General features: G+C 72.8%; 50 protein-coding genes and 1 rRNA gene (1 of these 51 cut by a window edge). 32 read left to right on the top strand and 19 right to left on the bottom strand.

Annotation, left to right across the window (positions count from 1 at the left end):
* On the top strand, positions 1–426 hold the 3' end of the coding sequence (locus tag ACIP67_RS03910; RefSeq protein ID WP_401686948.1) for a hypothetical protein. 1,422 nt of this gene lie to the left of the window's left edge; only the last 426 of its 1,848 coding nucleotides appear in the window; its start codon lies off the left edge, out of view; it ends in the stop codon at positions 424–426.
* Between the two features lie 119 nt (positions 427–545).
* On the opposite strand, the gene ACIP67_RS03905 is transcribed toward ACIP67_RS03910, so the two are convergent.
* Entirely contained in the window at positions 546–1,889 is a 1,344-nt protein-coding gene (locus ACIP67_RS03905) for a PH domain-containing protein (protein WP_401686945.1), read from the bottom strand.
* The gene (locus tag ACIP67_RS03900) at positions 1,886–2,389 is read right to left on the bottom strand and encodes a PH domain-containing protein (RefSeq protein ID WP_401686941.1); all 504 of its coding nucleotides are present in this window, start codon (positions 2,387–2,389) and stop codon (positions 1,886–1,888) included. The genes ACIP67_RS03905 and ACIP67_RS03900 overlap by 4 nt, the downstream gene beginning before the upstream one ends.
* Before the next feature lie 31 nt (positions 2,390–2,420).
* On the opposite strand from ACIP67_RS03900, the gene ACIP67_RS03895 reads away from it, so the two are divergent.
* A complete protein-coding gene (locus ACIP67_RS03895) occupies positions 2,421–3,572 on the top strand; it encodes an NADH-quinone oxidoreductase subunit D (protein ID WP_401686938.1) in 1,152 nt (383 codons plus the stop codon).
* 109 nt (positions 3,573–3,681) lie between these two features.
* Here the strand turns inward: ACIP67_RS03895 and ACIP67_RS03890 are convergent, their stop codons facing one another.
* On the bottom strand, positions 3,682–4,923 hold the full coding sequence (locus ACIP67_RS03890; RefSeq protein ID WP_401688095.1) for an SAM-dependent methyltransferase: 1,242 nt from the start codon (positions 4,921–4,923) through the stop codon (positions 3,682–3,684).
* A gap of 130 nt (positions 4,924–5,053) precedes the next feature.
* On the opposite strand from ACIP67_RS03890, the gene ACIP67_RS03885 reads away from it, so the two are divergent.
* The 3 genes from ACIP67_RS03885 (at position 5,054) to ACIP67_RS03875 (ending at position 7,936) form a co-directional block, all read left to right on the top strand.
* On the top strand, positions 5,054–6,256 hold the full coding sequence (locus ACIP67_RS03885) for a sensor histidine kinase (RefSeq protein ID WP_401686936.1): 1,203 nt from the start codon (positions 5,054–5,056) through the stop codon (positions 6,254–6,256).
* 221 nt (positions 6,257–6,477) lie between these two features.
* Positions 6,478–7,146: a response regulator gene (locus tag ACIP67_RS03880; RefSeq protein WP_401686933.1), complete on the top strand. Its 669-nt coding sequence runs from the start codon at positions 6,478–6,480 to the stop codon at positions 7,144–7,146.
* A 133-nt stretch (positions 7,147–7,279) separates the two neighbouring features.
* Complete coding sequence (locus tag ACIP67_RS03875) at positions 7,280–7,936, top strand: AAA family ATPase (protein ID WP_401686930.1); 657 nt, start codon at positions 7,280–7,282, stop codon at positions 7,934–7,936.
* A gap of 86 nt (positions 7,937–8,022) precedes the next feature.
* On the opposite strand, the gene ACIP67_RS03870 is transcribed toward ACIP67_RS03875, so the two are convergent.
* Complete coding sequence (locus ACIP67_RS03870; protein WP_401686927.1) at positions 8,023–9,129, bottom strand: DUF5937 family protein; 1,107 nt, start codon at positions 9,127–9,129, stop codon at positions 8,023–8,025.
* 175 nt (positions 9,130–9,304) lie between these two features.
* Here ACIP67_RS03870 and ACIP67_RS03865 point away from each other — a divergent pair, with 175 nt between their 5' ends.
* A complete protein-coding gene (locus ACIP67_RS03865; protein ID WP_401686925.1) occupies positions 9,305–9,520 on the top strand; it encodes a hypothetical protein in 216 nt (71 codons plus the stop codon).
* Here ACIP67_RS03865 and ACIP67_RS03860 read toward each other — a convergent pair.
* Entirely contained in the window at positions 9,510–10,940 is a 1,431-nt protein-coding gene (locus ACIP67_RS03860; RefSeq protein ID WP_401686922.1) for a threonine aldolase family protein, read from the bottom strand. The two genes, ACIP67_RS03865 and ACIP67_RS03860, sit on opposite strands and share 11 nt — an antisense overlap.
* Before the next feature lie 256 nt (positions 10,941–11,196).
* Here ACIP67_RS03860 and ACIP67_RS03855 point away from each other — a divergent pair, with 256 nt between their 5' ends.
* The 10 genes from ACIP67_RS03855 (at position 11,197) to ACIP67_RS03810 (ending at position 19,782) form a co-directional block, all read left to right on the top strand.
* Complete coding sequence (locus ACIP67_RS03855) at positions 11,197–12,126, top strand: Rossmann-like and DUF2520 domain-containing protein (protein WP_401686919.1); 930 nt, start codon at positions 11,197–11,199, stop codon at positions 12,124–12,126.
* Positions 12,123–13,115 (top strand): pantoate--beta-alanine ligase, encoded by a 993-nt coding sequence (gene panC, locus ACIP67_RS03850; RefSeq protein ID WP_401686916.1) that lies wholly within the window; start codon positions 12,123–12,125, stop codon positions 13,113–13,115. Before ACIP67_RS03855 ends, panC begins: the two co-directional genes overlap by 4 nt.
* The gene (locus tag ACIP67_RS03845; protein WP_401686913.1) at positions 13,112–14,872 is read left to right on the top strand and encodes an L-aspartate oxidase; all 1,761 of its coding nucleotides are present in this window, start codon (positions 13,112–13,114) and stop codon (positions 14,870–14,872) included. Before panC ends, ACIP67_RS03845 begins: the two co-directional genes overlap by 4 nt.
* 5 nt (positions 14,873–14,877) lie before the next feature.
* A complete protein-coding gene (gene nadC / locus ACIP67_RS03840; protein ID WP_401686911.1) occupies positions 14,878–15,867 on the top strand; it encodes a carboxylating nicotinate-nucleotide diphosphorylase in 990 nt (329 codons plus the stop codon).
* A gap of 15 nt (positions 15,868–15,882) precedes the next feature.
* A complete protein-coding gene (locus ACIP67_RS03835; protein ID WP_385065933.1) occupies positions 15,883–16,680 on the top strand; it encodes a type III pantothenate kinase in 798 nt (265 codons plus the stop codon).
* A gap of 478 nt (positions 16,681–17,158) precedes the next feature.
* Positions 17,159–17,857 (top strand): hypothetical protein, encoded by a 699-nt coding sequence (locus tag ACIP67_RS03830; protein ID WP_401688092.1) that lies wholly within the window; start codon positions 17,159–17,161, stop codon positions 17,855–17,857.
* 75 nt (positions 17,858–17,932) lie between these two features.
* A complete protein-coding gene (locus ACIP67_RS03825; protein ID WP_401686908.1) occupies positions 17,933–18,112 on the top strand; it encodes a hypothetical protein in 180 nt (59 codons plus the stop codon).
* Between the two features lie 125 nt (positions 18,113–18,237).
* Positions 18,238–18,678, top strand: a complete 441-nt coding sequence (locus ACIP67_RS03820) for a BlaI/MecI/CopY family transcriptional regulator (protein ID WP_401686906.1) — start codon at positions 18,238–18,240, stop codon at positions 18,676–18,678.
* A 9-nt stretch (positions 18,679–18,687) separates the two neighbouring features.
* Positions 18,688–19,221 carry an amino-acid N-acetyltransferase gene (locus ACIP67_RS03815; RefSeq protein WP_385065924.1) on the top strand — a complete coding sequence of 178 codons (534 nt, stop codon included), beginning with the start codon at positions 18,688–18,690 and terminating at the stop codon, positions 19,219–19,221.
* 225 nt (positions 19,222–19,446) lie between these two features.
* The gene (locus tag ACIP67_RS03810) at positions 19,447–19,782 is read left to right on the top strand and encodes an Lsr2 family protein (RefSeq protein WP_385065922.1); all 336 of its coding nucleotides are present in this window, start codon (positions 19,447–19,449) and stop codon (positions 19,780–19,782) included.
* Here the strand turns inward: ACIP67_RS03810 and ACIP67_RS03805 are convergent.
* Positions 19,761–20,345, bottom strand: a complete 585-nt coding sequence (locus ACIP67_RS03805) for an SCO3374 family protein (RefSeq protein WP_401686903.1) — start codon at positions 20,343–20,345, stop codon at positions 19,761–19,763. The two genes, ACIP67_RS03810 and ACIP67_RS03805, sit on opposite strands and share 22 nt — an antisense overlap.
* 478 nt (positions 20,346–20,823) lie before the next feature.
* On the opposite strand from ACIP67_RS03805, the gene ACIP67_RS03800 reads away from it, so the two are divergent.
* Positions 20,824–23,349 (top strand): ATP-dependent Clp protease ATP-binding subunit, encoded by a 2,526-nt coding sequence (locus ACIP67_RS03800; RefSeq protein WP_401686900.1) that lies wholly within the window; start codon positions 20,824–20,826, stop codon positions 23,347–23,349.
* A gap of 119 nt (positions 23,350–23,468) precedes the next feature.
* On the opposite strand, the gene ACIP67_RS03795 is transcribed toward ACIP67_RS03800, so the two are convergent.
* The gene (locus ACIP67_RS03795; RefSeq protein ID WP_401686897.1) at positions 23,469–24,095 is read right to left on the bottom strand and encodes an HAD family acid phosphatase; all 627 of its coding nucleotides are present in this window, start codon (positions 24,093–24,095) and stop codon (positions 23,469–23,471) included.
* 526 nt (positions 24,096–24,621) lie between these two features.
* Between ACIP67_RS03795 and ACIP67_RS03790 the strand changes: the two genes are divergently transcribed.
* On the top strand, positions 24,622–25,215 hold the full coding sequence (locus ACIP67_RS03790) for a M23 family metallopeptidase (protein WP_401686895.1): 594 nt from the start codon (positions 24,622–24,624) through the stop codon (positions 25,213–25,215).
* A gap of 17 nt (positions 25,216–25,232) precedes the next feature.
* On the opposite strand, the gene ACIP67_RS03785 is transcribed toward ACIP67_RS03790, so the two are convergent.
* Positions 25,233–25,826 (bottom strand): TetR/AcrR family transcriptional regulator, encoded by a 594-nt coding sequence (locus ACIP67_RS03785; protein WP_401686892.1) that lies wholly within the window; start codon positions 25,824–25,826, stop codon positions 25,233–25,235.
* Positions 25,827–25,996: 170 nt separating this feature from the next.
* Here ACIP67_RS03785 and ACIP67_RS03780 point away from each other — a divergent pair, with 170 nt between their 5' ends.
* Positions 25,997–27,592: an MDR family MFS transporter gene (locus ACIP67_RS03780; RefSeq protein ID WP_401686890.1), complete on the top strand. Its 1,596-nt coding sequence runs from the start codon at positions 25,997–25,999 to the stop codon at positions 27,590–27,592.
* Between the two features lie 505 nt (positions 27,593–28,097).
* Here ACIP67_RS03780 and cseC read toward each other — a convergent pair.
* The 5 genes from cseC to ACIP67_RS03755 all read right to left on the bottom strand — a co-directional run bounded on the left by cseC (position 28,098) and on the right by ACIP67_RS03755 (position 33,054).
* Positions 28,098–29,492 carry a two-component system sensor histidine kinase CseC gene (cseC, locus tag ACIP67_RS03775; protein ID WP_401686887.1) on the bottom strand — a complete coding sequence of 465 codons (1,395 nt, stop codon included), beginning with the start codon at positions 29,490–29,492 and terminating at the stop codon, positions 28,098–28,100.
* A 21-nt stretch (positions 29,493–29,513) separates the two neighbouring features.
* Positions 29,514–30,215, bottom strand: a complete 702-nt coding sequence (gene cseB, locus ACIP67_RS03770) for a two-component system response regulator CseB (protein WP_389524859.1) — start codon at positions 30,213–30,215, stop codon at positions 29,514–29,516.
* Positions 30,216–30,481: 266 nt separating this feature from the next.
* A complete protein-coding gene (locus tag ACIP67_RS03765; RefSeq protein WP_401686883.1) occupies positions 30,482–31,147 on the bottom strand; it encodes a hypothetical protein in 666 nt (221 codons plus the stop codon).
* The gene (locus ACIP67_RS03760) at positions 31,132–31,674 is read right to left on the bottom strand and encodes a SigE family RNA polymerase sigma factor (protein WP_389524854.1); all 543 of its coding nucleotides are present in this window, start codon (positions 31,672–31,674) and stop codon (positions 31,132–31,134) included. The genes ACIP67_RS03765 and ACIP67_RS03760 overlap by 16 nt, the downstream gene beginning before the upstream one ends.
* A gap of 312 nt (positions 31,675–31,986) precedes the next feature.
* Positions 31,987–33,054, bottom strand: coding sequence for an A/G-specific adenine glycosylase (locus tag ACIP67_RS03755; protein WP_401686879.1), 1,068 nt, complete (start codon positions 33,052–33,054; stop codon positions 31,987–31,989).
* 329 nt (positions 33,055–33,383) lie between these two features.
* Between ACIP67_RS03755 and ACIP67_RS03750 the strand changes: the two genes are divergently transcribed.
* Entirely contained in the window at positions 33,384–34,253 is an 870-nt protein-coding gene (locus ACIP67_RS03750) for a hypothetical protein (protein ID WP_401686876.1), read from the top strand.
* Positions 34,254–34,652: 399 nt separating this feature from the next.
* Here ACIP67_RS03750 and disA read toward each other — a convergent pair whose 3' ends face one another.
* Entirely contained in the window at positions 34,653–35,777 is a 1,125-nt protein-coding gene (disA, locus tag ACIP67_RS03745; protein WP_401686874.1) for a DNA integrity scanning diadenylate cyclase DisA, read from the bottom strand.
* Positions 35,778–35,858: 81 nt separating this feature from the next.
* A complete protein-coding gene (gene radA / locus ACIP67_RS03740; RefSeq protein ID WP_401686871.1) occupies positions 35,859–37,268 on the bottom strand; it encodes a DNA repair protein RadA in 1,410 nt (469 codons plus the stop codon).
* Between the two features lie 520 nt (positions 37,269–37,788).
* On the opposite strand from radA, the gene ACIP67_RS03735 reads away from it, so the two are divergent.
* On the top strand, positions 37,789–39,546 hold the full coding sequence (locus ACIP67_RS03735) for a hypothetical protein (RefSeq protein ID WP_401686868.1): 1,758 nt from the start codon (positions 37,789–37,791) through the stop codon (positions 39,544–39,546).
* A 401-nt stretch (positions 39,547–39,947) separates the two neighbouring features.
* Here the strand turns inward: ACIP67_RS03735 and ACIP67_RS03730 are convergent, their stop codons facing one another.
* On the bottom strand, positions 39,948–40,877 hold the full coding sequence (locus ACIP67_RS03730; protein WP_401686866.1) for a hypothetical protein: 930 nt from the start codon (positions 40,875–40,877) through the stop codon (positions 39,948–39,950).
* Between the two features lie 95 nt (positions 40,878–40,972).
* Between ACIP67_RS03730 and ACIP67_RS03725 the strand changes: the two genes are divergently transcribed.
* From ACIP67_RS03725 to ilvD, 3 genes are all read left to right on the top strand, one after another.
* Positions 40,973–41,905: a Ppx/GppA family phosphatase gene (locus ACIP67_RS03725; RefSeq protein ID WP_401686863.1), complete on the top strand. Its 933-nt coding sequence runs from the start codon at positions 40,973–40,975 to the stop codon at positions 41,903–41,905.
* 429 nt (positions 41,906–42,334) lie between these two features.
* Complete coding sequence (locus tag ACIP67_RS03720; protein WP_401686860.1) at positions 42,335–43,159, top strand: sugar phosphate isomerase/epimerase family protein; 825 nt, start codon at positions 42,335–42,337, stop codon at positions 43,157–43,159.
* A gap of 305 nt (positions 43,160–43,464) precedes the next feature.
* A complete protein-coding gene (ilvD, locus tag ACIP67_RS03715) occupies positions 43,465–45,318 on the top strand; it encodes a dihydroxy-acid dehydratase (protein ID WP_401686857.1) in 1,854 nt (617 codons plus the stop codon).
* A 192-nt stretch (positions 45,319–45,510) separates the two neighbouring features.
* Here the strand turns inward: ilvD and ACIP67_RS03710 are convergent, their stop codons facing one another.
* Entirely contained in the window at positions 45,511–47,988 is a 2,478-nt protein-coding gene (locus ACIP67_RS03710) for a PQQ-binding-like beta-propeller repeat protein (RefSeq protein ID WP_401686854.1), read from the bottom strand.
* A 183-nt stretch (positions 47,989–48,171) separates the two neighbouring features.
* Here ACIP67_RS03710 and ACIP67_RS03705 point away from each other — a divergent pair, with 183 nt between their 5' ends.
* The 6 genes from ACIP67_RS03705 to proC all read left to right on the top strand — a co-directional run bounded on the left by ACIP67_RS03705 (position 48,172) and on the right by proC (position 52,915).
* Complete coding sequence (locus ACIP67_RS03705) at positions 48,172–48,486, top strand: SH3 domain-containing protein (protein WP_401686851.1); 315 nt, start codon at positions 48,172–48,174, stop codon at positions 48,484–48,486.
* Between the two features lie 46 nt (positions 48,487–48,532).
* The gene (locus tag ACIP67_RS03700) at positions 48,533–49,054 is read left to right on the top strand and encodes an EamA/RhaT family transporter (RefSeq protein WP_401686848.1); all 522 of its coding nucleotides are present in this window, start codon (positions 48,533–48,535) and stop codon (positions 49,052–49,054) included.
* Positions 49,055–49,284: 230 nt separating this feature from the next.
* On the top strand, positions 49,285–50,067 hold the full coding sequence (locus ACIP67_RS03695) for a class I SAM-dependent methyltransferase (RefSeq protein ID WP_401686845.1): 783 nt from the start codon (positions 49,285–49,287) through the stop codon (positions 50,065–50,067).
* Positions 50,068–50,226: 159 nt separating this feature from the next.
* A complete protein-coding gene (locus ACIP67_RS03690; RefSeq protein ID WP_401688089.1) occupies positions 50,227–51,108 on the top strand; it encodes an ABC transporter ATP-binding protein in 882 nt (293 codons plus the stop codon).
* On the top strand, positions 51,105–51,926 hold the full coding sequence (locus ACIP67_RS03685; RefSeq protein WP_401686843.1) for an ABC transporter permease: 822 nt from the start codon (positions 51,105–51,107) through the stop codon (positions 51,924–51,926). The genes ACIP67_RS03690 and ACIP67_RS03685 overlap by 4 nt, the downstream gene beginning before the upstream one ends.
* Positions 51,927–52,102: 176 nt before the next feature.
* Positions 52,103–52,915, top strand: coding sequence for a pyrroline-5-carboxylate reductase (proC, locus tag ACIP67_RS03680; protein WP_401686840.1), 813 nt, complete (start codon positions 52,103–52,105; stop codon positions 52,913–52,915).
* 15 nt (positions 52,916–52,930) lie between these two features.
* On the opposite strand, the gene ACIP67_RS03675 is transcribed toward proC, so the two are convergent.
* Entirely contained in the window at positions 52,931–53,515 is a 585-nt protein-coding gene (locus tag ACIP67_RS03675) for a cysteine hydrolase family protein (protein WP_401686837.1), read from the bottom strand.
* Positions 53,516–53,590: 75 nt separating this feature from the next.
* Here ACIP67_RS03675 and ACIP67_RS03670 point away from each other — a divergent pair, with 75 nt between their 5' ends.
* Positions 53,591–54,580: a GlxA family transcriptional regulator gene (locus ACIP67_RS03670; protein ID WP_401686835.1), complete on the top strand. Its 990-nt coding sequence runs from the start codon at positions 53,591–53,593 to the stop codon at positions 54,578–54,580.
* Here ACIP67_RS03670 and trpS read toward each other — a convergent pair.
* Entirely contained in the window at positions 54,520–55,545 is a 1,026-nt protein-coding gene (trpS, locus tag ACIP67_RS03665; RefSeq protein ID WP_401686833.1) for a tryptophan--tRNA ligase, read from the bottom strand. The two genes, ACIP67_RS03670 and trpS, sit on opposite strands and share 61 nt — an antisense overlap.
* An 844-nt stretch (positions 55,546–56,389) precedes the next feature.
* Here trpS and ACIP67_RS03660 point away from each other — a divergent pair.
* Positions 56,390–56,479, top strand: a 16S ribosomal RNA gene (locus tag ACIP67_RS03660); the annotation flags it as partial.

The raw sequence follows: 56,479 nt of genomic DNA, 5'->3' as shown, positions 1-56,479 counted from the left end.
GCCGACTCCTCCGAAGCCGACTCCCCGGAGTCCGTCGTGACCGAGGCCGCCCTCGCCTCCGACACCGGTGCCCTCGTCCCGCGCCCCGCGGGCCCCGTGCAGCCCCCCTCCGGGCACTTCACCGTGCCGACCGCCGTGGCCGTCGTACCGGCCGCGCAGCCGGTGCGGCCGCCGGCGGCCGAGGGCGGGTTCGACTTCTTCGGTACGAAGAAGTCCTCGACGCCCGAGGAGCCGGACGCCGTCCACAACGAAGACCTCGCCGATGTCGTCGGCCAGGAGGCGATCGTCCTGCACAAGGCCGAGGCGGAGGCGGAGTTCAAGCCCGCGGACGAGGAGTCGCGCGGGATCGGCCAGGTGATCGACCTGACCCCGCACGACGAGACCGAGCAGATCGACCTCCAGGGGCTGCGCAGCGCCGTCTCCTGATCCACCGCGCCCCCACAGCCCCACCAGGGCTCACGGCCAACGACCCACGACCCACGACCCACGACCCACAGGGCCCGTCCCGCCGCTCTCCGCGCGCCGGGGCGGGCCCTGGCCGTTCCCTACGCCATCCACCGGTCGGGCCGCGCGTCCCGGCGCCCGGTGCGGGACCGCTCCGCCTGGTCCCGCAGCAGCTCCCCGGCCTCGCTCACGTCCCGCAGACGCGCCGTGACGGTCTTCCCGGCTCCCGTGTCCACGCGCACGTCCGCGACGCCCCAGAGCCGCTGCCAGGGCCCCTGCGAGAGCCGTACGCTCTGCACCTTGGCGTGCGGTACGAGCGCCAGGCTCCGGCGCAGGAGCCCGTGCCGCACGGCGAACACCGCTTCCGTGACGGCGAGGCCGTAGCCCCGCCACCAGAGGGGGACGCAGCGCCCGGCGCGGCGCGGGGGCCGGGACAGCGCGGCCGCCGCCGGGACGGCCGTGCCGGGCAGCACGCGCGCGACGACGGCCTCCGCCGCCTCGCGCGGGGCGACCGGCACGAGCACGGAGTTCGCCGAGCCGGCCACGTCCAGCTCGACCCGCACCCACCCCCGTCGCCGCCACAGCAGCGGCTCGACGAACCGCACGGTCTGCACGCGCCCGGGCGGCACCGTCTCGTGCGTACGGTCCAGCAGGCCGTGGTCGATCCGCAGTCCGTCCGGCGACTCGCCGACCGTCCAGTCGTACTCGCCGGCGAACCGGCCCGCGCTCCTCGCGCCCGCCGCGCCGAGCAGGGGCACGCCGGTCGCGAGGACCGTCCACACGCTGTGGGTGGCCAGCCACAGCACCGGCGGCACGACGAGCGCGGCCGCGAGCGCGCCCCAGGTCGCGCCGGTCAGCACCAGCGAGACCGCCAGCTCGCGCGCCGGCACGCGCAGCAGCTCGCACGCCGGCGCCTCACCGACCTCGTGCGCCGTCTCGGGCGCGAACCCCGCGGCGCGCGCGAGCAGCTCGGCCCGCAGCGCGCGTGCCTCGGCCTCGCCCAGGAAGGCGAGCTCGTCCTTCTTGTCCGTGCCGACGACGTCGAGGCGCAGCTTCGCCACGCCCGCGATCCGCCCGAGCAGCGGCTGGGTGACGTCGATGGCCTGGACGCGCTCCAGACGGATGTGGGCGGTGCGCCGGAACAGCAGGCCGGTCCGTATGCGCAGTTCGGAGTCGGTGACCGCGAAGTGCGTGAACCACCAGGACAGGAACCCGTAGAGGGCGGCCGCGGGGACGACCACGGCGAGCGCGATCAGCAGGGTCGTCGAGGTCAGCCGGGTCAGCTGCGCCTGCGCCTGGTTCGGGTCGTGCGCGGCCCAGCCGACCAGCACCGCGACGGGCGCCCACGCCCGCCGGAACGGCGTGACGGGATGCAGCCGGCGCTCGGCGACGATCCGCGCGGCGGGCCCGCCGGGTCCGGCCCCGTCGGCGCCCGGGGCCGTCACAGTCCCGCCGATCGGGCCTCGCCGAGTTCGGTGAGACGGTCCCGCAGCCGTTCCGCCTCGGCCGGGTCCAGGCCCGGGATCCTCGCGTCGGTCGCGGCGGCCGCGGTGTGCAACTGGACCCCGGCCAGTCCGAAGTGCCGCTCGACGGGACCCGAGGTCACCTCCACGAGCTGCATCCGCCCGTACGGCACCACCGTCTCCTCGTGCCACAGCACACCTCGGCTGATCAGCAGGTCGTCGGCGCGTTCCGCGTACCGCCAGGACCGCCAGTTGCGGCCCAGCAGGACCCAGCCCCAGCCGATGCCCGCCAGCGGCAGCAGGGCGAACGCGGCCCACGCCGGGCCGACGAGCAGCCCGAGCGGCACCCCGACGCCGGCGGCGGCCGCCCCGAGCCACACCACCAGCAACAGCCGCCGCATCCGCAGCAGCCCCGGAGGCAGCCCGGTCCACCCGGGACCGGCCCCCTCCGCCCGCTCGCCCACCGTGCTCCCCGTTTCCATGCGGCCAGCGTACGTAGGGGAGACTGGGGCCATGACTCCTACGACGGAGACCACGGTCGGCATCGGCGGTGCCGCGGAGAGCACCGACATGGTGCTCAACATCGGGCCGCAGCACCCCTCCACGCACGGCGTGCTGCGGCTGCGGCTCGTGCTGGACGGCGAGCGCATCACACACGCGGAGCCGGTGATCGGCTACATGCACCGCGGCGCGGAGAAGCTGTTCGAGGCGCGGGACTACCGGCAGATCATCATGCTGGCCAACCGCCACGACTGGCTGTCGGCCTTCTCGAACGAGCTGGGCGTGGTCCTCGCCGTGGAGCGCATGCTCGGCATGGAGGTCCCCCCGCGCGCGGTGTGGACGCGCACGCTCCTGGCGGAGCTGAACCGGGTGCTCAACCACCTGATGTTCCTGGGCTCGTACCCGCTGGAACTCGGCGGTATCACGCCCGTCTTCTACGCCTTCCGCGAGCGCGAGGTCCTCCAGAACGTCATGGAGGAGGTGTCCGGCGGGCGCATGCACTACATGTTCAACCGCGTCGGCGGCCTCAAGGAGGACCTGCCGGCCGGATGGGCCGCACGCGCGCGTGCGGCCGTCGCCGCCGTGCGCTCGCGCATGGACGTCTTCGACGACCTGGTGCTCGGCAACGAGATCTTCCGCGGCCGCACCCGCGACGTCGGCACCCTCACCCCCCGGGCCGTGCACGCGTACGGCGTGAGCGGGCCGATCGCGCGCGCCTCGGGGGTCGCCCTGGACCTGCGCCGCGACGAGCCCTACCTGGCGTACGGGGAGCTCCAGGACACCCTGAAGGTGGTGACCCGGACCGAGGGCGACTGCCTCGCCCGCTTCGAGTGCCTCCTGGAGCAGACGCACAACGCGCTCGACCTCGCCGACGCCTGCCTGGACCGGCTCGCCGACCTCCCGCCGGGCCCGGTCAACCAGCGGCTCCCGAAGGTCCTCAAGGCGCCCGAGGGACACACCTACGCGTGGACCGAGAACCCCCTCGGCATCAACGGCTACTACCTCGTCAGCAAGGGCGAGAAGACCCCGTACCGGCTGAAGCTGCGCTCGGCCTCGTACAACAACGTCCAGGTGCTCACCGAGCTGCTGCCGGGCACGCTGGTCGCGGACATGGTGGCGATCCTCGGGTCGATGTTCTTCGTGGTCGGCGACATCGACAAGTAGGCGCTGATCGACAAGTAGGCGCTGATCGACAAGTAGGCGCTGATCGACAGGCAGGCGGTGAACGAGAGGCGGGCGGCGGGGGAGGGCCGGCGCCGAGCCGACCGGACCGTCAGCCCTCGGGGAGGAGCGGGTCCGGCATCCCCACCGGCTGGAGCAGCCATCCGAAGTCGCCCAGTCCGCCGGGCGCGGTGAGTTCGGCGGCCTCCCCGGCGCCCGCCAGGGCGTGCACGTACGCGGAGGGGTCCGTGGCCGCGAGCAAGAGCGGGGGGCGTGCGCCGGCGACGCCGAGCGCGCGCAGTGCGGCGCGCTGGCTCAGCAGACGTGCCCCCGAGGACGCGCACGCCGTGCCCTCCGCCCCCGCGCACGCCGTGCCCTCTGCCCCCGCGTGTGCCGTGGCCTCCGTCCCCGCATACGCCGTGCCCTCCGCCTCGGCGTGTGCCGTGGCCTCCGTCCCCGCATACGCCGTGCCCTCCGCCTCGGCGTGTGCCGTGGCCTCCGTCCCCGCATACGCCGTGCCCTCCGCCTCGGCGCACGCCGTGGGCTGCGCCTCAGCGTGCGCCGTGGCCGCCGCCGCCCCCGCGTCCGCGCACGCGTCCAGCGCCACGTGCGCCGTGATGTCGCACGAACCGTCCGGCACGGGCGTCGTCTCGCGCCCTTCCCGGAAGCCGGTGAGCGTCCCGTACGCGGGGCGCGTGTCCACGGTGTGCGCGTAGTCGACCGCCACCGCGAGCCCCCGTACGAGGCACGAGACGGCGGACGCCCACGCGGTGTCCCGCGGCCGTCCGATCTCGGCCCGCAGCCCCTCCTCACCCGGCAGCGGCCACCACCGCGCGAGCCACTCCGCGTCGGCGCCGGACACCGGCTCCCCGAGCCGTTCGGACCCGTCGTCCCGGACGAGCACCAGCCGCGCCACGCCCACGGGGTCCGTCTCGGCGACCTCGACGGGTACGTTGTCCAGCCACTCGTTGGCGAAGAGCAGGCCGGTGGCCTGGGGCGGAGGTTCCGCGAGCCAGGCGATCCGGTCCGCGAGGCCCGCCGGGCGGGCGGCGACCTCGACGGCGTACGCGCGCGTGCGGGCGGCCACGTCGGCGGGGAGTGCGGCGAGTACCCCGGTGACCAGTTCGCCGCGTCCGGCGGCCATGTCGACGAAGTCCAGCGTCGCGGGCCGGCCGAGCGCCCCGTCGACCCGGCACAGCAGCCGGGCCACCGCCCCGGCGAAGAGCGGCGACGCGTGCACGGACGTACGGAAGTGCCCGGCGGGCCCCTCGGGCCGCAGGTAGAAGCCGTCCGGTCCGTACAGGGCGGCCTGCGTCGCCGCCCGCCAGCCGCGCCACCCGCCGGGGTCCGTCACCTTCTCCACCACCTGGTCAGACTATGCGCACAGCTGATCACCGCCTCCACCTTGCGGAGTACGCGCGCCGGTCGGGGATCGGCCCTCCGGTTGACCCGGGCACTCGTCACGCTTCCCTACTCTGGGTTACGTGCAGCGCCTCTATGACTTCCTCCGCAGGCACCCGACCGGGGTCGACGGCTTCTGGGCCCTCTTCCTGTTCGGGATCTCCCTCGTCTCGGAGACGACACGGCAGGAGGCCACCGGCACGGACTCCCCGGCGGTCGTCGTACCGGTCGTGCTCCTGTTGTGCCTGGTGATCGCGTTGCGCCGCCGGCTGCCCGAGAAGATGCTGCTGCTGGGCGGCGCGCTCGGACTGGCGCAGCTGGTGCTGGACGTCCCGACGACGGCCGCCGACTTCGCTCTGCTGGTGATCGTGTACACGGTCGCCGCGACCGGCGCCCGCTGGGCGTCCAGGCTCGCGCTGGGCATGGGCCTGTGTGCCGCCACGCTGGCGCAGCTGCGCTGGCCGAGCGCGCAGACGGGCGTCGCGGGCAACATCGCGCTCGTCGTGTTCCAGACGGTGCCGTTCGCCCTCGCCTGGGTCCTCGGCGACTCCATACGCACCCGCCGCGCCTACTTCGCCCAGCTGGAGGAGCGCGCGGCGCGCCTGGAGAAGGAGCGCGAGGCCCAGGCGAAGGTGGCGGTCGCCGCCGAACGGGCCCGGATCGCGCGCGAGCTGCACGACGTCGTCGCGCACAACGTGTCGGTGATGGTGGTGCAGGCCGACGGTGCCGCCTACGTCCTCGACGCCGCCCCCGACCAGGCGAAGAAGGCCCTGGAGACGATCTCCTCCACCGGCCGGCAGGCCCTCGCCGAGATGCGCCGCCTGCTGGGCGTGCTGCGCACCGGCGAGCACCAGGAGGGCGGCGAGTACGTGCCGCAGCCGGACGTCGAGCAGATCGAGGACCTCGTGGAGCAGTGCCGCGGCTCCGGACTGCCCGTGGACTTCAAGATCGAGGGCACTCCGCGGCCGCTGCCCAGCGGCGTCGAGCTCACCGCGTACCGCATCGTGCAGGAGGCGCTGACCAACACGCGCAAGCACGGCGGTCCTGACGCGGGCGCCAGCGTGCGCCTGGTCTACTTCGACGACGGCCTGGGCCTGCTCGTCGAGGACGACGGCAAGGGCGCCCCGCACGAGCTGTACGACGAGGGCGGCGCCGACGGCCAGGGCCACGGCCTGATCGGGATGCGGGAGCGGGTCGGCATGGTCGGCGGCACTCTGGACGCGGGCCCGCGCCCGGGCGGAGGATTCCGCATCAGCGCCCTGCTCCCGCTGAAACCGGCACCTTGACTCCGCGCACCCCCCGTTGACACCTGTCACGGCCCGGCGGACGACACTGGCCCACGACAGCGCGAACGCCCCCGACGAACGCCCCCCGACGAACGCCACCACCCCGCGGACGACACTGGCACCACGTACCACCCCGCGCACCACCCCGCGCACTGCCCCTCGCCACCGCGCGAAAGACCCTTCGCACCCTGCGAAACGACACGGAAGAGGACTCGATCCCGATGACGATCCGCGTGATGCTCGTCGACGACCAGGTGCTGCTGCGCACCGGCTTCCGGATGGTGCTCGCCGCCCAGCCGGACATGGAGGTCGTGGCCGAGGCGGGCGACGGCGTCGAAGCCCTCCAGGTGGCACGGTCCACGGCGGTCGACGTCATCCTCATGGACGTGCGCATGCCGAAGCTGGACGGCGTGGAGGCCACCCGGCGCATCTGCGCGGAGGCCGACCCGCCGAAGGTGCTGATCCTCACCACCTTCGACCTCGACGAGTACGCCTTCTCCGCGCTGAAGGCGGGCGCCTCCGGGTTCATGCTCAAGGACGTGCCGCCCGCCGAACTGCTCGCCGCCATCCGCTCCGTGCACAGCGGTGACGCGGTGGTCGCCCCGTCCACCACCCGCCGGCTCCTCGACCGGTTCGCGCCGATGCTGCCCAGCACGGTCAAGGAGCCCCGGCACAAGGAGCTGGAGCGGCTCACCGAACGGGAGCGCGAGGTCATGGTGCTGGTCGCCCAGGGACTGTCCAACGGCGAGATCGCGGCCCGGCTGGTGCTGTCCGAGGCGACCGTGAAGACCCACGTGGGCCGCATCCTGACCAAGCTGGGACTGCGGGACCGGGTGCAGGTGGTGGTCCTCGCCTATGAGACGGGCCTCGTACGGGCCGGCGGCCGCTGAACCGCAGGAGTCCCCGCCGAACTGCCGGTATCCCTGCCGAACCCCTGCCGGAACCCCGGTCCGACCGCCGGAGTCCCGGCCGAACCGCGGCGAACCTCACCCGCGCGCGGCGGACACCCATTAGGGTCTGCGCATGCTCCTGTGGATCAACGGCCCCTTCGGGGGCGGCAAGACACAGACGGCACACGAGATACAGCGCCGGCTGCCCGGCAGCGTCGTCTGCGACCCCGAGCACGCGGGGTTCGGCCTGCGCCGCGTGCTGCCGCCCGAGCTGCGCGGTGCCCGGGGCGGGACGCCGCTGGTCGAGGACTTCCAGGACCTGGTGTCCTGGCGGCAGGGCGTCGTCGAGGTCCTCGACCTGGTGCTCACCCGGCACGACGGCGTGGTCGTCGCCCCCATGACGGTCACCGATCCGCGCTGCTTCGACGAGACCGTCGGCCGGCTGCGCGCACTGGGCCACGACGTCCGTCACTTCACGCTCCTCGCGGAGCGGGAGACCGTCCTGCGGCGACTGCGCGAGCGGGGCTTCGGCCGCCTCCTGTCGTACGTCGCCCGCGGCGCCGGTCCCCGGCGCGAGAGCTGGGCCGTCCAGCGGCTGGACCACTGCCTGGAGCGGCTGCGCGAGCCGGAGTTCGCCGAGCACCTGTGGACCGACCACTCGACGGTGCCGAAGACGGCGGACCGGATCGCCGTCCTGGCCGGCCTCACCCTGCGCCCGAACACGGAGGGCGCGCTGCGGACACGCCTGCGGCAGACACGGGTGGGACTGCGGCACGTGCGCATCGGCTGACGGATGGGGCGGGGCGTCGTCGGTCGCTGCCGCTGCCGCTGTCGCTGCATGCGTGCATGCCGCCGCTGCCGCTGCTGGCGTCGGCGCTAGCGCAGTATCCCTTCGAGGAAGTCGCTGCCCAGCCGGGCCACCGCCGTCACGTCGAGCTGGTGCAGCACGTACCGCCCACGCCGGCGCGTGGTGATCAGGCCCGCCTTCTTCAGCACGCCGACGTGCCGGGATATCTCGGGCGCCGTCATCCCGTGCACCTGGGCCAGTTCGGTCGTCGTGTAGGCGCTGCGGGCCAGCAGACGGCAGATCCGCATCCGCACCGGGTGGGACAGCGCGGTCATCCGCAGCGTGAGCTGCTCGACCGAGGGCGGCGAGGCCAGCTCCGGCGAGCTCAGCGGATAGTGCACCACCGGCTGCCAGCCGTACCGGTGCAGGACCAGCAGGTGCGGCCGGCCGAGGCTGGTGGGAACGAGGAGGAAACCGCCGTCCTCGGTGGCGGTGCGGCCCTCGACCAGCTTGTCCACCGTGATCCGCGTGGCCCGCTCGTCCAGCGCCACGGCGGAGGAGACCGAGGCGAGCGCGTCCGCGAGGCCCTTGCGGTGCAGCAGCTCCGTCTTGTGGCGGGCGTCCGCGGCGAGCGGGTGGCGGACCCGCGCCCAGACGTCGGCGAAGAACGCCTCGTCGCAGTCCTCCAGGAACTGCCTCACCCAGGCACGCACGCGGGGCGGGTCGTCGAGCAGCCGCCGGGTGAAGCGCACCTGGCGCGGGCCGCGCATGGCGGCGAGGTCGAGGGCTCGGCGGCGCAGGTCCGGGTCGGAGAGGACGCCGGGGCCCGGCAGGTCGTACCCCGGCGCGCAGGTGAACTCCAGTGCCGAGTCCGCGAACTGCTCGTCCGTCAGCTTGTCCAGGAGGTCCAGGTCCTCGGCGAGGGTGGCGCCGGGGAGCGTGGTCCTGCCGGGGACGCCCGCGCAGGGCAGGAACAGGTCGGAGAACGTGGTGCGCCACAGGAAGTCGGCGTCGCACATCCGGTCGGCCAGGTGCGAGTCGAGGCGTGCGGTGACGCTCGTGACCCAGCCCTGGAGGCCGGGGTGGTGGCCCGGCTCCGACAGCGCGTGCAGCGCCATGCCGAGCTCGGCCAGGGGGGAGGGCACGATCGCGACCCTCTCCGGCCGCAGCCCCGCGATGTCGATGCTCACGCTCATGCCTTCATGGTGCACCCCGCCACTGACAACGCCGTCGTCGATTGACGACCGTCGTCAATCGACGCGACGCGGCGCACGGGCCCGGCGCAGTCTGGGACACCGGGGCGGCCGGAGCCTTCCGGATCCCCGTTCCCACGTCACGACCCCGTTCCCACGTCACGAAGGGAAGCCGGCCATGAGCATCACGCAGCAGTACGCCCTCGACACCTACCGGGCCCGGCAGCTCGGCGAGCCGGCCCCGCCCGCACCCGGCGCCCACGACCGGCAGGTCGTCCGCGGCCTGCGCGACCGGCGCCGCTTCCGCGCGGTCCTCGCCGGCCGCCCGGCCCGCGGGCGGATCCGGACGGCCCTGGGCCGCCTCGCGCACCCGGGGCCGCGCTCTATGCGCTGACCTCGTCCGTCGTCGTCCCGTCCGTCAGCGCGGTCACCCGCGCCACGAACGAGGCGACCGCGGCCCGCACGTCCCCCGCCGTCCAGGCCAGGCCGTCGGCGCGCACGGTGACCTCGGTGACGCCGAGGCCCGGCCCGCCCCGCATCCAGTTCACGCCGAACAGCAGCGTCCCCGTCTCCTCGGCCTGCCGCAGCGCCGCCTCGGTGAGCACCTCCGGGTCGTACGGCAGCCAGACCTGGAACTCGTGGGTGTGCGGCACCTCGGGGTGCACGCGTACCCACGGCACGCCGGCCGCCGCGAACCCCTCGCGCAGCGCGGTGGCCACCACGCGCGCGTGAGCGACGTATTCCGGAAGCCGGGGCAGTTCCCGTTCGAGGCCGACGAGCGCCGACAGGGCCGTCGGGAACTGCTGGAAGATTGTGCCGCCGTAGCGGTGCCGCCAGATCCTGGCCTCCTCCACCAGGGTCAGCGGACCGGCGAGGGCCGCGCCGCCGAAGCCGTCGAGGGACTTGTAGAACGACACGTAGACGCTGTCCGCCAGGCCCGCGATCTCCTCCAGGGGGCGGTCGAAGTGGACGGTGGACTCCCACAGGCGCGCGCCGTCGAAGTGCACCACCGCGTCGCGTTCGCGGGCCGCCGCGACGACGTCGGTGAGCTCCTCCCACGAGGGCAGCAGGAAACCGGCGTCCCTGAGGGGCAGCTCCAGCATCAGCGTCCCGAAGGGTTCCTCGTGGTCGCGCACCTCCTCGGCCGTCGGCTGCCGGTGCTCGCCGGTCAGCCGCACCGGGCGCAGCCCGCTGACCAGGCTGAGCGCGTTCCGCTCGTGCACCTCGGGGTGGGCCAGCGCGTGCAGCGCGACCGTGGGGTCGCCGGTGCGGCCCGCCCAGCAGCGCAGCGCGACCTGCTGGGCCATCGTGCCCGTCGGGAAGAACGCGGCGGCCTCCGTGCCCAGCAGCGTCGCGACCCGCCGTTCCAGGGCCTCCACGACCCGGTTGCCGTACATGTCGCCGGGCTCGTCCACGTCGTGCACCTGCGGGGCCGCCTCCTGGAGCAGGGCGAGCTGTTCGCGCAGGGTCCTGCGGAAGCCCGCGCGCGACAGGACGCGTTCCGCCGTCCGGTAGGCCTCCGCCCGGCGCTCCCTGAGCCGTTCCCCCGCCGACCGGCCGGTCGCCTCGCGCTCCGCGCCGTCGTGCGCCGCCCGACCCGTGCTGTCCTGCGCCGCCGGGCCCGCTGCCGCCCGGTCCGCTGCCGACTGGTCCGCTGCCGACTGGTCCGTCGCCCCCTGGTCCGTTGCCGACTGGTCCGTCGCCGCCTGGTCCGTTGCCGACCGGTCCGTTGCCGACCGGTCCGTCGCCGCCCGGTCCGTTGCCGCCCGGTCCGTCGCCGCCCGGCCCCTGCTGTCCCGCGCCGTCTCCGTCATGCTCCGGATCATGCCGTGCGGCGCCCGCGCGGGTCACCGTCGTTTTCGCGGGGAGGCGGCGGACCGCCTTCCGCCTTGCGGCCTCCCGCCCCGCGGGCTTTCGGCCGGGACGCCCGTCCCTTCCCGGCCGGCCGTCCGCGGCCCGCCGGTCACCCACAGCCTGTGGACGAACGGACACCCCCGGAACCGATCGCGTTAACATGACGAGAAATCGTCCGGTACCCGGAGCGGACTGGAACGGGAAGGCCGCCGTCGCGTGAGTACAAGCCAACAGCCAGACCCCAGGGACCGCCCCGCGCGGCTCACCGTCGGCGTCGTCGGCGCCGGCCGTGTGGGCCCCGCGCTCGCCGCCTCCCTCCAGCTCGCCGGGCACCGCCCGGTCGCCGTCTCCGGAGTCTCCGACGCCTCCCGGCGGCGGGCGGCCCTCCTGCTGCCCGACGTGCCGCTCGTGCCGCCCGCCGAGGTCCTCCAGCGGGCCGACCTGGTCCTGCTGACCGTCCCCGACGACACCCTGCCCGGTCTCGTCGAGGGCCTCGCCGAGACCGGCGCCGTACGGCCGGGGCAGCTGCTCGCGCACACCTCCGGGCGGTACGGCGCGCGCGTGCTCGACCCCGCCCTGCGCGCGGGCGCGCTGCCGCTCGCCCTGCACCCGGCGATGACCTTCACCGGCACGCCCGTCGACGTCCAGCGGCTGGCCGGCTGCTCGTTCGGCGTGACCGCGCCCGACGAGCTGCGGCTGGCCGCCGAGGCCCTCGTCATCGAGATGGGCGGCGAACCGGAGTGGATCGCCGAGGAGAACCGGCCGCTCTACCACGCGGCCCTCGCCCTGGGCGCCAACCACCTGGTCACCCTGGTCGCCCAGTCGATGGAGCTGCTGCGCACGGCCGGCGTCGAGGCTCCCGACCGGATGCTCGGCCCCCTGCTGGGCGCCGCCCTGGACAACGCGCTGCGCTCCGGCGACGCGGCGCTCACCGGCCCCGTGGCCCGCGGCGACGCGGGCACGGTCGCCGCGCACATCGGCGAACTGCGCAAGCACGCCCCCCAGACCGTGGGCGGTTACCTGGCGATGGCCCGGGCGACCGCCGACCGCGCGCTCGCCCACGGACTGCTCAAGCCGGAGCTCGCCGAGGACCTCCTCGGGGTACTCGCCAACGGGACCGACGGCGCCGAGGGAGATGCCGGATGACCACGACCCTGCTGCGCACCGCCGACGAACTGCACGCACGCACGCGTGCGGGCCGCCGGGCCGTCGTGATGACGATGGGTGCCCTGCACGACGGACACGCCACCCTGATCCGCACCGCCCGCGAGCTCGCCGGGGCGGACGGCGAGGTCGTCGTCACGGTCTTCGTCAACCCGCTCCAGTTCGGCGCGGGAGAGGACCTCGACCGCTATCCGCGCACCCTGGACTCCGACGTCAAGCTCGCCGAGCAGGCCGGTGCGGACGTCGTGCTCGCCCCGTCGGTGGACGAGGTCTACCCGGGCGGCGAGCCCCAGGTCCGCGTCGCCGCGGGCCCCATGGGGGAGCGCCTGGAGGGCTCCTCGCGCCCCGGCCACTTCGACGGCGTGCTGACGGTCGTCGCCAAGCTGCTGCACCTCACGCGGCCGGACGTGGCCCTGTTCGGGCAGAAGGACGCCCAGCAGCTCGCCCTGATCCGCCGCATGGTGCGCGACCTGAACTTCGGCGTCGAGATCGTCGGCGTACCGACCGCGCGCGAGGAGGACGGGCTGGCCCTGTCCAGTCGCAACCGCTACCTCTCCCAGGCCGAGCGGCGCACCGCGCTCGCCCTCTCGCAGGCGCTGTTCGCCGGCCGGGACCGGCACGCCGCGCAGGAAGCGCTGCGGGCACGCGCGCGTGAGGTGCCCGCCACGCACGCGCGTGCCGAGGCGCTCAGCGCCCTGGGGGAGTCCCGCGCGGCCGCCGACGCGCACGCCGTCGCCCAGGCCGTCCCCGGTGCCGCCGCGGCCGTCCGCGCCGCCGCCCGCCTCGTCCTCGACGAGGCCGTCCGGCTGAGTCCGCCGCTGGAGCTGGACTACCTCGCCCTCGTCGACCCTGCCGACTTCACCGAGGTCGAGGACGACTACACCGGCGAGGCCGTCCTCGCCGTCGCCGCCCGGGTCGGGACGACCCGGCTGATCGACAACCTTCCCCTCACCTTCGGAGCCGCCTCGTGACCAGCACAGGCATACGACTGCACGCGCCCGCCCCCGGGTGGTCCATCTCCGCGGACGTCGTGGTCGTCGGCTCCGGGGTCGCCGGCCTCACCGCCGCCCTGCGCTGCGAGGCCGAGGGGCTGACCACGGTCGTCGTCACCAAGGCCCGCCTGGACGACGGCTCCACCCGCTGGGCGCAGGGCGGCATCGCCGCGGCGCTCGGCGAGGGCGACACGCCCGAACAGCACCTGGACGACACGCTGGTGGCGGGCGCGGGTCTGTGCGACGAGGACGCGGTGCGGATCCTGGTCACCGAGGGCCCCGACGCCGTACGGCGGCTGATCTCCACCGGCGCCACCTTCGACACCGACGACGAGGGCGGCATCCAGCTCACCCGGGAGGGCGGTCACCACCGCCGCCGCATCGCGCACGCCGGCGGCGACGCGACCGGCGCGGAGATCTCCCGCGCCCTCGTCGAGGCGGTCCGCGCGCGCGGGCTGCGCACCATCGAGAACGCCCTCGTCCTCGACCTCCTGGCCGACGCCGACGGCCGCACCGCGGGCGTCACCCTGCACGTCATGGGCGAGGGCCAGCACGACGGCGTGGGCGCCGTGCACGCCCCGGCGGTCGTCCTGGCCACCGGCGGCATGGGCCAGGTCTTCTCCGCCACCACCAACCCGTCCGTCTCCACGGGCGACGGCGTGGCCCTCGCCCTGCGGGCCGGCGCGGAGGTCTCCGACCTGGAGTTCGTCCAGTTCCACCCGACCGTGCTGTTCCTCGGCCCGGACGCGGAGGGCCAGCAGCCCCTCGTCTCCGAGGCCGTACGCGGTGAAGGGGCCCACCTGGTCGACGGGGACGGCGTCCGCTTCATGGTGGGACAGCACGAACTGGCCGAACTCGCGCCGCGCGACATCGTCGCCAAGGGCATCATGCGCCGCATGCACGAGCAGGGCGTCGAACGCATGTTCCTCGACGCCCGACACTTCGGCGCCGACATGTGGGAGCACCGCTTCCCGACCATCCTGGCCGCCTGCCGCGCGCACGGCATCGACCCGGTCACCGAGCCGGTCCCGGTCGCCCCGGCCGCCCACTACGCCTCCGGGGGCGTGCGCACCGACTCCCACGGCCGCACCACCGTCCCGGGCCTGTACGCGTGCGGCGAGGTCGCCTGCACGGGCGTGCACGGCGCGAACCGGCTCGCCTCCAACTCGCTCCTGGAGGGCCTCGTCTACGCCGAGCGCATCGCCGCCGACATCGCGGCGAGCCGCGCGGACGGTGGCCTCCCCGCGCGCGTGCCCGCGCCGGCCGAGCAGCGGCCCGAGGGACCCGAGCGGTCCGCGCAGCGGCCCCAGGGGGCCGAGCGGTCGCCCGCGCACCCGCTGCTGGGCGCCGAGGCCCGCTTCGCGATCCAGCGGATCATGACCGACGGCGCGGGCGTCCTGCGCTCCGCCGGTTCCCTGGAGAAGGCCGCCGACCAGCTCCAGCGGCTGCACGCCGAGGCCCGCGACGCGCTGGCCGAGAACGGCAAGACCGCCGAGCCCGGCGTCGACACCTGGGAGGCCACCAACCTCCTGTGCGTGGCCCGTGTCCTGGTCGCCGCCGCGCGGCTGCGCGAGGAGACCCGCGGCTGCCACTGGCGCGAGGACCACGCCGACCGCGACGACACCGACTGGCGCCGTCATATCGTCGTACGGCTGAATCCGGACCGGACCCTCGCCGTACGCACCACCGATACCGCAGACTTCCCCCCTACCCGGCAGCACCAGCAGGAGCAGTGACACAAGTGAGCACCCCCGAGGACCTTCCCCTCGTCCAGAGCGGCGGCTGCGGCGACGGCTGCGCCTGCGGCGCGGACGCCGGCCACGACGACGAGGAGTACCTGGAGTGCGGGCTGGACCCCGCGCTCGCCCAGCTCCTGGCCGACGCCGGGCTCGACCCGCTGGAGGTCGAGGACATCGCCAACGTCGCCATCCAGGAGGACCTGGACCACGGCGTGGACGTGACGACCGTCGCGACCATCCCCGAGGACGCGGTCGCCACCGCCGACTTCACCGCGCGGGAGGCGGGCGTGGTGGCGGGCCTGCGTGTCGCCGAGGCCGTGCTCTCGGTCGTCTGCACGAACGAGTTCGAGGTCGAGCGGCACGTGGAGGACGGCGACCGCGTGGAGGCCGGGCAGAAGCTGCTGTCGGTCACGACGCGCACGCGCGACCTGCTCACCGCCGAGCGCAGCGCGCTCAACCTGATGTGCCGTCTGTCCGGCATCGCGACCGCCACGCGCGCGTGGGCGGACGTCCTGGAGGGCACCAAGGCACGGGTGCGGGACACCCGCAAGACCACCCCGGGCCTGCGCGCCCTGGAGAAGTTCGCCGTCCGCTGCGGCGGCGGGGTCAACCACCGCATGTCGCTGTCCGACGCGGCCCTGGTCAAGGACAACCACGTGGTCGCCGCGGGCGGTGTCGCCCAGGCCTTCGAGGCCGTGCGCGAGGCCTTCCCGGACGTGCCGATCGAGGTCGAGGTCGACACCCTGCACCAGCTGCGCGAGGTCGTGGACGCCGGCGCCGACCTGGTCCTGCTCGACAACTTCACCCCCGGCGAGTGCGCGGAGGCCGTCGGTATCGTCGGCGGCCGCGCACTGCTGGAGGCGTCCGGCCGGCTCACCCTGGACAACGCCAAGGCGTACGCCGACACCGGTGTCGACTTCCTGGCCGTGGGCGCCCTGACCCACTCCTCGCCGATCCTCGACATCGGCCTGGACCTGCGAGCGGCGGAGTAGGAGCGGGATCCGGCCATGCTGCTGACGATCGACGTGGGCAACACGCACACCGTGCTCGGCCTGTTCGACGGTGAGGACATCGTCGAGCACTGGCGCATCTCGACGGACTCCCGCCGTACCGCCGACGAGCTCGCGGTGCTCCTCCAGGGGCTGATGGGCATGCACCCCCTCCTCGGGGTGGAGCTGGGCGACGGCATCGACGGCATCGCGATCTGCGCGACCGTCCCCTCGGTGCTCCACGAGCTGCGCGAGGTGACCCGCCGCTACTACGGCGACGTGCCCGCGGTGCTCGTCGAGCCCGGCGTGAAGACCGGTGTGCCGATCCTCTTCGACAACCCCAAGGAGGTCGGGGCCGACCGCATCATCAACGCGGTCGCCGCGAACGAGCTCTACGGCGGTCCCGCGATCGTCGTCGACTTCGGCACGGCGACGACGTTCGACGCGATCAGCGCGCGCGGGGAGTACGTCGGCGGCGTCATCGCCCCCGGCATCGAGATCTCCGTGGAGGCCCTCGGCATCAAGGCCGCGCAACTGCGCAAGATCGAGGTGGCCCGCCCCCGCAGTGTGATCGGCAAGAACACGGTCGAGGCGATGCAGGCGGGCGTGGTCTACGGCTTCGCGGGCCAGGTGGACGGCGTCGTCAGCCGGATGGCACGCGAGCTGGCGGACGACCCGGACGACGTCACGGTGATCGCCACGGGCGGCCTGGCGCCGATGGTGCTGGGCGAGTCCTCGGTGATCGACGAGCACGAGCCGTGGCTGACGCTGATCGGACTGCGTCTGGTGTACGAGCGGAACGTGTCACGCATGTGAGCGGCGCCCGCCTCCCCCGGGCCGCGCGCCGGTCCGGGCGGACGCGGGGGCGCGGACCGTGGCGTGCGGACCGTGGCGTGCGGACCGTGGCGTGCGGACCGAGGCGTGCCCGGGCAGGTACGCCCCGCGCCGCGCGGAGGCGGCATCCGTCTCCCTGAGGCCCGGCCCGGCCTGGAACGGCCCGGCGGGACCAGACGAGACTGGACCGGGGCCGGGGCCGGGACCGGGGCCGGACAAGACCAGGACCGTGGCCGGGGACCGGGGCCGGACAAGACCGGACCAGGCCCGGGACCCCGGGACCCCGGGACCCTGGGACCCCGGGACCGGACAAGACCGGACCGTGCCGGACCGCCCGCACGGGTGAGCCGACGCGGGCCGCGGGCGGATTCGGGCACGCCACGCCTGTCCGTTATGCCGAAATTGTCTGATTAGCGCGTATCGTCGCCGCATGCCCACGCCATACGGATCACGCGGCGGCATGGCGTTCGGCGCGGAGGAGCTGCGTGTGCTCCGCCGCGCTCTCGCCCTCGCCCTCCACCCCGGTCCCGCCTCGGCCGAGGACGTCCAGGACTGCCACCGCCTCGCCGAGTCCCTCGACGAGGCGGTGCGTGAGACCGCCCGGCTGCGGGCCTTCCTGGTGGCCGACCTCGCCCGGTACCGCGCCGCCCTGCCCGGCACCGCGGCCGGATACCTCACCCTGCTGGAGGAGGTCCTGGCCGCCGGCCACCGGCCCGACGCGGACGACCTCGCCGCCCTGCGCGCCCTGCGCGGCAATCCGGCGGCGGCCGCCCTCCTGGCCCACTGCCAGGTCCTCGCGGAACAGGACGTACGCGCCCGTCTGGCGCGCCAGACGGCCCGTCGGCCCACTCCGGCGGCTCCCGTGGTGCCGGTGTCCCGCACGCGCCTCCTGGCCCTGCCGGGGGGCCGGGAGGGGGGTGCGGACCGGGTGCCCGGCGGCCGGGTCGCCGTGGCCGCGGACGGTACGGACGGGGAGTCCGGGAAGAATCCCGCCCAGAGGCCCGCCGCACCCCACCCCGCTCCCGGCCCCGTGCCCGTGAAGCCCGCCGCGCCCGAGCCCCCGCGCCGGCCCGTCCCCACGCCGGGCGAGGTCTTCCCGCGCCGCAGACCGGTCCCGCCGCCCGCCGGGTCCGGGAAGCGGAGGCTCGCGGTCTGCTGAGGGAACGGCACCGGGGCGCCCCGCCGCACCCGACCCCGCCCCGGAGCCCCCCTCCCCCCTGGCTACCCTGGATCCATGGACTACGTCTCCGCGCTCGTGCCCCCCGTCGTCATGGCGGCGTTCTTCATCGGTGTGGTCAGGGTGATCGTGAAGACCCAGGGCGGGGCCAACAAGGCCAAGGAGGACGCGGCCGTCGACGCCGCCCTCGCGCGCGCGGAGGGCACCCCCCGGCCCTCCGCCCAGCCCGACGCCTGACCAGGACGCCCCCGCACGGCGTACGGCAGCCTCCCGGCAGCCGTACGCCCTTTTTGTTCGCCTTCGGCAGTGGACATGCACGTCCGGCACGCGATGGGCGAGATCTCCCACTATTGTTCTGAGGTGTGCCTCGCCCATTGGGAGAACTCGAAGACGCGGTCATGACGCGGGTGTGGAAGTGGAACCGCCCGGTGACCGTTCGAGAAGTCCTGGAAGACCTCCAGCAGGAACGGTCCATCGCGTACACCACGGTGATGACCGTTTTGGACAATCTCCATCAGAAGGGCTGGGTGCGCCGCGAGGCCGAAGGCCGGGCCTATCGATATGAGGCGGTCTCCACCCGCGCCGCCTACGCCGCCGCCCTGATGAACGACGCCTGGGCGCAGAGCGACAACCCCGCCGCCGCTCTCGTCGCCTTCTTCGGCATGATGAGCGAGGAACAGCGGCACGCCCTGCGGGACGCGGTGCGCATCGTCCAAGGTCCGGAAACGTCCGAAGCCCCCCGGCCGGCGAGTGCCGGGGAGAACCAGAACCCCGGCTCGGCGACCGGACCCGACGGGCGATAGCGTCCGCACATGTCAGCACGGAGCCCCGAAGTCAGCGCTAAAGCCATCACCGTCCGCCGGGCCCGGACCAGCGATGTCCCCGTCGTCCGCCGTCTCCTTGACGCGTACGTCCGCGACCGCATCCTGCTCGACAAAGCGACGGTGACGCTTTACGAGGACATCCAGGAGTTCTGGGTCGCCGAACGGGACGACAACGCCGAGGTCGTCGGCTGCGGCGCCCTGCACGTGATGTGGGAAGACCTCGCGGAAGTCCGCACTCTCGCGGTGAAGCCCGGCCTGAAGGGCGCCGGCGTGGGTCACCAGTTGTTGGAGAAGTTGCTGCACACCGCCCGCTGGCTGGGCGTTCGCCGCGTTTTCTGCCTGACCTTCGAAGTCGACTTCTTCAGCAAGCACGGCTTCGTGGAGATCGGCGAGACGCCGGTCGACACCGATGTCTACGCGGAGCTGTTGCGTTCCTATGACGAGGGCGTCGCCGAGTTCCTCGGACTCGAACGAGTGAAACCGAACACCTTGGGCAACAGCCGGATGCTTCTGCATCTGTGATCGTCCAGTCCATTCCGGGCCGGACGCCGTTGCCCGGGTGCCCTATGTCCGAAACGCGTATCTTTCCGGACGGTGGGCGGGCCGCAGGCCTCTGCCGGGGGTTTGTGTTTTTCCAGCAAAAGCGGTTTGCTTTCCGACGTACTGCAGTACTGCATATAACAGGGGCGGCGAAACGGCGCACGCCGCAGAGCCCCGGCCCTCACGTTATCGATGAAAGGAAATCCGGTGGCACAGAAGGTTCAGGTCCTTCTTGTCGACGACCTCGACGGCGGCGAGGCGGACGAGACCGTTACGTTCGCGCTGGACGGCAAGACCTACGAGATCGATCTCACGACGGCCAATGCGGACAAGCTGCGCGGCCTTCTCGACCCCTATGTGAAGGGTGGCCGTCGTACCGGTGGCCGCGCTTCGGGCGGACGCGGAAAGACGCGTGCCGCTTCCGGTGGCAGCCAGGACACCGCGCAGATCCGCGCATGGGCGAAGGAGAACGGTTACGAGGTCAACGACCGTGGCCGTGTTCCCGCGTCCATTCGCGAGGCTTACGAGAAGGCCAACGGCTGAGCGCAGGCGCGCCGCAGCCGGACACGGTGACACTGCGTCGCCAGCGTGTCCACCCACCGCACCAGATCGGGGGCGCCCCCACCGCCCCCCAGGGCCGACACCGTCGCCAATGAGGCCTCGAGCTCACGCCCGGCCACGGGGGGCCGTACCCACAGGGCGGCCCCCTGCGCAGTCCCGGCGGACTCCGCGCCCCGGGGCAGGGGCGCCTCGATGAGGCCGCCCGCGCCGATCGCCCGAAGCTCCAGCGGCAGCACCCCCCAGTCGAGCCACTGAAGGATCCCCGGCAGCTCCTCCGTGCTGCCCGCGGCCACCAGGAGCCGCATCCACTCCCCCCCGACGGCCACGGGAGAGCTCGGCGCCAGGCGCCGCAGAGCCGCGTGACCCGCCTCGGCCGGTACCTCCAGGACGTCGAAGCGCACGCCGACCGCAAGCCGCACGGGCGTCCCGGGCACCGTCGCCCACCCCAGATCGTTCTCGTACCAGCCGCGGAGACGGGCGGTCGCATCAGCGGTATGGGCGGTATCGGAGGTGCCGGCCATATCGGAGGCGGAGGTGCCGGCCATATCGGCCGTATCGAACCGGAGGGCGTCCGAGAGGACTGAGCCAACCATGCCCAGCGCAACCGTCCGGAACGCCCGCGAGTTACGCTGGGTATTCATCCGGATGCCCAGCGTGCCGAAACCGGGGGCGCGCGGGGACGCCGGGGGGCGTGAGGTTGTTCGCCCATAGCGGAGGGAACCGGTGCACGCGGCATGGACTGTCAGTCGCAGCGGGTAAGACATCCCTAGTGGGAGGGGTCGACACGCAGGCCGGGACGTCTCACGTTCGCCATCGGCGTACTGGCGAAGGGGGTAACTGTCTGGCCTGCGGGAACATCGTCTCGCACCATCGGGTTGGAGCAGATGTCGGCGTTCGGGGTCAGGAGGCCATCGACGGTGTCGGCAGTTGGAATGAGCGGTCCCCGCTTGCGGGACTAAGCTGCGGAAGGACAGGGAGGGGAAGTTCCCCCCACTGCCTGACCGCTCTGAGGAGCGATTAACGATGTTCGAGAGGTTCACCGACCGCGCGCGGCGGGTTGTCGTCCTGGCTCAGGAAGAAGCCCGGATGCTCAACCACAACTACATCGGCACCGAGCACATCCTCCTGGGCCTGATCCACGAGGGTGAGGGTGTCGCCGCCAAGGCCCTTGAGAGCCTCGGGATTTCGCTCGAGGCGGTCCGCCAGCAGGTGGAGGAGATCATCGGCCAGGGCCAGCAGGCTCCCTCGGGCCACATCCCCTTCACCCCCCGTGCCAAGAAGGTCCTGGAGCTGTCGCTCCGCGAGGCGCTTCAGCTGGGTCACAACTACATCGGCACGGAGCACATCCTGCTCGGCCTGATCCGCGAGGGCGAGGGCGTCGCCGCCCAGGTCCTGGTCAAGCTGGGCGCAGATCTCAACCGGGTGCGGCAGCAGGTCATCCAGCTGCTCTCCGGCTACCAGGGCAAGGAGACCGCCACCGCCGGCGGGCCTGCCGAGGGCACGCCCTCGACGTCCCTGGTCCTCGACCAGTTCGGCCGGAACCTCACCCAGGCCGCTCGTGAGTCCAAGCTCGACCCGGTCATCGGGCGCGAGAAGGAGATCGAGCGGGTCATGCAGGTGCTGTCCCGACGCACCAAGAACAACCCGGTTCTGATCGGTGAGCCCGGCGTCGGCAAGACCGCCGTCGTCGAAGGCCTCGCCCAGGCCATCGTCAAGGGCGAGGTGCCCGAGACCCTCAAGGACAAGCACCTCTACACCCTGGACCTCGGCGCGCTGGTCGCCGGCTCCCGCTACCGCGGTGACTTCGAGGAGCGCCTGAAGAAGGTGCTCAAGGAGATCCGCACCCGCGGCGACATCATCCTGTTCATCGACGAGCTCCACACGCTGGTCGGTGCGGGTGCCGCCGAGGGCGCCATCGACGCGGCCTCCATCCTGAAGCCGATGCTGGCCCGCGGTGAGCTCCAGACCATCGGTGCGACCACGCTGGACGAGTACCGCAAGCACCTGGAGAAGGACGCGGCCCTGGAGCGCCGCTTCCAGCCCATCCAGGTCGCCGAGCCGTCCCTGCCGCACACCATCGAGATCCTCAAGGGCCTGCGCGACCGCTACGAGGCCCACCACCGCGTCTCCATCACCGACGAGGCACTGGTCCAGGCCGCCACCCTGGCCGACCGGTACATCTCGGACCGCTTCCTGCCGGACAAGGCGATCGACCTGATCGACGAGGCCGGTTCCCGGATGCGCATCCGCCGGATGACCGCTCCGCCGGACCTGCGCGAGTTCGACGAGAAGATCGCCGGCGTCCGCCGCGACAAGGAGTCCGCGATCGACTCGCAGGACTTCGAGAAGGCCGCCTCCCTCCGCGACAAGGAGAAGCAGCTCCTGGCCGCCAAGGCCAAGCGGGAGAAGGAGTGGAAGGCCGGCGACATGGACGTCGTCGCCGAGGTCGACGGCGAGCTGATCGCCGAGGTCCTCGCCACGGCGACGGGCATCCCGGTCTTCAAGCTGACCGAGGAGGAGTCCAGCCGCCTGCTCCGCATGGAGGACGAGCTCCACAAGCGGGTCATCGGCCAGGTCGACGCCGTCAAGGCGCTGTCGAAGGCGATCCGCCGTACCCGCGCCGGTCTGAAGGACCCGAAGCGCCCCGGTGGTTCGTTCATCTTCGCCGGCCCGTCCGGTGTCGGTAAGACCGAGCTGTCCAAGGCGCTCGCCGAGTTCCTCTTCGGCGACGAGGACGCGCTGATCTCCCTCGACATGTCGGAGTTCAGCGAGAAGCACACGGTGTCGCGTCTCTTCGGTTCCCCGCCCGGATACGTGGGCTACGAAGAGGGCGGCCAGCTGACCGAGAAGGTCCGCCGCAAGCCGTTCTCCGTCGTCCTCTTCGACGAGGTCGAGAAGGCCCACCCGGACATCTTCAACTCGCTGCTGCAGATCCTGGAGGACGGTCGGCTGACCGACTCCCAGGGCCGGGTCGTGGACTTCAAGAACACGGTCATCATCATGACGACCAACCTCGGCACCCGGGACATCTCCAAGGGCTTCAACCTCGGCTTCGCGGCCGCGGGCGACACGAAGACCAACTACGAGCGCATGAAGAACAAGGTCTCGGACGAGCTGAAGCAGCACTTCCGGCCCGAGTTCCTCAACCGTGTCGACGACGTCGTCGTGTTCCCGCAGCTGACGCAGGCGGACATCCTGCGGATCGTCGACCTGATGATCAGCAAGGTCGACGAGCGCCTGAAGGACCGGGACATGGGCATCGAGCTCTCCCAGTCCGCCAAGGAGCTGCTGTCCAAGAAGGGTTACGACCCCGTGCTGGGTGCGCGTCCGCTGCGCCGCACCATCCAGCGCGAGATCGAGGACACGCTCTCGGAGAAGATCCTCTTCGGCGAGCTGCGCCCCGGTCACATCGTGGTCGTGGACACCGAGGGCGAGGGCGAGACCAAGACCTTCACCTTCCGGGGTGAGGAGAAGTCGGCCCTGCCGGACGTCCCGCCGATCGAGCAGGCGGCCGGCGGTGCCGGGCCGAACCTGAGCAAGGACGCGTGACCGTCCCGGAGTTCGCCCGACGGACCTGACGGAACCCGACGGACCTGTTGTAAGGGGCCGGTGCTCTCACGAGCACCGGCCCCTTACGCGTGCCCCGGGTGCCAAACGTTCGTCGTCGGCTACGACAGCTGCCCGTCGTAGTCGGGCAGCTTGAACGTCTTCTCGGCGTGGCCGCCGGACAGGTCGGTGGCGCTGTTGCCGATGTTCGCGATGATCGTGTAGCCCTCGGCCTCGATGTCGACGCGCTGGGCGGTCTTGTAGTCGGCGACGTCCTGGAAGAGGTCCAGGAGGCCGCGGACATGGAGACCGGAGACCTGGTAGCCGACGTGCCTGAGGTTGTAGTCGGTCACCGAGGCGATGATCCCGGGGCGGGCCGTGACGAAGAACAGCGCGACGCCGTGCTCCTGCGCGTACTCGGCGACGTCGAGGACGGGGGCGTTGGCCGGCTGGGGGTAGCTGAAGCCGAAGTCGGTCTCCAGGGTGGTGTTGTCCACGTCGAAGACGATCGCCTGCTTCTCGCCCGGTACCGGGGCGGCGATGCGCTGCTTCAGGTAGGGCAGGGCCTGGTCCATCACGGCCTGGCAGTCCGCCTGCCAGGTGTCGTAGTCCACGGCCACCGCGGCGGCGGCCGCTGCCGACCCGGCCGTGGTGTCGGCCGCGGCCGTTGCCGGGACGGCCATCGCGGTGACGGCGGCCGTGGCCGCGGCGGTCAGGGCGATGTGGCGCGTCCAGCTGCCTCTGCTCATGGTGGGGGGTCCTCTCGCGTCCATGGCGCTACGGGTGTCGTGAGCATGCTCATCGAAGGTGATGGCTTGAGGGGAACCAGCGGGTTACTGGACGGTAGTGCATCCTGAGAGCCCGGTCACAGCCTTGAGCGCGTGATCGTGGTGCGGGTCACAACTCGCGGAAAAGGAAGGGGAGTAGTGACCGAGTAGCCCCCGTCACATTCCGAAGTCCCTTGGGGCGGGTGGCTGGTGACGTGCCGCACAGGCGATTTGTCCGTTACTAGCCGGATTAGTGGACCAGGCGAATCCGGCAAAACGTGCTAAAGGTGCAGAACGCCGCATCTACAGCGGGTGATATGGGCGGAATTGGGGGAAGTGGGGGCAAGGTGCTAACTGTCAAGAAGTGCACGCGTTCACGGCGATCTACTAGATTCCGTCGTAGATCACACGTTTGAGGCTTTCTGGGTCCGTGGGTTACCAAGGAATGGCCCATCCGGCGGACGTCCGTCGGGTGGTTTTCTCTGCCCCCGGCTGCCATGAGGTTTCGATGTTCCAGCGCGTCACGTTCCGTTCTTCCCGTACGTCCCAGTTCCGCACCCGCGTGGCGGTCGGGGCCGCCGCCCTCGGCGCCTCGGTCGTCCTGGGGAGTGGAGTGGCGTCCGCTGTCCAGCCCGCCGCTCAGCCCGCCGTCCAGTCCGCGGCGGTGAAGGCGGCCGCCTCCACCGGCTGGGTCAAGCCGGTCGCGAAGTACACCAAGTCCGCCAGCTTCCACCAGAACGGCGCCATGTGGCAGTCCACCCACAGCGGGCAGGACTTCGCCGTCCCGAGCGGCACCAAGGTCGTGGCCGCGCACGGCGGCACCGTGGTCAAGGCCGGCGGCAACGGCGCCGGCGACGGCCCCGCCTACGGCAACGCCATCGTCATCAAGCACGGCAACGGCACGTACTCCCAGTACGCCCACCTGTCGCGCATCGAGGTGAAGGTCGGCCAGATCGTCAAGACCGGCCAGCGCATCGCCCTGTCCGGCAACACCGGCAACTCCAGCGGCCCGCACCTGCACTTCGAGATCCGTACGACCCCCAACTACGGCTCGGCGGTCGACCCGGTCGCGTTCCTGCGGGCCAAGGGTCTCAGCGTCTGACCCGAGAGGGCGCTGCCCTAGGGCCGCGTGCCCTGGTGGGCCTGGGTGACCAGATCGATGGCGACCTCGAGGACGGCTTCGCGCTTGTCCTCGGGGTCGCCTTCGATGTCCTGGAGGAAGAACATGCCGGCGTGCAGCGTGAAGATCGCGCTCACGCAGCGGACCTGGTCGGCCAGGGGGGCGTCCGGGTCGATGATGATGTCGCGCAGACTGCCCATACGGTCCTTGAAGGACTCCCCGATCTGCAGCTCCCGCACGGTCGCCTGGTTCTCCTGCATGAACCGGAAGAGGGGGACGGCCTTGTTGAGGGCCTGGCTGTAGCGGCGGACGAGTTCCCGCTTGGTCTCGAGGGTGTGCGGCTGTGCCTTGCCCCACTCGATCAGGTCCTCGATCGGTTTCGTCAGATCCGTGAAGATGCTGACGACGATCTCTTCCTTGGTCTTGAAGTGGTAGTAGAGGGCCGCCTTCGTGACCGACAGGCGCTCGGCGATCTCGCGCAGCGAGGTCTTCTCGTACCCCTGCTCGGCGAAGAGTTCAAGGGCCACGTCCTGAATGCGCTGGCGGGTGTTGCCTCGGCGCTGCTGCCTGGTGCCGTCCATGGTGACGTCCATCCTCGTACTCCTCGCGCTCCCGCGACACTCGCCCGCGACTCGGTAAGAAAAATTTACCCGCCGCCCCGGGCTGGAACTTACTTGACGCCCGGCTAGTTAGGGGTCTACTTTCCCAGTGTAGTGAACTAGCCGGGCGGCAAGTAAGTAAGCGTCCTGGGGGAGTGGGAACGATGGCGGACACACCAAGCAAACAGACGGGCGCCGGCGTCACGCCGACTGCGCGAGAACCGAAGAGCGTACGGGTCGTCATGCTCGCGCTCATGATCACGATGATGCTCGCGATGCTCGACAACATGATCGTGGGTACGGCGATGCCGACGATCGTGGGCGAGCTCGGAGGCCTGGAGCACCTGTCGTGGGTGGTCACGTCGTACACCCTCGCGACCGCCGCCTCCACCCCGATCTGGGGCAAGCTCGGCGACATGTACGGGCGCAAGGGTGCCTTCCTGAGCTCGATCGTGATCTTCCTGATCGGGTCGGCGTTGAGCGGTATGGCCCAGGACATGGGGCAGCTGATCGCGTTCCGCGCCGTTCAGGGCCTGGGTGCCGGCGGACTGATGGTCGGCGTCATGGCGATCATCGGTGACCTGGTCCCGCCGCGGGAGCGCGGCAGGTACCAGGGCATGATGGCCGGAGTGATGGCGATCGCGATGATCGGCGGTCCGCTCGTCGGAGGCACCATCACCGACCACTGGGGCTGGCGCTGGGCCTTCTACATCAACCTGCCGCTCGGCATCGTGGCCCTGGGCCTCATCACCGCCGTCCTCCACCTGCCGAGGAAGCGGTCCCAGGCCCGCATCGACTACCTGGGCGCCGCGCTGCTGACCATCGGCATCACGGCCATCGTGCTCGTCACCACCTGGGGCGGCACGGAGTACGCCTGGGGCTCCGCGCGGATCATGGAGCTGATCGGCATCGGTGTCGCCGCGCTGGTCGGGTTCGTGTTCTGGCAGACCAGGGCCACCGAGCCGATCGTGCCGCTGCACATCTTCCGCAGCCGCAACTTCACGCTGATGTCCCTCATCGGCTTCATCACCGGCTTCGTGATGTTCGGCGCCACCCTCTTCCTGCCGCTGTACCAGCAGTCCGTGCAGGGCGCGTCCGCGACCAACTCCGGGCTGCTGCTCCTGCCGATGCTCGGCGCGATGCTCGTGACCTCGATCGTCGCGGGCCGCATCACCACCAACAGCGGCCGCTACAAGATCTTCCCCATCGTCGGCGGCGCCCTGATGATCGTCGGGCTGTACCTGCTGTCCACGATGGACACCGGGACCTCCCGGCTCACCTCCGGCGTGTTCATGGCCGTCGTGGGTCTTGGCATGGGCTGTCTGATGCAGATCACCATGCTGGTCGCGCAGAACAGCGTGGAGATGAAGGACATGGGGGTCGCCTCCTCGTCGACCACCCTCTTCCGTACGCTCGGCTCCTCCTTCGGTGTCGCGATCATGGGCGCGCTGTTCAACAGCCGGGTCCAGGACGCCATGGCCGAGCGGGCCGGCGCGCTGGGCTCCGCGGTCACCGAGCAGTCCGCGCAACTGGACGCGGCCAGCCTCGCCAAGCTTCCGGCGGCGGCCCGGGAGGCCTACCAGTACGCGGTCTCCGACGGAACCCACGCGGCGTTCCTCCTCGGCTCGGTGGTGGCTGTGATCGCGCTGGTGGCGGCCTTCTTCGTCAAGGAGGTTCCGCTGCGGGGAACCGGCCCGAAGCCGGAGGGGGCCGCGGACGAGGCCGCCGCCCCGAAGACGCCGGTGGCGGAGTCCGTCTGACCGGATGACACGACGGGACCGGTGCCGCGCCGCCCGCGCCGACGGGCGGCGCGGCACCGGTCCCGGTCTCACCGGAGGCCTCCGGCGGGTGACCGCTTCAGGGGGCCTTTCCCGTCGTAGGAGCAGCCGGGGCCGCGACGGAGGGCGAGGCCGCCCAAGCCGGTGCACGCCGTGCTCGCCCTGGGGCATACGCGCCACCGGAGCCGCCCGGCGGCGCCGGAACCGCTGGAGCTGTCCGGGATCGCGGGAGCCGCCCGGGGCCGCGGGGTGGCCGGAGTCGAGGGACGGCCGGAGTCGCCCACGGGCGCCGGGATCGCCGGAGCCGTCGGGCCGGTTAGGCCCCGCGCATGGGACCGCTACGGCCGGGGCCACGGGACTGTATCGGCCGGGGCCATGGGACCGTATCGGCTGGGGCCATGGGGCCATGGGGCCATGGGGCCGTACCGGCTGGGGCCACGGGACCGTATCGGCCGGGGCCATGGGGCAGTACCGGCCGGACAGCGGTCTACTGCCCGGACATCGGCAGCATCGGGTAGCTCCCCGTGTTCGTCGGCGCGTGTTCCGGCAGCCACAGGACGGCGACGGCGCCGTCGGCGGGTATGTGCTCCGGCGCCCCGGCGAGTCGTACGTTGCGGAAGGTGAGCCGGGCGCCCAGGACGCGGGCCTGGCCCGCGGCGATGGTCAGACCGAGCCCGTGGCCATGGCCGGCGCGGTCGCTGCTGCCGGTGCGGAAGCGGCTCGGGCCCTCGGCGAGCAGGTCCTCGGGGAAGCCGGGGCCGTGGTCGCGGACCCGGATGACCCGGCCCTCCACGGTGACCCGGACGGGCGGTCTGCCGTGCCGGCCGGCGTTGGCGAGCAGGTTGAACAGCACGCGCTCCAGACGCCGGGGATCGGTGGTCACCATCGACTCGTGCACCACGTGGACCTCGACCGCGGGATCCTTGGCCGTGACGCGCCGGGTGACGAACTCGCCCAGCAGGACGTCCTGCAACTCCGCGCGCTCCGAGGCACCGTCGAGGCGGGCCACCTCCAGCACGTCCTCGACGAGGGTGCGCATGGCCTGGGCCCGGTCCAGGACCAGTTCCGTGGGCCGGCCGGGAGGCAGCAGCTCGGCGGCGGTGAGCAGACCCGTCACGGGCGTGCGCAGCTCGTGAGCGATGTCGGCGGTGACCCTGCGCTCGGCCTCCAGCCGCTGCTGGAGGGCGTCCGCCATGGCGTCGACCGCCCGCGCCAGGTCGTCGGTCTCGTCCCGGACGACCCCGCCGATGGCGTCCCGCACCCGGACGTCCGTCTCGCCCTTGGCGACCTGGTTGGCGGCGGCCGCCGCCTTGCGCAGCCGGCGGGACAGCTGCCCCCCGATGAGCACACCGAGCGCGCTGCCGCCCAGGACGACGGCGATGGAGCCGATCACCAGGGCCTGGTCGAGGTCCTTGAGGATGTCCGTGCTGCGGTCGGTGAATCCGGTGTGGAGGGAGAGCACATGGCCGCCCTTGAGCGGCACGGCCGCCCAGATGCTCGGCGCGCCGCCCGCCGCGTGCTCGGAGACGAACGTCGCCCGTCGCCCCTCCTCGACCTTCTCCCGCAGCTCCGACGGCAGACGGGGGTCGTCGATCTCGATGCTGGGGAAGTTGGCGCGGCCGGACACGTCGTAGTTGCGCTGGGCGATCTGGACGCGTTCGTCGGCGAGGTCGCGTGCGTTGTCCAGCATGGACACCCGGGCCGCGTTGTGCACGACCAGGCTGAGCGCGACCGCCACCAGCGCGCCGACCAGCGCGATGGCCGCGCTCAGCTTCCACCGCAGGCCGGTGCGGATGCCCGCGCTCGGCTTCCACCGCAGGCCGGTGCGGATGCCCGCGCGCCCCACGCGGGCCGGAACCAGGTGCCGCAACATTCCCCGCATCCCCCGCATCCCCCGTCCCGCTCAGGCCTTCAGTTTGTAGCCGAAGCCGCGGACCGTCTCGATGCGGTCCTGGCCGATCTTGGTCCGCAGGCGCTGCACATGGACGTCCACGACCCGGGTGTCGCCTCCCCAGCCGTAGTCCCAGACACGTTCCAGCAGCCTGTCCCGCGACAGGACCGTGCCCGGGGCCGAGGAGAACTCCAGCAGCAGACGCATCTCGGTCGGGGTGAGGGCCACCGGCCGTCCGGCCCGGCGCACCTCCATCCCCTCGGTGTCGACCGCCAGCTCGCCGAAGGTCAGCACCCCGCCCGTGGCAGAGCCGCCGGGCTCGGTGCGGTCACCGCCGCCCGCGTGCCCGAAGCGGCGCAGGACGGCGCGGATGCGGGCGACCAGGACGGCTCCGTCGAACGGCTTGGTCACGTAGTCGTCGGCACCGGCCTCCAGACCGAGGACGACGTCGATGGAGTCGGCGCGCGCGGAAAGCATGATCACCGGCACGGTGGACTCGTCGCGGATGCGCCGGCACAGGCTGACGCCGTCCAGGCCGGGCACCATGACGTCCAACAGCGCGATGTCCGGGCGGTCGGCCCGGAACGCCTCCAGGCCTGACAGGCCGTCGGGCATCGCGGTGACCGCGAAGCCGTCCCGCTCCAGGGCGAGCTGGGTGGCCTCGCGGATGACATCGTCGTCCTCGACGAACAGGACGTGGGTCTGGTCTGCCATCCCGGTGCTCTCAGTCCTCGTGGGTGTCGGCCGTACGTCTGTCGGCAGCTCGGCTTTGTCGTTCACTGGTTCATCGGACCGGGCGGCCCGAACGGTTCACGCGACGGGAGATTTTTTCTCCCGGCCCTGGCCCCGGCCCCTGGCCCCGGCCCCTGGCCCTGGCCCCCGGCCCCGGCCCCTGGCCCCGGCCTCGGGCCCCCGGGCCACCGGGCCACCGGCCCCGGGCCCCCGGCCCCCGGCAGGGCTCAGCCCACGCCGGCCGGGGCTCATCCCCCCTCGGACTCCGTCGAGCCGTCCCCGCCGACGACGCTGCTGTAGTCGTTGTGCCAGCTGTACTCCTCGACGAAGCGGTCCGTGGCCCAGCGGTAGGTCGTCACGTTCTCGCCGGACGGGCTGGAGACCGGGTCGCCCTTCTCGTACACCTGCTTGGTGACCACCAGGGCGCCGCGGTCCAGCTCCGCGTACACCGGGGACTCCTCGGCCTTGAACACGTTCTCATAGCGGCCGTCGCGCTTCCGGTACACGTAGGAGCCGACGCCGATGGCGTCACCGCAGGTCAGTACGTTCACGACGATGTCGTTGCCGGAGCCGCCGGTGAGAGCGCCGTAGGACACGTCGACCGGGTACTCGTCGCCGGCGCACGGCTTCAGCTCGCGCTTGACCTCCGCCGAGACCACGGGGTCCTCCCTGACGAGCCGCACCGCGTCCACCCGGTCGGAGGCTTCGGTGGGAGCGGCCGACGGGGAGGCCGTGGCGGCGCCGGCGACCGCGTCGCCGCGGGCCGGCCCCTCGTCACGGGCGCCGGTACCGCCGGCGGCGCACGCGGAGACCACAAGGGCGAGGGCGGCGAGTACGGCCGCCGCCGTGGTCGCCGCCTGGACGGTGCCCCGGACCGGTGTGGTGGGCCGGGCCTCGGTCAGGCCGCCGCGCAACGCTCCCGCTCCTCACGCTCCAGCGCGCGTGCGTCGAGATCGCGGGCTTCCAACTCCTCGCGGAGCCGGGCGAGTGCCCGGTGCAGCGTGCTCTTGACCGTTCCGGCCGACATGCCGAGGGCGGCCGCCGTCTCCTCCGTGGACATCTGCTCCCAGTGCCGCAGGACGACGACGCTGCGCTGCTTGGGAGCGAGCACCTTCAGCACGTCCATCAGAAGGGCGCGGTCCGCGTGCTGTTCGGTGGAGTCGTTCACGGAGGCGTCCGGCAGCTGCTCGGTGGGCACTTCCTCCAGCCTCCGGGCCCGCCACCACTCCGTCCGGGTGTTGATCATGACTCGGCGCAGATAGGCGTCGGCGAGCCGCTTGTCCGCGATGCCCTCCCAACGCCCGTACGTCCGGGCCAGCGCGGTCTGGAGCAGGTCCTGCGCCTCGACCGGGTCCGGCACCAGCCGACGGGCGCTGCGCAGCAGCGCGTCCTGCCGGGTGCGGACGTACTCCTCGAACTCGAGCACCTCGCCCTGCGCCATGATCAACCGCCTCCGTGTCCCCGTGCCGGTCGGCCGGCGCCGCCGGTTTCCCCGCTTCTGGTCTGTGCCCGTGTGCCGCTGCCGGGCACGCGAACGACGCTACGGAGGTGTTGTCACGGCACTGTCCGGGGCAGCCCGCGGCCACCCCTCGGCTGTCCGTCGGTTGTGTAACGGAAGTAGGGCGCAGATAAAGACGCGAACCGTGTCGTGCGGTTATGGGGTGATTCATCGGGTGGGCGGGTGGGGTGAGGCGTGACGAACGGCCGGGTGCGGTCCGGGGAAAAGGGACGCCGTCTGTGACATGACCCTGTGTCAGGTCAGCGGGAGGCGGTACAGGCCGCCGGGCAGTGGCTCCACCAGACCGTCCGCGACGAGCCCGTCCAGGGCACGCGCGCGTTGGACCGGCTCGTGCCAGACCCGGTCGAGGGCCGACTGCGGCACGGGCGCGTGCGCGTCGCGCAGCACGGCGAGCAGCTTGCCCCGCACCTGCCGGTCCGTTCCGGCGTACGTCTGCCCCCGGCGGGGCGGACCGTCGTGCTCCGGTTTGCCCGCGAGCCGCCAGGCGCACTGCGCGGTGATCGGGCAGCGGTGGCATGTCTCGTTCTTCGCCGTGCACACGAGCGCCCCGAGTTCCATGGACGCGGCGGCCCAGCGGGCGGCGGTGCTCTCGTCCTCGGGGAGCAGGGCGCGCGCCAGCCTGCGCTCGGCGGCGGTGGTGGCGTTCGGCGGGTACTGCACGCCGGTCACCGCGCGCGCGAAGACCCGGCGCACGTTGGTGTCCAGAACGGCGTGCCGCTGACCGTACGCGAACGAGGCGACGGCGGCGGCCGTGTACTCGCCGATGCCGGGCAGGGCCAGCAGTTGCGCGTGGTCCGACGGTACGTCGCCGCCGTGCCGTTCCGTTATGGCCGAGGCGGCGCCGTGCAGGCGCAGGGCGCGGCGCGGGTAGCCGAGCCGGCCCCATGCGCGGACGGCCTCGCCGGGCGCCTCCGCAGCCAGGTCGGCGGGGCGCGGCCAGCGCGCGAGCCACTGCTCGTAGACCGGCAGGACACGGTTGACCGGCGTCTGCTGGAGCATGAACTCGCTGACCATCACGCCCCAGGCGCCGGCCTCCGGGCGTCGCCAGGGCAGGTCGCGGGCGTTGTCGTCGAACCAGTCGATCACGGGGGAGTGCAGGTGCGTGCCGGAGACCTCCCCGGCGGCGGTTCCGGTGAGCGTCCTGGCGAACGTGCCGGTGGTCGGTGCGGTGGTCGTCCCGGCGGTGGGTGTGGAGGGCGTCCCGGCGGTGGGTGTGGAGGGCGACTGCTCTCCGAAGGGGAGGCCGGGGACGGCGTCGGCGTCGGTGGGGCTGCTGTGCGGGGGCTTCGTGGGCGCAGTCATGGCCTTTCGATCCTGCCATGCGCACCGGGGCACGCGCGCGTACCGCCACCCGGCGGCGTGGGCGCGGAGCGGCGCGCCCCCCGCCGGCTGCGGAGACGGCCGGCCGGTAGCTATGGCCAAAGCTGCAAGGCACGCGAATGCGAAACTGCATCGACGTCACCGAGCGTGGGCGTTCCGCGGGGGGCTGTCACGCGGGGTGACCGACTGTGCGGGCGAGAGGCGTAAGTCGGGGACGGGGACGCCGTGTCCGGGATGATGATCCGGAAAAGTTGTGGTCCTGGCGGCGGGTGGGGCCAGGGAACGCGATGATCTCTCGTACAGTTTGCGCCGTGGGATCTCTGCGCAATCCGGTCGGGCCGCTTCCCTCCTCCATCTACTGGCGACGGAGGGTTGTACTGCTGTCCGTGGCAGCCCTGTTGGCGCTGCTGATCACGTGGATCGTCACCTCGGACGGGGGCGGCGGCGACAACGGCGCAGACGGGGGCAACGGCAAGAATCCGGCGTCCTCCATCACGCCGGGGCCGTCGGGATCAGGGCCGGCGATCAGTCAGAACCCGGGCGGGCGCGACGAGTCGGGCGACGAGGGCTCCGCCGGGTCCGGTGACACCGGTGGGTCCGGCAGTTCTGGTGACACCGGCGGGTCCGGTTCCTCCGATGGGTCCGGTTCGGACGCGGGTTCGGGTGGCGGCTCCGAGGCGGGAGGTTCCGGCACGAGTGGCGGAGGGGGCTCGGCGGGTTCCGGCAGCGGCTCCGCCGGAACGGGTTCGTCCGCGGCGCTGCCGGCCGGGACCACGCTGCCCAACTGCACCGCGAGCGTGGTCACGTTGAGCCTGCGCAGCGTCCGCAACACGTACTCGCCCGACCAGACGCCCACGTTCCAACTGACGGCGAAGAACTCCTCGGGCAGTGACTGCAAGGTCGATCTCGGGCCGAAGAACGCGGTGTTGACGATCACTCAGGCAACCGCCGAGGACGACTACTGGTCGTCCGCCGACTGCCCCACGGTGTCCGGGAGCGTGCTGTACCGCGTGCCGGCGGGCGGCACCTTCACCTACACCCTGAAGTGGGACCGCAAGCCCAGCGCCGCGGAGTGCGCGACGCCTCCGGCGGGGGTGGCGGGAGCCGGGACATACCTGGTGGAGGCGAAGGCTCCGGGCTTTGCGAAGGCGCAGACGTCGTTCGTACTGGAGGCCGACTGAGGCAGGGGCGGTGCGTCGGGGCCGTGTCCGGAGCCCTGGAGGCGCCGCCGGCTCATCCGCCGGTCGGGCGTGCCGCTCCGCCGCTCGGACGTACTGCTCCACCGATCGGACGCATTGATCGCGCCGGCCGGACGTCCCGCTTCACCGGCCGGACGTCCCGCTTCACCGGCCGGACGTCCCGCTTCACCGGCCGGACGTGCTGCGCCATCGATCGGGCGTACCGCGCCATTGATCGGGCGTACCGCCTCGGCCGTGGGAGGTAGCGCCTCGGCCGTCGGAGGCAGTGCTTCGACCGTCGGGCGTACCGCGGTGACCGTCGGGCCTACCGCGGTGACCGTCGGGCGTACCGCCGTGACTGTCGGCGTATCGCTCCGGTCGTCGGCCGTACTGTTCCGGTCGTCAGACGTACCGTTCCAGGATCGAGGATTCCGCCAGTCGGGAAAGTCCCTCGCGGACGCTGCGGGCCCGCGCCTCGCCCACACCGTCGACCGCCTGGAGGTCGTCGACGCTGGCGGCGAGCAGTTTCTGGAGGCCGCCGAAGTGCTCCACCAGACGGTCGATGATCGCTCCGGGCAGCCGCGGGACCTTGGCCAGGAGGCGGAAGCCGCGCGGCGAGACGGCCGAGTCGAGGGCCTCGGGGGAACCGGTGTAACCCAACGCGCGTGCCACCGTGGAGAGTTCCAGGAGCTCGGCGTGGGACAGGGCGTCCAGTTCGTGCAGCGCCTCGTCGACCGTGCGGGAGCGCTTGGCGGTGGGCTCGGGGACGTAGTCCCGGACCACCAGTGACCGCTCGGGCTCCACACCCGCGATCAACTCGTCGAGCTGGAGGGCGAGGAGACGGCCGTCCGTGCCCAGTTCGACCACGTATTCGGCGATCTCGGTGGCGATACGGCGCACCATCTCCAGCCGCTGGGCCACCGCGGAGACGTCCCGGACCGTCACCAGGTCCTCGATCTCCAGCGCCGACAGCGTTCCCGCGACCTCGTCGAGGCGGAGTTTGTACCGCTCCAGGGTGGCGAGGGCCTGGTTGGCGCGGGACAGGATCGCCGCCGAGTCCTCCAGGACACGGCGCTGACCGTCGACGTACAGCGCGATCAACCGCATGGACTGGGAGACCGAGACGACCGGGAAGCCGACCTGTTTGCTGACGCGGTCCGCGGTGCGGTGGCGGGTGCCCGTCTCCTCCGTCGGGATCGTGGGGTCCGGCACGAGCTGGACGCCGGCCCGGAGGATCTTCGACAGGTCGGAGGAGAGCACGATGCCGCCGTCGAGCTTGCACAGCTCGCGCAGGCGGGTGGCGGTGAACTCGACGTCCAGGACGAAGCCGCCCGTACACATCGGCTCGACCGTCTTGTCGGAGCCCAGCACGATGAGCCCTCCGGTGTTGCCGCGGAGAACCCGCTCGAGGCCGTCACGCAGCGCCGTGCCGGGGGCCACCGCGCTCAGCGCGGCGCGCATCAGGCCGTCGGCACCGGAACTCCCACCGGACTTTCCGGGAGCTGCCGCCCGGTCGTTGGCTGCCACTGCACTCCTCCGGTCGCGGGGTCTGAGGCGCTCCCGTTTCGCGCACTCGGTTCGTACGGACGGGCGAGACCAGGGCAAAGTCTACCGGCGGTCCTCCTCGTCCCGCGGGGCGTCTCGGCGACGGGAGCGCGGCAGGACCCGCAGGGCGTCCCCCATGTCCGCGACTTCCAGCACCTTCATCCCGGACGGGATCTTGCCGGGATCGCCCGGCACGAGGGCGTGCGTGAAGCCCAGACGGTGGGCCTCCGCAAGCCGGCGCTGGACGCCCGTGACCCGTCTGACCTCGCCCGCGAGGCCGACTTCGCCGATCGCGACGAGATTCTTGGGCAGCGGGGTGTCACTTGCCGCGGAGGCCAGCGCGAGGGCGATCGCCAGGTCCGCCGCCGGCTCCGAGAGCTTCACTCCGCCGACCGTCGCGGAGTAGATGTCCCGCTTGCCGAGCGCGCTGATCCTGCCGCGCTGCTCCAGGACCGCGAGCATCATCGAGACCCGGGACGTCTCCAGGCCGGACGTCGTCCGGCGCGGGGAGGGGATCTGCGAGTCGACCGTGAGCGCCTGCACCTCGGCGACCAGGGGGCGGCGGCCCTCCAGGGTGACCGTCAGGCAGGTGCCGGGGACCGGTTCGTCACGACGGGTCAGGAACAGTCCGCTGGGGTCCGCGAGGCCTGTGATGCCCTCGTCGTGCAGTTCGAAGCAGCCGACCTCGTCGGTGGCGCCGTAGCGGTTCTTGACGCCCCGCACGAGGCGCAGGCGTGCGTGCCGGTCGCCCTCGAAGTGCAGGACGACGTCCACCAGGTGCTCCAGGAGGCGTGGGCCGGCGATCGCGCCGTCCTTGGTGACGTGGCCCACGAGCAGCGTGGACATGCCACGTTCCTTGGAGGCGCGGATCAGGGCGCCCGCCACCTCGCGGACCTGGGCCATGCCTCCGGGCGCTCCGTCGATCTCGGGGGAGGCCACCGTCTGCACCGAGTCGAGGATCAGCAGCGACGGCTTCACGGCGTCCAAGTGACCCAGGACAGCGGCCAGATCCGTCTCGGCGGCCAGGTACAGGTGGTCGTCGATGGCGCCGATGCGGTCGGCGCGCAGGCGGACCTGGCTCGCGGACTCCTCGCCCGTCACATAGAGCGTGCGGTGCTCGTCGCTCGCCGACTTGGCGGCCACGTCGAGCAGGAGCGTGGACTTGCCGACGCCCGGCTCACCGGCGAGGAGGACGACCGCGCCGGGGACCAGCCCCCCGCCGAGGACGCGGTCCAGCTCGGGCACGCCGGTGGGGCGCGCGGTGGCCTGACGGCCGTCGACCTGGCCGATGGGCAGGGCGGACGTGGTGACGCGCCCCGGCGTCGTCGTACGGACGGCGGGCGTGCCGTACTCCTCGACCGTGCCCCATGCCTGGCATTCGGGGCAGCGGCCGAGCCACTTGGCCGTCTGCCAGCCGCATTCCGTGCAGCGGTACGACGGGCGGTCCTTGGTGGTCTTCGTACGGGCAGCCATGGAGGAAACCGTAACCGCCGGGACTGACAACCGGCCGCGAGCGCGGAGAAGCGGCACCGGATCGAGGCGGGACGGAGGCGGGGGTGGGGCGGGATGGAGGTGGGGGTGGGGCGGGAACGAGGCGGGACGGAGGCGGGGGTGGGGCGGGATGGAGGTGGGATGGAGGTGGGGGCGGGGCGGGAACGAGGCGGGATGGAGGTGGGGGCGACGCGGGATGGAGGTGGGGGCGGGGCGGGATCGAGGGCGACGTGGGGCGGGGCGGGGCGAGGCGGGATGGGAACGAGGTCGAGGCGGACCCGAAGCGGACCCGAGGCACTCTCGCCCCGTCCCACCCTCCGCCCCTCCTGCTCAGCCCCCCGCCCCGATCGCCCCTCTCGCCCCTGCCGTCTCTCCGTCGGTCCGTCGGTCCGGCCCGGCGAGCCCGCCCGCCGTCCCCGTATGAGGGATCGTTTCACCCATACGGATTAAAAGGACGCCAGGGGGCAGAAGAGGTCGTTCCGTGCCGCCTACGGTCGCACGGATGATGAGCAGCAGTCCGGAGATTCCGACCCGCACGATCGGCGCACACCGGGCGAACAGGGAGGCGCGCGACCGCGCCGCGGCGCGCACGGTGGCGCATCGGCCACCCGCGCGCTACGAGCCGTACTTGGACGGCCTGTTCACCTACTGCCTGTCCGTCCTGTGCGACCACGACACGGCCACCGCGGCCCTCGCGGACGCCCTCACGCTCGCCGAGCGGCGCGGGCAGCGCGTCCCGGAGGCCGCCGGGGACCGCAGGGCGTGGCTGTACGCGCTGGCCCGCTGGGCGTGTCTGCGCAAGCTGGCCGAGACCAAGCAGAAACGTCAGGGCACGCACGCGGCGGGGCGCCTCGGCGCCTCCCGGGGGACCGCCGCCGGTTCCGCCGGCGAGCCGGTCCCCGACGAGGTGCAGGAGCGGCGGCGGCGCGAACTCACCCAGCTGGCCTGGCCGGAGGCGGCCGGCACCACCCCGGAGCAGCGTGAGGCCCTCGAACTCGCCGTCCGCCACCAGCTCGCCGCCCACGAGGTCGCCGCCGTCGTCGGCATGGACCTCGCCGGGGCCCGCGGACTGCTCGCCTCCGCCGCCTGCGAGGTCGAACGCACCCGCGCGGCCCTGGCCGTCGTCGAGACCGGTGGCTGTCCCGGTGTGGCCCGTCTCACCGGCGACCACCAGCTCGTGCTCAGCGCCGCCCTGCGCCGCGAACTCGTCCGGCACGTCGACGACTGCCCGCACTGCCGCCGGGGTGTCGGGCGCGCGGACTCCGGCCGGTGGCCCGGCGCCGGCGTCACCCCCGCCGAGCTGCCCGTCCTGGAAGCACCCCGCGCGGAGCTGCACCTCGCCCTGGCGCACCGCCCGCGCGCGCGGGGCGCCGCGGCACCCCGCTTCGACCGGCGGGGTTTCCCGATGGACCCCAAGGACCGCGCCGCCCGTCGTGACCGCCTCCGCGCGCGTGCGGTCACGACGACCGTCGTCGCCACCGTCGTCGCCGCGCCCGTGCTCGCCCTGTGGGCGGCCTACCGGTCCACCCCGACCGGCGAGGGCACCGCCGGCCACGCCGCCACGGCCGGCGAGGCGCACGGCACCGACGGCCTCGACGGCGAGACGGCCGGCGGCTACCAGAACGCCGGCAACGCCAGCACCCGGCCCGGCTCCGACTTCGCCAAGGGCGACGAGCCGGACGTGTCGGTGGAGGTCATCAGCGTCACCGGGGCCGACGCGAAGGGGGCGAGCAGCCTCGCGGTGGCCGCGAGCAACAGCGGCGACACCACGCTGATCACCCTCACCGCCTCCGCCGAGGCGGGCGAGCCCGTGCGCTGGTCGGCGACCACCGGAGCGCCCTGGCTCTACCTGAGCCGCTCCTCCGGCACGCTGGAGCCCGGCGGGACGGTGACGGTCAAGGTGCACGTCGACCATCTGCGCGAGCCGTCCGGCCACTGGAACGCGCGCGTGGCGATCGCCCCGGCGGGAGCCGTCGTCTCCATCGAGGGCAACGGCATCGCACCGGTCCCCGCCGACCCGGGACCCGGTCCCGCCCCCGGCACCCCCGGTGACCCGCCTGCCTCGCCCGACCCGGGCCCGGATCCTGACCCGGAGCCGACCCCCACGGAGCCTTCCTCCCCCGACCCGGACCCCGGACCGAGCGAGCCGCCGTCCTCGCCCGGTCCGGAGCCCACGCCCGGCGACCCGTCGCCGTCCGGCCCGGGAAGCCCGGCGCCGCCGGCGGGCGACGGCGGTGATCCCAGCCCCGCCGCACCGTGACATCCGGCTCGGCCTGGCTCGGCTCGGTTCGGCTCGGCCTGGCTCGGCCTGGCTCGGCTCGGTTCGGCTCGGCCTGGCTCGGCCTGGCTCGGCTCGGTTCGGCTTGGCCCGGCTCGGCTCGGCTCGGCCCGGCTCGGCCTGGCCCGGTTCGGCGGCCACGCGCCGCGTACGGCGGCGGCCCGGCGCCTTCAGCCCCACCCGGTCCGCGGCCTCCACCGGGCCAAGGGGGTGCGCAGGGCGTACGGCCTCCGCCAGGCCGGGGGAGGCCGCAGGGTCCGCGGCACCCACCGGGCCAAGGGGGCTCGCAAGGCGTACGGCATCCACCGGGCCCGGGGAGGTCGCGGCGCTCACGGCCGCCACCGGATCATGGGAGCTCGCGGGCGCTCACGGCCGCCACCGGATCACGGGAGCTCGCGGGGGCTCACGGGATCCGCCGGATGCGGTGCCAGCAGCGGGAGCTGGGCGGCGAGCCGCTGCTCGCACAGCTCGGCCAGCCGGTCGTACCCGGCCTTGCCCATCAGCTCGGTCAGTTCCGCCCGGTAGGAGATGTACACCGGCTCGCCCGCACCGTGCGCCGAGGTCGCCGACGTGCACCACCAGTGCAGGTCGTGGCCGCCCGGGCCCCAGCCGCGGCGGTCGTACTCGCCGATCGACACCTGGAGCACGCGCGTGTCGTCGGGCCGGTCGATCCAGTCGTACGTACGCCGGATCGGAAGCTGCCAGCAGACGTCCGGCTTGGTCTCCAGCGGCTCGCGGCCCTCCTTGAGCGCGAGGATGTGCAGTGAGCAGCCGGCGCCGCCCGGGAAGCCGGGGCGGTTCTGGAAGATGCACGAACCGTTGAACGGGCGGGTCTGGCGGGAGCCCTCCTCGTCCTCGGCGACCCAGCCGTCCCGGGTGCCCTCCTCGTGGTGCTGCCAGATGTCGGGAGTGAGCCGCGCCACGTGCTCGGCGACCCGCTTCTCGTCGTCCTCGTCGGAGAAGTGGGCGCCCAGCGTGCAGCAGCCGTCGTCCGCGCGGCCCGCCTGGATGCCCTGGCAGCCGCTGCCGAAGATGCAGTTCCAGCGAGAGGTCAGCCATGTCAGATCGCAGCGGAAGATCTGCTCGTCGTCCGCCGGATCAGGAAACTCCACCCACGCGCGCGCGAAGTCGAGGCCCTTCTCGTCCGCGACCGGAGCCGTCTTCCCGTGCGCGGCCGGAGGCGTCCCCTCTCCCGCGAGCGGAGCCGTCCCCGACGGCTTCGATGACTTCGGCCGCGAAGAACCCTTGGTGGATTTGGCCGTCTTGGCAGTCTTGTCGGCCTTTTCGTCCTTCGCCTTTTTCGTCTTTGGCACGCGTCCAGGGTAAGTCGCCCCCGCCCGCTCACGGCACCGTCTCAGGATGCGCACCGGGCACGGAGGGCGCGATCTCGGGCAGTAGCGTTCCCTCCATGAGACTCGGTGTCCTCGACGTGGGATCGAACACGGTGCATCTGCTGGTGGTGGACGCGCACCCCGGCGCGTGTCCGCTGCCCGCCCACTCGCACAAGGCGGAGTTGCGTCTCGCTCAACTCCTCGACGAGAGCGGGGCGATCGGCCCCGAGGGCGTCGACAGGCTGATCAGCGTCATCCGGGAGGCCCTCCAGGCCGCCGAGGACAAGGGCGCCGAGGACGTGCTGCCGTTCGCGACCTCCGCGGTGCGGGATGCCACCAACGCCGACGAGGTCCTCGCGCGCGTGCACGCCGAGACCGGCGTCGAGCTGCGGGTCCTCGCCGGTGAGGAGGAGGCCCGGCTCACCTTCCTCGCCGCCCGCCGCTGGTTCGGGTGGTCGGCCGGCAAGCTGCTGGTCCTCGACATCGGCGGCGGCTCGCTGGAGATCGCCTACGGCATCGACGAGGAGCCCGACGCGGCCGTCTCCCTCCCGCTCGGCGCGGGCCGGCTCACGGCCGGCTGGCTGGCCGGGGACCCGCCCGACCCCGAGAACATACGGGCGCTGCGCCGGCACGCGCGCGCGGAGATAGCCCGCACCGTGGGGGAGTTCAGCCGCTTCGGCGCCCCCGACCACGTCGTCGCCACGTCGAAGACCTTCAAGCAGCTCGCCCGCCTCGCCGGCGCCGCCCGCTCCGCCGAGGGCGTGTACGTCCAGCGCGAGCTCAAGAGGGAGTCCCTGGAGGCCTGGGTGCCGCGCCTGGCCGGCATGACCGCCGCCCAGCGCGCGGAACTCCCCGGCGTCTCCGAGGGCCGCGCCAACCAGCTCCTCGCCGGCGCCCTGGTCGCCGAGGGCGTGATGGACCTGTTCGGCGTGGAGACGCTGGAGATCTGCCCCTGGGCGCTGCGGGAGGGAGTGATCCTCCGGCGGCTGGACCACATGCCCACGGAGTGAGCGGAAGCGGCGGATCCGACGGACCGCAAGCGGCAGGCGAACCGGGAGCGGCAGGCGAACCGGGAGCGGCAGGCGGACCGGGAGCGGCAGGCGAACCGGGAGCGGCAGGCGAACCGCAAGCGGCAGGCGAACCGCAAGCGGCAGGCGGACCGGGAGCAACGGGCGGCCCGCAGAAGCAACGGGCGGACCGGAAGCGACAGCCGACCCGCGAAAGCAACAAGCGCACCGGCAGGTACAAGCGCACCGGCAGGTACAAGCGCACCGGCAGACGTGAAGTACGCCACGCCCGGCCCGCGCACCGCCCCCGCGAACGGCCCCGCTCGTCCCGCTCCGTCCCAGGTTATCCGCGTGGCCGGTTCCGCCACCCCCGCCCGGCCGGCACCGCGGCTCGCTCCCCGGCGTGAAGCGGGGGACCGTACGCTGTCCCTCGTGGCAGAACCAGTGGTGCGCATCCCGGATGCGAAGGTCGCGCTGTCGACGGCCTCGGTCTATCCGGAGTCGACGGCGACGGCCTTCGAGATCGCCGCGCGCCTCGGGTACGACGGGGTCGAGGTCATGGTGTGGAACGACCCGGTCAGCCAGGACATCGACGCGCTGCGCCGGCTCAGCGACTACCACCGGGTCCCGATCCTGGCCGTTCACGCCCCCTGTCTGCTCATCACGCAGCGGGTGTGGTCGACCGACCCGTGGGTGAAGTTGCAGCGGGCGCGCGCGGCGGCCGAGAAGCTGGGGGCGACCACCGTCGTCGTCCATCCGCCCTTCCGCTGGCAGCGGCAGTACGCGCGCGACTTCGTTCGGGGCATCTGGCGGATGGCGGACGAGACGGACGTCCGGTTCGCCGTCGAGAACATGTACCCCTGGCGCTACCGGGACCGCGAGATGCTCGCGTACGCGCCGGACTGGGACGTGACGAAGGACGACTACCGCCACTTCACGATCGATCTCAGCCACGCCTCGACGGCCCGCACGGACGCGATGCACATGCTCGACCGCATGGGCGACCGCCTCGGGCACGTCCACCTCGCCGACGGCAACGGCTCCGCCAAGGACGAGCACCTCGTCCCCGGGCGCGGCTCGCAGCCCTGCGCCGAACTGCTGCGGCGCCTCGCGTCGAGCGGCTTCGACGGGCACGTCGTCATCGAGGTCAACACCCGGCGCGCGATGTCCGGCGCCGAACGGGAGGCCGACCTCGCCGAGGCCCTCGCCTTCACCCGCCTGCACCTGGCCTCGGCCGCGAACGTTCCGCGCCGGTAACGGGGTCCCCCACCGGTAACGGGGTCCCCACCGGTCGGCAACCGGCCTTCCACCGGCAGGCAGTCGCCCCCCACCGGCAGGCAACCGGCCTTCCACCGGCAGGCAGTCGCCCCCCACCGGCAGGCAGTCGCCCCCCACCGGAGGGCAGTCGCCCCCCACCGGCAGGGCAACCGGCCCCCACCGGTAACCGCCCCCACCCACCAGAATCGAGACACGCATCCCGCATTCCGGACGGCGTGTCCCGCACCGTGGATGACGGGCGTACGCTCGATAGAAGCCATATCTGTCTGAAGGAGCGAGCGACGATGCCCGAGCTGAGGTCCCGCACAGTCACCCACGGCCGCAACATGGCGGGCGCCCGCGCCCTTATGCGCGCCTCCGGTGTACCCGGTGCGGACATCGGCCGAAAGCCGATCATCGCGGTCGCCAACAGCTTCACGGAGTTCGTGCCGGGCCACACGCACCTCCAGCCGGTCGGCCGGATCGTCAGCGAGGCGATCAGGGAGGCCGGCGGCATCCCGCGCGAGTTCAACACGATCGCCGTCGACGACGGCATCGCGATGGGCCACGGCGGCATGCTCTACAGCCTGCCCTCCCGCGACCTGATCGCGGACAGCGTGGAGTACATGGTCGAGGCCCACTGCGCCGACGCCCTGGTCTGCATCTCCAACTGCGACAAGATCACCCCGGGCATGCTGAACGCCGCCCTGCGGCTCAACATCCCCACGGTCTTCGTCTCCGGCGGCCCGATGGAGTCCGGCCGCGCCACCCTCGTCGACGGCACGGTCCGCACGCTCGACCTGGTCGACGCGATCTCCGACGCCGTGAACGACAACATCTCGGACGAGGACATCCTCCGTATCGAGGAGAACGCCTGCCCGACCTGCGGCAGCTGTTCCGGCATGTTCACCGCCAACTCGATGAACTGCCTGACCGAGGCCATCGGACTCTCCCTCCCCGGCAACGGCTCGGTTCTCGCCACCCACACCGCGCGCAAACAGCTGTACGTCGACGCCGCGCGCACGGTCATGGACATCACGCGCCGCTACTACGAGCAGGACGACGACACGGTCCTGCCGCGCAGCATCGCCACCTTCGCCGCCTTCGAGAACGCGATGGCCCTGGACATCGCCATGGGCGGTTCGACCAACACGATCCTGCACCTGCTGGCGGCGGCGCAGGAGGCGGAGGTGCCCTTCGGCCTGAACGAGATCGACGCGGTCTCGCGCCGGGTCCCCTGCCTGGCCAAGGTCGCCCCGAACGTCGCCAAGGACCGCACGTACTACATGGAGGACGTGCACCGCGCCGGCGGCATCCCCGCCCTCCTCGGCGAGCTGCACCGCGCGGGCCTGCTCAACGAGGACGTGCACTCCGTGCACAGCCCCTCCCTGGCGGACTGGCTGAAGACCTGGGACGTCCGCGGCGGCTCCCCGTCCGCCGAGGCGGTCGAGCTGTGGCACGCGGCCCCCGGCTGCGTCCGTTCCGCCGAGGCCTTCTCCCAGTCCGAGCGCTGGGCGGCCCTCGACGTGGACGCCGAGGGCGGCTGCATCCGCTCCGCCGAGCACGCGTACTCCAAGGACGGCGGTCTGGCCGTCCTCAAGGGCAATCTCGCCGTCGACGGCTGCGTGGTGAAGACGGCCGGCGTCGACGAGTCGATCTGGACCTTCGAGGGCCCGGCCGTCGTCTGCGACTCGCAGGAGGACGCCGTCCAGAAGATCCTCACCCAGCAGGTCAAGGAAGGCGACGTGGTCGTCATCCGCTACGAGGGCCCCAAGGGCGGCCCCGGCATGCAGGAGATGCTCTACCCGACCTCGTACCTGAAGGGCCGCGGTCTGGGCAAGGCCTGCGCGCTGGTCACCGACGGCCGCTTCTCCGGCGGCACCTCGGGTCTGTCCATCGGCCACGCCTCGCCCGAGGCGGCCGGCGGCGGCACGATCGCCCTCGTCGAGGACGGCGACCGCATCCGCATCGACATCCCGAACCGCACGATCGAGCTGCTCGTCGACGACGCGGAACTCGCCCGCCGTGACCAGGCGTTGAACGGCGTGTACGCCCCGAAGAACCGCGAGCGCAAGGTCTCCGCCGCCCTGCGCGCCTACGCGGCGATGGCCACGAGCGCCGACAAGGGCGCGGTCCGGGACGTGTCGAAGCTGGGCTGACGAGGACCGCCGGGCCCGCCAGGCCTGCGACTGCCGGTGGGGCCGTTCCTCGGGAACGGCCCCACCGTCGTACGTGCTCGTGTTCGCGCGCATGCATGCCCGCGCCCGCCCCGCGCCCGCCCCGCGCCCGCCCCGCGCCCGCGCCCGCGCCCGCCCCGCGCCCGCCCGGGGACGTGCCCGGGCCGCCGGCATTCACCAGGCCGCCGGGTCCGTCCCGTCCACGGCGAAGACGGTGCCGTCGGGCGCGGCGGCGTAGACACGGCCGTCGGCCGGCTCTGGCGCGGGCAGGGTGGTCACCACGTCACCCGAGTTCTCCCCGAGCCGCAGCGGGGTCTGCCCGATGAGCCTGCCCGCGTCGGCGTCCACGGCGAGGAGACGGCCGTCGGGCGCGCTGAAGTACACGTGCTCGTCGTCGGCCGCCGGCACCGACCCCCGGCTCACCGCCGTCTGGAGCGACCACAGCCGCTCCCCCTTCGCCATGTCGACGGCCACCAGCGAACCGTCGAACGTCAGCAGGTAGACGCGGTCGCCGCGCACGGCCGCGCTCGCCTGCTGGAGCTCGACGCTCAGCGCGACCCGCCGTGACTCCCCGGTTTCGGGGGAGAAGCGGACCACGGCGTCGACCCTGCCGTACTCCCCGCCGCCGGACAGCAGGACGAGGCTGTCCCCGTCGCCGCCCGCCAGGGTCAGCGTGCCGTCGAACCGCTTCTCCCAGCGCACGTCCCCGGTGGCCGGGTCCACCGCGGTGACGAGGGTCCGTCCGTCGTCGGACGTGCTCGTCACGTACGCCAGCGGGTCACCCGTGAACGACGCGAAGTAGGCCTCGCCGGCCCCGGGGACGCGCCGCTGCCACCCGGTCCGCCCCGACGCGGCGTCCACGCCGGTCACCGTGCCGTCCGCCGCGGTCAGCAGCAGGGTCCCGCCCGCGTACCGGATGCCCGAGTACGCCGACACGTCCCGCTCCCAGCGCGTCTCGCCCGACGACGGGTCGAGGGCCTCCACGCGCTTGCCCGAGTCGGTGAGCACCTGCGCCAGCCCGCCCACGAGCACCGGTGCCTCACCGCGCCCGTCCCCGTCGGAGAGGGGGTGCCGCCACAGCACCCGCCCGTGCGCCGTGTCGAGCGCGGACACCTGCCCCGGCTGGACGCAGATCAGCCGATCCGCGTCGTACACGCACCGGGGCATGCCGGCCGTACCGTCGGCGACCGGCTGCGTCGCCCACTGACTGAACGTTTCCGTGCCCGAGGACGCCCGCGCCCCGCCCCCGCCCCCGTCACCGTCGCCGTCGCCGTCCGTGCGGTCGCCGAGCAGCAGTACGGAGCCGAGGCCGACACCCGCGACGAGGACCAGTGCGCCGAGGACGAGCCCGAACCGCCCCCGCAGCAGCCTCCGCCCACCCGCCGACGACGACGCCCCCGCATTCCCCGCTTCCCCCGCGTCCCCGGCACCCCCCGGGTCTCCCGGAACCGCCGAGCCCGCCGCGGCTGCCGGGCCCGCGGGGCCCGCGGGGCCCGCGGGGCCCTCCGCGCCTTCCGGGACCGCTGGGCCCGCCGGGCTCCCCGGGACCGCCGCACCGCCCCCACCCTCCGATCCCCCGGGGACCGGCCCACCACCCCCACCCTCCGAGCCCCCCAGGACCGCCGCCCCGCCCCGGCCCCCCAGGACCGCCGCCCCGCCCCGGCCCTCCGGACGCGCGGGCCCCGACGCGTCCGGCCCCGACGCGTCCGGGCCCGACAGGCCCGGGGCCGCCACGTCCGGCCCCGGCCCGCCCGAGGCCCACGCGCCCGCGCCCGCCGCCTCCGAGGCCCGTTGCGCCGGTATGAACGCCTGCGTGTCGTACGAGGCCGCCACCGCACGCAGCTCCCGCATCAGCTCGTCCGGCGTCGGCCGTTCCTCGGGCTCCTTGGCGAGACAGCGCCGCACCAGCGGCGCCAGGCTCTCCGGTACGTCCGTGAGATCCGGCTCGTCGTGCACGACCTGGTAGGCGACGACGTACGGGCTGTCGGAGTCGAACGGCCCCCGCCCCGTCGCCGCGTGCACCAGCACCGACCCGAGCGCGAAGATGTCGGCGGCCGGCCCGACCTCCCGCGGCCGCCGGAACTGCTCCGGCGCCATGAACGGCGGCGTGCCGATCAACTTGCCGGTCTCGGTGCGCAGTTCACTGTCCTTGGGGCGCGAGATGCCGAAGTCGATCACCTTCGGCCCGTCCTCCGCGAGCAGCACGTTGCTGGGCTTCAGATCCCGGTGCACGACCCCGACCCGATGGATGTCGCGCAGCGCCTCCGCGAGCCCGGCCGTCAGCCGCCGCAACTCGCCCGCCCCCATCGGCCCGTTCCGCTTCACATGGTCCGAAAGCGTCGACCCCGGGATGAACAGCGTGGCCATCCACGGCCGTTCGGCCTCCGGGTCGGCGTCGACGACGGGGGCGGTGAAGGCGCCGCTGACCCGTCGCGCGGCCGCCACCTCCTGCCGGAAACGCCCCCTGAACTCGGGATCCCTGGCGAACTCGGCGTGCACCACCTTCACGGCCAGCTTCATGCCCGAGGTGCTGCGGGCCAGGTGGACCACGCCCATGCCGCCGGAGCCCAGACGGGACTCGAGACGGTAGTGGCCGGCGTACTCCGGAAGTTCCGCTTCCGCGCCCGCCCCGGTGTTGCGCTGTGGCGTCATGGACCACCCCCGTGCTGCTTCGGCCGCGCGCGCGACGCACGGAGCCTAGTCGATGACTCGTTCGGGACCGAGGCGACTTGCTAGCGTTCCCGGTGCGAGTTGCGTACATGTGTTTCATGCCGTGATTCGGGGGAATCAACGTGTCCCCATGGCAGTCATGGGGCTCAACGGGGGAGGTCTTGCATGTCTGTCGAGCACGTGGAAGAGGTCGAGAGCGGTGACGAGGCGGAAGCCGTCGTCGCGGCGGCCCTGACGTACTACCCGATCGCGCCCGGCGTCCGCCTGAACGTCCGCAGCGGACCCGGCACCAGCTACCCGATCGTGAAGGTCCTGGCCGAGGGCACGAAGGTGCCGATCTTCTGCCAGACCCCGGGCACCACCGTGAGCGGCCCGTACGGCACCACCAACATCTGGGACAACATCGCCGACAGCCAGTTCGTCTCGGACGCGTACGTGCGGACCGGCAGCGACGGCTACATCGCGGCGCGCTGCGCCTGACCCACCCCCCGGGGAGCCCGCCCCCGTCCGGCGCCATAATCGTCCCGTGAGCGACGAAAACGGCACCTCGGACACTCCGGCGGGTTCCTCGGGCCCGGGCACGCCCGGTGGCCCGCGCCCCGAGCCGCTGCGCTTCTTCGGGACCACCTGGGTCGAGCACGACGACGGCTACCGCGCCCGCCGGGCCGCCGTGGCCGCCGGCTCCCTCCTCGCCGCCGCCGGCTCCTGCCTCGTCCTCCGCTTCGCCTACGAGGGCCTCGCCCTCGCCGCCGTCGGCGGCTTCGTGACGCTGCTCGTCGTCGCCATGTTCGCGATCTGCACCGCCCTGGCCTTCCGCCACACCTGGAGCGGCTTCACCGAGCGCCCCGACCCGGACCGCCAGGCCTCCCTGCGCGGCCTGCTGGCCATCGGCTTCGTCGGCTCCCTTCTCGCCTACTTCCTCCGCTCCCTCACCGAGGCCCCGGGCGAGGAACTCCACCGCCGGGAGTACGAGGCGGCCCGCGCCCGGCACGACCGCCGCAGCACCCGCCGCACCGGCGACCCGTCGAAGAAGCGCCGCCGTTCCTGAGGCCCGCTCCGGGTTCACCGGCCGCCGTTCTTGAGGCCCGCCGGCCGCCGCTCCTGGGGCCCGCCGGCCGCCGCTCCTGGGGCCCGCTCCGGGTTCACCGGCCGCAGCTTCTGGGGCTCGCTCTGGGTTCACCGGCCGCAGCTCCTGACGCGCGCCCCCGGCCACCCCGCCGCGCCCCCGGCCCACCCCGCGCGGTTCCCTCCTCGCCCACCCCGCGCCACCATGACCCCATGACGGCTCACTCCCACACCATCCGAGCCCACTCCTTCAACTCCGCCGCCGCCCAGTACGCGGCGAACCGCCCCTCCTACCCGCCCGCCCTGTTCGACGCGATCGAGGAGACGGCGGGCCGCCCCCTCACCGGCGCCCGGGTCGCGGACGTCGGCGCTGGCACGGGCATCGCGACCGCCCTCCTGCACGCCCGCGGCGCCACCGTCCTTGCCGTCGAACCCGGTGCCGGCATGGCAGCCCAGTTCCGCCGCGCGCTGCCCGGCGTGCCGATCGTCCGCGGCGACGGGAACCACCTCCCCCTGGCCGGCGCCTCCCTCGACTTCCTCACCTACGCCCAGTCGTGGCACTGGACCGACCCGGCCCGTTCGGTGCCGGAGGCCCTGCGCGTGCTGCGTCCGGGCGGCGCCCTGGCACTGTGGTGGAACGCCGCCGCCCTCGACGTACCGTGGATCGACGCCCAGACGGACCGCGTCCACCGCCACTTCGGCACCGAGCCCCTCGGCACCGAGCCCCTCGGCAGGAACGGCGACGGCACCCACACCGCGCTCGCCACCGCCGGGGACCGCTTCGACTTCGCCCGCCGCCGCATCCGCTGGAGCCGCCGCGTCCCCCTCGACACGCACCTGGCCAACATCGGCAGCCACTCCGTCTTCCTGGTCCACGGCGAGCGGAGCACCGCCGCCTTCCTCGCCGAGGAGCGCCGCCACCTCCTGGCCGTCTTCCCCGACGGCGAGGTCGAGGAGACCTACGACGCGGCACTGCTGCTCGCCACCCGCCCCTGAACCGAACCCCGGCCCCCTCCTCGCTCCCGGCCGCGTCCCTCGTTCTCGGCCCCGTCCCTCGCCACCCGGCCCCACCCCTCACCCACCCGGCCCCGACACCCCACCGCCCACCACCGGCGCCTTGACGGCACCCCACCCCGGAGAGACGGTTCACGCGTGATGGACAACCCCGCTCCGGACCCACCCCCGGGCACGCCCGACCCCACCCCCACCCTCACCACCTTCACCGCTCCCACCACCCCCACCACCCCCATAGCTCCCACCACCCCCACCACCCCCACCGCAGCCGTCCACGCCTCCGCCCTGACCGTCGTCCGAGGCCCCCGCACAGTGCTCCGCTCCCTCGACTTCACCGTCCCCCGTGGCCAGGTCACCGGTCTCCTCGGCCCCTCCGGGTGCGGCAAGTCGACCCTGATGCGCGCGATCGTCGGCACCCAGGCCAAGGTCACCGGCACCCTCGACGTCCTCGGCCACCCGGCGGGCCACCCCACCCTGCGCACCCGCATCGGCTACGTCACGCAGGCGTCCTCCGTCTACGACGACCTGACTGTCCGTCAGAACCTCGACTACTTCGCCGCGATCCTCGACCCGGGCCGCCCGGCCGCCGCCCGCCGCCACGACGACGTCACCCGGGCCATCACCGACGTCGACCTGACCAGCCATGCCGACGCCCTGGCCGGCACCCTCTCCGGCGGCGAGCGCAACCGCGTCTCCCTCGCCGTGGCCCTGCTGGGCACCCCCGAACTCCTCGTCCTCGACGAACCGACCGTCGGTCTGGACCCGGTCCTCCGCCGCGACCTGTGGAACCTCTTCCACGACCTCGCGGCCACCCGTGGAGCCACCCTCCTCGTCTCCTCCCACGTCATGGACGAGGCCGAGCGCTGCTACCGCCTGCTGCTGATGCGCGAGGGCGAGATCCTCGCCGACGACACCCCCGACGCCCTGCGCACCCGCACCGGCTGCGGCACCGTCGAGGAGGCTTTCCTCCAGCTGGTCGACGAGGCCGCCGAGGCCGCCCGGGCGAAGGAGCAGACCCCATGACCCCGCCCGCGAACCCTGCCCCCGCCCCGCGCACACCACCCACCCCCACCCCGCGCACGACTCCCGCGCCCACCACCCCCCTCGACCTCTCCCGCACCACCGCCACCGCGGCACGGGTCCTGCGCCAGCTCCGCCACGACCCGCGCACGATCGCGCTGATGATCCTCGTCCCGTGCGTGATGCTGTTCCTCCTGCGCTACGTCTTCGACGGCAGCCCCCGCACCTTCGACAGCATCGGCGCCTCCCTCCTCGGGATCTTCCCGCTGATCACGATGTTCCTGGTCACGTCCATCGCCACCCTGCGCGAACGCACCTCGAGCACCCTTGAACGCCTCCTCGCCCTCCCCCTCGGCAAGGCCGACCTGATCGCCGGCTACGCCCTCGCCTTCGGTGCCCTCGCGATCGTCCAGTCCGCCCTGGCCACAGGCCTCGCCGTCTGGGCGCTCGACCTGGACGTGACGGGCAGCCCCTGGCTCCTCCTCCTGGTGGCGCTCCTCGACGCGCTCCTGGGCACCGCCCTCGGCCTCTTCGTCTCGGCCTTCGCCGCCTCCGAGTTCCAGGCGGTCCAGTTCATGCCGGCGGTGATCTTCCCCCAGCTCCTCCTCTGCGGCCTGTTCACCCCCCGCGACGCCATGCACCCCGCGCTGGAGGCCGTCTCCGACGTCCTCCCCATGTCCTACGCCGTCGACGGCATGAACGAGGTCCTCCGGCACGCGGAGATGACGACCGCCTTCGTCCGCGACGTGCTGATCGTGGCGGGCTGCGCCCTGCTGGTCCTGGCCCTGGGCGCGGCCACCCTGCGACGCCGTACCGCCTGACGCCGATCCGCCCCGCGTCCCGCACCCCGACGCCCCCGACGCCCCCGACAGCCCCGACGACCCCGACGTCCCGCACCCCGACGGCCCACGTCCGCCCACCGGACAGGACCGCCACCCGCCCGCCTCCTGGTGCGAGGATGGCCCCGGACGACGCACACTCCCGAAGGACCCCCGCCATGACCCAGAAAGTCGCAGTCCTCGGCACCGGCAAGATCGGCGAAGCCCTGCTCAGCGGAATGCTGCGGGGCGGCTGGCCGCCCGCCGACCTCCTCGTCACCGCCCGCCGGGCCGAGCGCGCCGAGGAACTCCGCACCCGCTACGGCGTCACCCCCGTCACCAACGCCGAAGCCGCCAAGACCGCGGACACCCTCATCCTCACGGTCAAGCCGCAGGACATGGGCACCCTCCTCGACGAACTCGCCCCCCACGTCCCCGCCGACCGCCTGGTCATCAGCGGAGCCGCCGGCATCACCACCTCCTTCATCGAGGAGCGCCTCACCCCCGGCGTCCCCGTCGTCCGTGTCATGACGAACACCCCCGCCCTGGTCGACGAGGCGATGTCCGTCATCTCCCCCGGCAGCCACGCCAGCGAGGCGGACCTCGCGCACACCGAGGAGATCTTCGGCTCGGTGGGCAAGACCCTCCGCGTCCCCGAGTCCCAGCAGGACGCCTGCACCGCCCTCTCCGGCTCCGGCCCGGCGTACTTCTTCTACCTGGTCGAAGCCATGACGGACGCCGGCATCCTGCTCGGCCTGCCCCGCGACAAGGCCCACGACCTGATCGTCCAGTCCGCGATCGGCGCCGCCACGATGCTCCGCGACAGCGGGGAACACCCCGTCAAGCTCCGCGAGAACGTCACCTCGCCGGCCGGCACCACCATCAACGCCATCCGCGAACTCGAGAACCACGGCGTACGGGCCGCCCTCATCGCCGCCCTCGAGGCCGCCCGCGACCGCAGCCGCCAGCTGGCCTCCGGCACCAAGGACTGACCCGGCCGGGGGCGGTCACCGCGCGGCCCCGACCACCTCCGCCGTGGTCACCACCCGCGCGAACCCGCCCCCGTGCAGCGACACCGCCGACGCCCGCGCCGCCTCCTCCGCCGAGAGCCGCCACCCGAACGGCCCCGCCAGGTCGAAGGTGTACGTGGCGTCGTACGCGACCACGACGTCGTACCCCGCGTTCCCGCCCATCCGCGCGGTCGTCTCCACACACATGTTGGTCTGGATCCCGGCCACCACGACCTGCAAGATCCCCTCGGCCTTCAGCCAGGCGTCCAGGTCCGGCGTCCCGTAGAAGGCCGAGTTCACCGTCTTGGTGACCAACAGCTCCGGCCCGGCCCCCTTCCCCCTCCGCTCCGCCACGTACTGCTTGAGGCCGTTCCCCTCGTACCCGACCCGCAGCGGCGACCCCGGCGTGGACGAGTCATGCCGTACGAAGACGACCGGCCGCCCCGACGCCTGCCACACGTCGAGCAGCGAAGCGATGTTGTCGTCGGCCCCCGGGTTGTTCCGCGGCCCCCAGAAGCCGGTCTCGTCGAAGCCCTTCTGGACGTCCACGACCAGCAGCGCAGCGTTCTGTGCGATCTCCATGCCCACGATCCTGCCGCCGGGACGGCCCGCTCCCCAGAGGTCACGAAGACAGCGATCGATGGTTTACTGCCAAGCATGGACCGCGTGGCCCTCGTGGCCTTCCCCGGCATCCGCGCCTTCGACGTCTCCGTCATCACGGAGGTGTGGGGCACCGACCGCACCGACCGCGGCGCCCCCGCGTTCGACCTGCGCCGTGTCGCCGTCGACACCACCACGCCGATCCCCATGCGCGGCGGCTTCGCCCTCCACCCCGACCGCACCCTCGCCTGGCTCTCCCGGGCGGACCTGGTCCTCGTACCCGGCCTCGACGACCACCGCACGCCCGCACCACCCCCCGTCCTCGACGCACTGCGCCGCGCCCACTCCCGCGGCACCACCGTGGCCGCCCTCTGCGGCGGCGCCTTCACCCTCGCCCAGGCCGGCCTGCTGGACGGCCGCCGCGCCGTCACCCACTGGAACCTCGTCGACCTCCTCCGCACGCACCACCCCCGTGTCACCGTCGTCCCCGACGCCCTCTTCATCGAGGACGGCAACATCTGGACGGCGGCCGGCACCGCCGCGGGCATCGACCTCTGTCTGCACCTCGTCCGCACCGCCCACGGCGCCGAGGCAGCCGCCACCATCGCCCGCTCCATGGTCACCGCGCCCTTCCGCACGGGTTCACAGGCCCAGTTCATCGAACACCCCACCCCGTCCACGGACCGCGACGCCGACACCCTCGCCGCCGTCCGCGAACACGCCCTGCGCCACCTGGACGAACCGCTCACCGTCGCCGCCCTGGCGGTCCGCGCCGGCATGTCCCCGCGAAGCTTCGCCCGCCACTTCACCGCCGAGACCGGCACCACCCCCCTCCGCTGGCTCCTCGACCAGCGCCTCGCCGCGGCCCAGAGGCTGCTGGAGCGCACCGACCTGCCCATGCCCGAGGTCGCCCGCCGCGCCGGCTTCGGCAGCGAGGTCACGATGCGCCAGCACTTCGCATCGCGCCTCGCCACCAGCCCCCGCGCCTACCGCACGGCGTTCAGCACCGGGTCCGCCAACGGCGGCAGCAGCCCGATGGCGCGGTAGGCGGCATCCACCACGGGCCGGGCGATCGCCCGGGCCTTCCGCGCACCCTCGCCCAGCACCGCTTCCACGTACGCCGGATCGGCGCACAGTTCCTTGTGCCGGGCCTGGAGCGGCCGGAGCGCCTCCACCACGGCCTCGGCCGTGTCCTTCTTCAGGGCCCCGTACGACTCGTACGCACCGCCCAGGGACTCCGGGTCCCCACCCGTGCAGGCCGCGAGGATCTCCAGCAGGTTCGCGACCCCGGGCCGCCCTTCCCGGTCGTACACGACGTCCCGCCCGCTGTCGGTCACGGCCCGCGCGATCTTCCTGCGGACGACGTCCGGCTCGTCCAGCAGGTAGACGATGCCCGGCCCGGAGTCGTCGCTCTTCCCCATCTTCGACGTCGGCTCCTGCAGGTTCATCACCCGCGCGGCCACCGTCGGAAGCGTCGCCCTGGGCACCACGAACACCTGCCCGTACCGCTGGTTGAACCGCAGCGCCAGATCCCGCGCCAGTTCCACGTGCTGAGCCTGGTCGTCACCCACGGGCACCTCGTCCGTCCCGTACGCCAGGATGTCCGCGGCCATCAGCACCGGATAGGTCAGCAGCGACAACCGCACGCTCCCGCCCCGGGTACGCTCCCGCGCGGCCTTCTCCTTGTACTGGATCATCCGCCGCATCTCACCGTCGGTGGCCACACACTCCAGCAGGTACGACAGCCGTGCGTGCTCGTCCACGTGACTCTGCACGAACAGCGTGCACAGCTCCGGATCCAGCCCGGCCGCCAGCAGCAGCGTGGCCGTCTGCCGGCTGAGCCGACGCACCCGCGCCGGATCGTGCTCGACGGTCAGCGCGTGCAGGTCGACGACGCAGAACAGGGCGTCCGCCCGGTGCTGGTCGACCGAGGCCCACTGCCGCATGGCCCCGAGGTAGTTCCCCAGCGTCAGATGCCCGGTCGGCTTGACCCCGCTGAAGACCCGCTTCATCTCTCCACCTCCTGGTCGGGCCCGCCGCCCCTGGCCGGCCGCCCCCTCAGGAGGGAGAAACAGAAACGGCCGCCGAGGCGGCGGCCGTTGAGCGCATACGTGAGGACGGCCGCCGTCAGGCGGCCCACCACTGTCGGGTGCACGTACGCGTAGTCATGGCCCACAGCGTACGCCTCAGGGGTGCTCCCGGGACATGAGTTGACACGCTGCTGAGGGATACGTAATGTTCTCCGAGTTGTCCGACGTGAGCGCCGACCACGGTCGGTCCCCGGACAGCCATTCCGCAAGTAGCAACCACCTCTCGGCGAGCAGTCGGTTCGACTGTTGCCGTGTTGTTGGCGTGCGTATTCGTGGAATGAGGAATCCGCGTTCGAAAGGGCGCAGGCCCCGATTGGCTTCGGGAGCCGGGAATCCGCTAAAGTCTCACTCGTCGGAACGGCCCAGCGGCCGGGAAGACAACCCCCCCTGACTGGGAATCAGACGCCGAAAGGATCTGATAGAGTCGGAACCGCCAGAAAGGGAAACGCGAGAGCGGAAACCTGGAAAGCACCGAGGAAATCGGATCGAGAAAAGATCTGATAGAGTCGGAAACGCAAGACCGAAGGGAAAAGCCCGGAGGAAAGCCTGAGAGAGTCTCTCGGGTGAGTACAAAGGAAGCGTCCGTTCCTTGAGAACTCAACAGCGTGCCAAAAATCAACGCCAGATATGTTGATACCCCGTCCCCGGCAGTGATAGCCGAGGATGAGGTTCCTTTGAAAAAACACAGCGAGGACGCTGTGAACGGTCGGGCCTATTCCGCCTGACTGTTCCGCTCTCGTGGTGTCGTCCCGATTACGGGAAAACATTCACGGAGAGTTTGATCCTGGCTCAGGACGAACGCTGGCGGCGTGCTTAACACATGCAAGTCGAACGATGAACCACTTCGGTGGGGATT

This window comes from Streptomyces sp. NPDC088812 (assembly GCF_044750285.1).
GTDB lineage: Bacteria > Actinomycetota > Actinomycetes > Streptomycetales > Streptomycetaceae > Streptomyces.
This window is presented reverse-complemented; position numbering and strand designations above follow the sequence as displayed.

Excerpts from the sequence above, each read along its gene's own strand:
- proC (WP_401686840.1), top strand. The coding sequence starts at position 52,103 with ATGACCCAGAAAGTCGCAGTCCTCGGCACCGGCAAGATCGGCGAAGCC.
- ACIP67_RS03800 (WP_401686900.1), top strand. The coding sequence starts at position 20,824 with ATGTTCGAGAGGTTCACCGACCGCGCGCGGCGGGTTGTCGTCCTGGCT.
- ACIP67_RS03670 (WP_401686835.1), top strand. The coding sequence starts at position 53,591 with ATGGACCGCGTGGCCCTCGTGGCCTTCCCCGGCATCCGCGCCTTCGAC.
- trpS (WP_401686833.1), bottom strand. The coding sequence starts at position 55,545 with ATGAAGCGGGTCTTCAGCGGGGTCAAGCCGACCGGGCATCTGACGCTG.
- cseC (WP_401686887.1), bottom strand. The coding sequence starts at position 29,492 with ATGCGGGGAATGTTGCGGCACCTGGTTCCGGCCCGCGTGGGGCGCGCG.
- ACIP67_RS03690 (WP_401688089.1), top strand. The coding sequence starts at position 50,227 with ATGGACAACCCCGCTCCGGACCCACCCCCGGGCACGCCCGACCCCACC.
- ACIP67_RS03780 (WP_401686890.1), top strand. The coding sequence starts at position 25,997 with ATGGCGGACACACCAAGCAAACAGACGGGCGCCGGCGTCACGCCGACT.
- ACIP67_RS03795 (WP_401686897.1), bottom strand. The coding sequence starts at position 24,095 with ATGAGCAGAGGCAGCTGGACGCGCCACATCGCCCTGACCGCCGCGGCC.
- radA (WP_401686871.1), bottom strand. The coding sequence starts at position 37,268 with ATGGCTGCCCGTACGAAGACCACCAAGGACCGCCCGTCGTACCGCTGC.
- ACIP67_RS03865 (WP_401686925.1), top strand. The coding sequence starts at position 9,305 with ATGAGCATCACGCAGCAGTACGCCCTCGACACCTACCGGGCCCGGCAG.
- ACIP67_RS03835 (WP_385065933.1), top strand. The coding sequence starts at position 15,883 with ATGCTGCTGACGATCGACGTGGGCAACACGCACACCGTGCTCGGCCTG.
- ACIP67_RS03805 (WP_401686903.1), bottom strand. The coding sequence starts at position 20,345 with ATGGCCGGCACCTCCGCCTCCGATATGGCCGGCACCTCCGATACCGCC.
- ACIP67_RS03880 (WP_401686933.1), top strand. The coding sequence starts at position 6,478 with ATGACGATCCGCGTGATGCTCGTCGACGACCAGGTGCTGCTGCGCACC.
- ACIP67_RS03785 (WP_401686892.1), bottom strand. The coding sequence starts at position 25,826 with ATGGACGTCACCATGGACGGCACCAGGCAGCAGCGCCGAGGCAACACC.
- ACIP67_RS03710 (WP_401686854.1), bottom strand. The coding sequence starts at position 47,988 with ATGACGCCACAGCGCAACACCGGGGCGGGCGCGGAAGCGGAACTTCCG.
- ACIP67_RS03830 (WP_401688092.1), top strand. The coding sequence starts at position 17,159 with ATGGCGTTCGGCGCGGAGGAGCTGCGTGTGCTCCGCCGCGCTCTCGCC.
- ACIP67_RS03790 (WP_401686895.1), top strand. The coding sequence starts at position 24,622 with ATGTTCCAGCGCGTCACGTTCCGTTCTTCCCGTACGTCCCAGTTCCGC.
- ACIP67_RS03695 (WP_401686845.1), top strand. The coding sequence starts at position 49,285 with ATGACGGCTCACTCCCACACCATCCGAGCCCACTCCTTCAACTCCGCC.
- ACIP67_RS03815 (WP_385065924.1), top strand. The coding sequence starts at position 18,688 with ATGTCAGCACGGAGCCCCGAAGTCAGCGCTAAAGCCATCACCGTCCGC.
- ACIP67_RS03685 (WP_401686843.1), top strand. The coding sequence starts at position 51,105 with ATGACCCCGCCCGCGAACCCTGCCCCCGCCCCGCGCACACCACCCACC.
- cseB (WP_389524859.1), bottom strand. The coding sequence starts at position 30,215 with ATGGCAGACCAGACCCACGTCCTGTTCGTCGAGGACGACGATGTCATC.
- ACIP67_RS03735 (WP_401686868.1), top strand. The coding sequence starts at position 37,789 with ATGATGAGCAGCAGTCCGGAGATTCCGACCCGCACGATCGGCGCACAC.
- ACIP67_RS03875 (WP_401686930.1), top strand. The coding sequence starts at position 7,280 with ATGCTCCTGTGGATCAACGGCCCCTTCGGGGGCGGCAAGACACAGACG.
- ACIP67_RS03900 (WP_401686941.1), bottom strand. The coding sequence starts at position 2,389 with ATGGAAACGGGGAGCACGGTGGGCGAGCGGGCGGAGGGGGCCGGTCCC.
- ACIP67_RS03825 (WP_401686908.1), top strand. The coding sequence starts at position 17,933 with ATGGACTACGTCTCCGCGCTCGTGCCCCCCGTCGTCATGGCGGCGTTC.
- ilvD (WP_401686857.1), top strand. The coding sequence starts at position 43,465 with ATGCCCGAGCTGAGGTCCCGCACAGTCACCCACGGCCGCAACATGGCG.
- ACIP67_RS03870 (WP_401686927.1), bottom strand. The coding sequence starts at position 9,129 with ATGAGCGTGAGCATCGACATCGCGGGGCTGCGGCCGGAGAGGGTCGCG.
- ACIP67_RS03705 (WP_401686851.1), top strand. The coding sequence starts at position 48,172 with ATGTCTGTCGAGCACGTGGAAGAGGTCGAGAGCGGTGACGAGGCGGAA.
- ACIP67_RS03860 (WP_401686922.1), bottom strand. The coding sequence starts at position 10,940 with ATGACGGAGACGGCGCGGGACAGCAGGGGCCGGGCGGCGACGGACCGG.
- ACIP67_RS03755 (WP_401686879.1), bottom strand. The coding sequence starts at position 33,054 with ATGACTGCGCCCACGAAGCCCCCGCACAGCAGCCCCACCGACGCCGAC.
- ACIP67_RS03760 (WP_389524854.1), bottom strand. The coding sequence starts at position 31,674 with ATGGCGCAGGGCGAGGTGCTCGAGTTCGAGGAGTACGTCCGCACCCGG.
- panC (WP_401686916.1), top strand. The coding sequence starts at position 12,123 with ATGACCACGACCCTGCTGCGCACCGCCGACGAACTGCACGCACGCACG.
- ACIP67_RS03895 (WP_401686938.1), top strand. The coding sequence starts at position 2,421 with ATGACTCCTACGACGGAGACCACGGTCGGCATCGGCGGTGCCGCGGAG.
- ACIP67_RS03725 (WP_401686863.1), top strand. The coding sequence starts at position 40,973 with ATGAGACTCGGTGTCCTCGACGTGGGATCGAACACGGTGCATCTGCTG.
- ACIP67_RS03675 (WP_401686837.1), bottom strand. The coding sequence starts at position 53,515 with ATGGAGATCGCACAGAACGCTGCGCTGCTGGTCGTGGACGTCCAGAAG.